Raw genomic sequence first — 57300 nt, forward strand, 5'->3', positions numbered from 1 at the left:
AGAATACGAACCACCCGTTTTTTGGGTTCCCCCCTCTGTGCGGCCCCCCCCCCCCCCACGGTCGGCGCAGCCGAATACGCTGCCCGGGTGGCGGCTCTCGCGTTGGACATCGGTGGCACCAAGTTCGCGGCGGCCCGCGTTCGGGCGGACGGCACGCTGGTCGCCGAGCAGCGCGTCGCGACGCCCGCCGTCGGCGTGTGGGAGGCGGCCGAGCGGCTGCTCGTTCAGGTCGCGGACGGCCGACGGGTGCGCCGGGTCGGGATCGGGGCTGCGGGGCCGGTGGACGTCGACGCCGGGGTGGTCGGGCCGCTGAACGTGCCGGAGTGGCGCACCGGATTCCCGCTCGTCGAGGCGGTCCGGTCGCTGTTCCCGGACGCCGAGATCACCCTCGCGATGGACGGCGCGTGTGCCGCGCTCGCCGAGTACCGGTTCGGTGCAGGCCGGGGGACACCGGACCAGATCGGGATGATCGTCTCGACCGGGGTCGGCGGCGGCGTCCTGCTCGGCGGGCGCATCGCGGGCGGGCGCACCGGCAACGCGGGCCACATCGGGCACGTGGTGGTGCCCGGCGCGGAGGACGTCGCGTGCGCGTGCGGCGGGGTCGGCTGCCTGGAGGCGGTCGCGTCTGGCCCGTCCGCGGTGCGGTGGGCGAACGCCCGCGGGTGGGCGGGGTCAACGGGGCTGGAGCTGTCGCGGGCCGCGGATGACCGCGAACCGACCGCCGTTGCGGCGCTGCACCGAGCCGGGACGGCGGTGGGGACCGCGATCGCGTCGTCGGCGGCGCTGCTGGATCTGGATCTGGCGGTGGTCGGCGGTGGTTTCGGGCAGGCCGGCCCGGCGCTGTGGGAGCCGATGCGGGCTGCGGCGGCGCGGCACGCGCGGTTGTCGTTCAGCCGCGGCCTGCGGATCGTGCCCGCGGCGCTCGGCGGTCGGGCGACGCTGATCGGTGCAGGCGCGTTGACGCTGGTCGACTAGCCCTTCCCAATTTCGTTACAGGTTCAACCGGAATGGGGGCTGATTTCGGCCCCGGAACTCTGTAACGTGTTCTAGTGTGCTGCTCACCACACTCTGCCTCGATGGCCGGGCGCCCCGCCTCGTCCGCGGGGACGACGGAACGAGGGCACCGTGAGCGCAGCAGAAACCCCGTTTGGCGACGGTGACGACTATTCGGAGGTCGCCCGCCCGCGGGACTCCCGACGCGACACCGACCACCTCCGCGCGGCCTTTCAGTCCTGGCTGACCGACAGGCTGCCCGACGACGCCGACGCCCTCGTGCGGGGAGTCCGTCTCCCCGACGCCAACGGGATGTCGAGCGAGACCGTCCTCGTCGACGCGGAGTGGACCGAGCACGGCAGCCGCGGCCGCCACCACCTGGTGGCCCGGATCGAGCCGGGCACCACGTCGATGCCGGTGTTCCCGAGCTACGACATGGACACCCAGTTCGCGGTGATGAAGGCCGTCGGCAACCTGTCCGCGGTCCCGGTGCCCGCCGTCTACTGGTCCGAACCGGACCCCAGCGCGCTGGGGGCGCCATTCTTCGTGATGGAGCGGGTCGACGGTGACGTCCCACCGGATGTCATGCCCTACAACTTCGGGCCCTCGTGGCTGTTCGACGCCAGCGCCGAACAGCGCCGCACGCTGCAGGACGCGTCCGTCGACATCCTCGCGCAGTTGCACGCGATCCCCGATCCCGCAACACACTTCGCGTTCCTCCGCCTGCACGACGCGGGCACCACCGCGGAGGAATCGTTTCGGGCGCACCTGGCCCGGCAACGCGGCTACTACCAGTGGGCGACCGCGCAGGGACCGCGGTCCCCCCTGATCGAGCGGGCCCTGGACTGGCTGGAGGCGAACGTGCCCGCCGACCCGTCCCCCGCGGTGCTGTGCTGGGGCGACTCGCGGATCGGCAACATCATGTACCGCGACTTCACCCCGGTTGCCGTCCTGGACTGGGAGATGGCCGCGCTCGGCCCGCGGGAGATGGACGTGGCGTGGATGGTGTTCCTGCACAGGTTCTTCGAGGACCTTGCCGGTGTCGCGGGGTTGCCGGGCCTGCCGGACTTCCTGCGCAGGGAGGACGTCGCGGCCCGGTACGCGGCAGCGACCGGGCACACCCCCGAGCACCTCGACTACTACAGCGTCTACGCGGCACTGCGGCACGCGACGATCATGTTCCGCGTGCAGTCCCGCGCGATCGCGTTCGGCCAGGCGGCGGCCCCCGGCGATCCGGACGACATGATCATGCACCGCAGGACCCTCGAGGACATGCTCGACGGCGCCTACTGGGAGCGGGTGCCGTGACCACCACCGACGCGGGGCACGCCCGCTCCGACAGCGCACCACCGACCACCGACCCGACACCAGCAAGGAAGTACTGATGACCGACTACGACAAGCTCTACATCGGCGGCCAGTGGGTGGCCCCTGCCACCTCCGAACGCCTCGATGTGTTCTCCCCCGCCACCGAGGAGCGGGTCGGCAGCGTGCCGGTCGCCGCCCCCGCCGACATCGACGCCGCGATCGGCGCCGCCCGCACCGCCCTCGAGTCGGGCCCGTGGCCGCAGACCTCGCCCGCGCAGCGCGCCGAGATCCTCACCAAGGTCGCCAAGCTGATCGAGGAGCGCACCGACGAACTGTGCACGGTGATCACCTCCGAGATGGGCGCCCCGCGCGCCGGTGTCGAGCTGATGCAGAAGACGCCGACCCTCGCCGCACTGAACGCCTATGCGGGACTGGTGGATTCGTTCCCCTGGGAGGAGGAGCGCACCGGCGTCTTCGGTACCACCAAGGTGTTCCGTGAGCCGGTCGGCGTCGTCGGTGCGGTCATCGCGTGGAATGTCCCGCTGTTCCTGATGATCAACAAGCTCGCGCCCGCGATCCTGGCCGGCTGCACGATGGTGCTCAAGCCCGCCCCCGAGACGCCGCTGAGCGCGAACGTCATCGCGGAGATCTTCACCGAGGCGGGTCTGCCCGAGGGCGTGCTGTCCATCGTGCCGGGCGGCGCCGCGACCGGTGAGTACCTGATCTCGCACCCGGACGTCGACAAGGTCACCTTCACCGGCAGCACCGCGGTCGGCCGCAAGATCGGTGCCATCGCCGCGCAGAACCTCAAGCGCTGCTCGCTCGAGCTCGGCGGCAAGTCGGCCGCGATCCTGCTCGAGGACATGGACGTCGCCGCGACCACCCCGATGCTGGTGCTGTCCGGCCTGATGAACTCCGGGCAGGCCTGCGTCGGCCAGACCCGGATCCTGGCGCCGCGCTCGCGCTACGACGAGATCGTCGAGGCGATGAAGAACTTCGTCGCGTTCCTGCCGATGGGCATGCCGGACGACCCGACCGCGCAGCTCGGCCCGATCATCACCGCCGCGCAGCGCGACAAGGTGCTCGGCTACATCGAGAAGGGCAAGGCGGAGGGCGCCCGCCTCGTCGTGGGCGGCGGCGTCCCGGCCGGGCTGGAGAAGGGCTACTTCGTCGAGCCGACCATCTTCGCCGACGTCGACAACTCGATGACCATCGCCCGCGAGGAGATCTTCGGGCCGGTCCTGTCGGTGATCGCGTACGACAGCCTCGACGAGGCCATCAAGATCGCCAACGACTCCGACTACGGCCTTGCCGGCTCGGTGTACACCACCGACATCGAGAAGGGCCTCGAGGTCGCCAAGCAGATCCGCACCGGAACCTTCGGAATCAACTGGTACGCCTTCGATCCCGGTTCCCCGTTCGGTGGCTACAAGAACTCCGGCATCGGCCGCGAGAACGGCCCCGAAGGTCTCGACGCGTACTGCGAGCTCAAGTCCGTGCTGATGCCCGCCGGCTACGGCGCCTGACGCACCCCTGACGCGAATGCGCGCCGCACCGCTCAGGTGCAGGCGCGCATTCGTCGTCTCGCCCGGCTCAGCTACCGAACGGGAGGGTCATCGCGGTGCTGCCGTCGCTGCTGCCGCCGGGCAGCAGCCCGACCTGCATCATCTGCGGCTCGCCGAGCACCGGATGAATCAGGTCGAATGCCCTTGCGCAGCCACCGATCACCCCGTAGACGCCGGGTTCGAGGTCGTTCACCGTGTTCGTCACGGTCGACTTCGGTGCGACGCCGAACATCGACAGCGGTGCGCTGAGCGCCGGGTAGACCAGCACACCCGGATCGAAGAGATGCGTCGGATCGTCCACGACCGCAGGCACCTCCGCGGCGTTCACGACAAACGCCTGGCACCACGGCACGTTGATGTCCCAGGCGTTGGTATTGGTGACCTTCATGGTGATGCTGGTGTCGCTCGAGGACGCGACGACGGTGGGCGGCTGCGTGGTCGGCGCGGCCGCGGCCGTCGCGGGCAGCGCGAACGCCAGCGCGGCTGCGGTCGCGGCGGCGACGGCTGCGCCGCCGACGATCCTGTTCGGGGTGGTACTGGGCATCGTGGCCCTTCCTGGGTGTAGGTACGGAGACGGCGCCGCACAGGGGGACGCGGCGCCGAGGGAACGGACAGAGGATAAGCGCCGGGGCACCGTCGAATCAGGCGGACCGCAGGATTGTCGCCGATCCCGTCCCGGCCCCCGCCGACCCGTGTCGGTCGGCCGAATGACCTCCCGCCGCCGTATCGTTCAACGATGACCGAACGCGACCCCGCGGTGGGCGGCGACCAGGAGAGCACGCTGACCGTGTTGCTGGCGTTCGGCGCGAACGCCGCGATCGCCGTCGCCAAGACGATCGCCGCCGTGGTGACCGGGTCGGCGTCGATGGTCGCCGAGGCCACCCACTCGTGGGCGGACACCGGCAACGAGGTGCTGCTGCTGATCGCGGGCAGGCGGTCGCGGCATCCCGCGGACCGGGCACACCCGCTCGGCTACGGACGGGAGGCGTACATCTGGTCGATGTTCGCCGCGCTCGGCCTGTTCGCGCTCGGTGCAGGCGTGTCAATCACGCACGGCATCCAGGAACTGATCACCCCGGAACCGGCGTCCGACTTCGGCGTCGCCTACGCGGTCCTGGGCATCGCGCTGGTGCTCGAGGGCATCTCGTTCGCCCAGGCATTCCGGCAGGTGCGGTCCGAGGCCGCGTCCGCCGACCGGGACGTCCTCGAGCACGCGCTGAAGACCTCGGATCCCACCGTCCGGGCGGTGTTCGCCGAGGACGCGGCCGCCCTGATCGGGCTGGTGATCGCCTTCGCGGGTGTGCTGCTGCACCAGCTGACCGGATCCCCCGTCCCGGACGCGATCGGCTCGATCCTGGTCGGCGTCCTGCTCGGGGTGATCGCGGTGATTCTCATTGACCGGAACCGGCGGTTCCTCGTCGGTGAGGAGGCCTCACCGCGGCTGCGTGCCGCCGGACTTGAGGCCCTGCTCGACCTGCCCGAGGTGGAGCGGGTGACGATGCTGCGGATGGAGTACCTCGGTCCGCGCCAGGTGTTCCTCGTCGGCGCGGTCGACCTGGTCGGAGACGTCGCCGAGCACACCGTCGCGGAGCTGCTCGACCACTGTGAGCGCAGCCTGGAGCGACACCCGAACATCCGCCGCGCCGTGCTGTCGCTGTCCACGCCCGGCGACCCGGCCCTCACCCCCGGCGACTGACCCTCCCGCCCGAGCGAACGGCACATTCATTCGATCTGATCGACTGAACGCTTCCGTTCACTCCGGAAGGCGGGTGGGGTTAACCGGTGAGCAGCGGCAGCAGGTCGGCGCTGCCGATGCCTGCGCCGAGGGCGGTGCCGCCGAAGTCAAGGACCGGGGCGATGCTGCCGATGCCGTCGGGGACGATAACCGGCAGGAACGAGACCCCGATGTTGTCGGGGTCGAGAACGGTATCGGTCCCGCCGCAGGTCCCGAGGTAGGCGTAAACGCCGTCGGCGACGTCGACGGTCCGCGATGCGCCGTTGGGTCCGGGTTCGAGCACCGAGTTGGTCGCGCTCGGGCCTGCCGTCAGACCCGGTTCGAGCATGATCCGGACCAGGCCTGCGTAGTCGCGGGTGTTGTACGCGATGAACGCCGCCAGCGCCTGCTGCCCGTTGAGCAACGCCGAGGTGCAGGTGCTGACGTCGAGGAGTCCGTTGACCCGGTTCGGGTTCGTCAGGTTCAGTTTCACGTTTTTGCCATCGATGTCGCCCTGGTCGACCGAGAGTTCGGGGCCGGAATAGCGGTCGGCCGCCGCGGCGGTGCCCGCACCGGCCAGCACCGCACCGGTCGCCATCACGGCCACCGCGGCACCCGCAACGGCCGTCTTCGTCGTCCTACCCACGTCCATGTCAACGCCTCCCGAAGTCACCGCCCGCGAGGCGCGGCCGGCCTCCGCGATCGTGACACCGCCGCGGCCGGACCGGCCCGCGCCACACCGGCGTCCGGCCCGGATCGTGATCGTTCGGAGACCGAACCGACTCAGATGTACATCGCCGGGTCGACATAGCTGTTCGGGTCGACGAGCTGCTCGTGCTGGCGTCCACTGCGGTGCCGCACGCTCGCCGGGATTCCGGTCGCGATCGAGTCGGCCGGAACATCGCGGGTGACAACGGCATTCGCCCCGACGGCGCTGTCGTCCCCGATCACGACCGGGCCGAGGACCTTCGCGCCAGCCCCGATCGTGACGCGGTTGCCGATCGTCGGGTGCCGCTTCGTCCGCGCCAGCGAGCGACCGCCGAGCGTGACGCCGTGATAGAGCATCACGTCGTCACCGATCTCGGTGGTCTCGCCGATCACCACACCCATGCCGTGATCGATGAAGAACCGCCGCCCGATCGTGGCACCGGGATGGATCTCGATGCCCGTCAGGAAGCGGGTGAACTGGGCCAGCACCCGCGCCGGACCGCGCAGCGCGGGCACCGCCCACATCCGGTGCGCGACCCGGTGCGACCAGATGGCGTGCAGCCCGGAGTAGACGAGCGCGTTCTCGGCGTTGCTGCGCGCGGCCGGATCCTGGCCGCGCGCGGCCTGCAGGTCCTCCCGAACCGTGCCCAGCACACCCATGCCCGTCAGTCCCGGATGTGCTCGAACAGCGGGGTGGAGATGTAGCGCTCGCCGAAGTCCGGCACGATCACGACGATCGTCTTGCCCGCATTCTCCGGGCGCTGCGCGAGCTGCAGGGCGGCCCACACGTTGGCGCCTGCGGAGATGCCGCCGAGGATGCCCTCGTCAGTGCCGAGGCTGCGCGCGGTGGCGACCGCATCGGGGAACTCGACGTCGATGATCTCGTTGTAGATCTCGCGGTCGAGGATGTCGGGCACGAAGTTGGCGCCGAGTCCCTGGATCTTGTGCGGGCCGGGCTGTCCCCCGGTGAGGATCGGCGAGTCGGCGGGCTCGACGCCGACGATGGTGACCTCGGGCTTGTACTTGCGCAGGGTGCGGCCCGCGCCGGTGAGGGTGCCGCCGGTGCCGATGCCCGCGACGAAGATGTCCACGGCGCCGTCGGTGTCGGCCCAGATCTCCTCGCCGGTGGTGCGCGAGTGGATCTCCGGGTTCGCGGGGTTGCCGAACTGGCGGGCGAGAACCGCGTTGTCGGTCTGCGCGACGATCTCCTCGGCCCTGCGCACGGCACCGGCCATGCCCTCGGCGCCGGGGGTGAGCACGATGTCCGCGCCGTACGCGCGCAGCATCACGCGGCGCTCGGTCGATGCCGTCTCCGGCATCGTGAAGATGGCCTTGTAGCCGCGGGCCGCCGCGACCATCGCGAGGGCGATGCCGGTGTTGCCGGAGGTGCCCTCCACGATGGTTCCGCCCGGCTTGAGCTCGCCGGACTTCTCGGCGGCGTCGATGATCGCGACACCGATCCGGTCCTTGACGCTGTTGGCCGGGTTGTAGAACTCCAGCTTGGCGACGACCTGCGCCTGCGCACCGTCGGTCAGGCGGTTCAGACGGACGAGCGGCGTGCGCCCGACCAGCTCGGTGACGTTGTTGTAGATCTGGCTCATAGCGGGTCCTCTCCCTTGCGTATACGCCGGGCGTCACTGTTCGTTAGGTGTATTCCACCACTGCCACTCCCGCCGCCCCACACCGCACCCCAGAAACGGGTGAAGGGCACCTGTGACCGGTCAGACCGATCACAGGTGCCCTTCACCCGAAACGGGGAGGTGGCTCAGCCGAGGCGCTGCTTGAGGGCCTCGAACTCGTCACGCACGCCGGACGGGACCTTCTCGCCGAGGAACTCGAACCACTCCTCGATCAGCGGCAGTTCCGCCTTCCACTCGTCGACGCTGACCGCGAGGGCCTCGTCGACGTCGGCGGCGACCACGTCGAGCCCGGTCAGCTCGAGATCCGCCGCGGTCGGCACGAAACCGATCGGGGTGCTCTGCGCGCCCGCCTTGTGCTCGATGCGGTCCACGATCCACTTGAGGACGCGGGAGTTCTCGCCGAACCCGGGCCACAGGAACCGGCCGTCCGCACCGCGACGGAACCAGTTCACGTAGAAGATCTTCGGCAGCTTCTCCGCGTCGGCGTTCTTGCCGAGGGTGATCCAGTGGTTGATGTAGTCGCCCGCGTTGTAGCCGATGAACGGGATCATCGCCATCGGGTCGCGGCGGACGGCGCCCACCTTGCCCTCGGCGGCGGCGGTCTGCTCGGACGACAGCGTCGCGCCGAGGAAGGTGCCGTGCTGCCAGTCGAACGACTCCGCAACCAGCGGGACCGTCGTCTTGCGGCGGCCGCCGAACAGGATCGCCGAGATCGGCACGCCCTGCGGGTCGTCCCACTCGGGGGCCAGGATCGGGCACTGCGACATCGGCGTGCAGTACCGCGAGTTCGGGTGGGCGGCCTTCTCGCCGGACTCGGGGGTCCAGTCGTTGCCCTTCCAGTCGATCAGGTGCTGCGGGTCGCCCTCAAGGCCCTCCCACCAGACGTCGCCGTCGTCGGTCAGCGCGACGTTGGTGTACAGCGTGTTGCCCGCCTCGACCGTCTTCATCGCGTTCGGGTTCGAGCCGTAGTTGGTTCCGGGCGCGACGCCGAAGAACCCGAACTCCGGGTTGACGGCGTACAGCCGGCCGTCCTCACCGAAACGCATCCAGGCGATGTCGTCGCCGAGGGTCTCGGCGCGCCAACCGGGGATGGTCGGCTGGATCATCGCGAGGTTCGTCTTGCCGCAGGCGGACGGGAACGCGGCCGCGATGTAGTAGTTCTTGTTCTCCGGCGAGATCAACTTGAGGATCAGCATGTGCTCGGCCAGCCAGCCCTCGTCGTGGGCCATCGCCGACGCGATGCGCAGCGAGTAGCACTTCTTGCCGAGGAGGGCGTTGCCGCCGTAGCCGGAACCGTAGGACCAGATCTCGCGGTCCTCCGGGAAGTGGGTGATGTACTTGGTGTCGTTGCACGGCCACGGCACGTCGGCCTGGCCCTCGGCGAGCGGCGCGCCGACGGAGTGCAGCGCCTTCACGAACGGCTTGTCCGTGCCGAGCTTGTCCAGGGCGGCCTGACCCATGCGGGTCATGATGCGCATCGACACGACAACGTACTCGGAGTCGGTGATCTCGACGCCCAGCTTCGGGTCGGCCGCACCGAGCGGGCCCATGCAGAACGGCACCACGTACATGGTGCGACCGCGCATGCTGCCGCGGTACAGGTCGGTCATGAGGCCGCGCATCTCGGCCGGGTCCATCCAGTTGTTGGTGGGGCCTGCGTCGATCTCGTTGCGCGAGCAGATGTAGGTGCGCGACTCGACGCGCGCCACGTCGGACGGGTCGGAGTTGCCGAGGAACGAGTTCGGCTTCTTCTCGTCGTTGAGACGGGTGAAGGTGCCGGCCTCGACCAGCTTGGTGGTCAGCCGGTCCCACTCCGCGTCCGAACCGTCGGCAAACACGACGCGGTCGGGCTGCGTCAGCTCGGCCACCTCGCGAACCCAGGCGAGAAGCTCGCCGTGCGAGGTGGGCGCGGGGTCGGTGCCATTCAGACCTGGAATGGTCGCTGAGGTCATCAAACTCTCCCTGGGGTGTTCCGGAATCGTGTCACCGCGCCCCGCCCTCCGACGGTGCTCGATGTCGCGCGATTGACCCCTCTCGGCGGGGCGCTACCCGCTGTTCCGTCTCCGTGTGCGAGTGGTTTCACACGGCCGACGACGACGCGGGCGCCGGGTGTCCTGCTATGAGGTTAGCGCTGTGTGTCCGTCTGATGGGAACCGGGTCGCGTCGGATCGCTCACAGGAACGATTCAGTGATCGGGCGAGGTCCCCGACACGACTGCGGCGGTGACGACAGGGTCGTCACCGCCGCAGTCGGGCGTCGTGCGCTCGAATCAGCTGAGGCTGCCCTCGATCACGTTCAGGATGGCGTCGCCGAGGACGTCACTGATCGAACCGGTGGAGCTGAGCTGGCCCTCCGCGGAGCCGAGCCCGGTCTCGTCCGCGACGGACAGCACCGACTCGCCCGCGTTGGGGATGCGCACCTTGAAGCAGGCGGTCAGGCCCGGCAGCTCGGTGCCGACGCCGACGGTGCCCGCGACGCCGACGCCGCCGGAGGTGACGGCCGAGCCGGGGACCGCGTTCTTCGGGACGAGGTAGGTGGTCTCGAGGGTGACCGGGTTACCGGAGTTCACGAACCAGCCGGTGCTGGTGAACTTCCAGCCGCCCGCGTTCGGCGTGGGGGTCACCGGCTCGGGCTGCTGGCCACCCACCGCGTTGTACGCGGTGATCGTCGACTCGATCGGGGCGTCGAAGCCCTCCGGCGCGAACTCGGTGATGGTGTTGACGTACGGGTTGCCGATGCCGGTGGTACCGATGACGGTCTTGTAGGTGACCTTGGTTCCGCCCGCGGCCTCGGACACGTTGACCGAGCGGTTGTAGGTGTGCGTGATGCCCCAGGTGCTGGCGTCGTTCTTGCTGGCACTGCTGGACTGGTTGCAATCGGCGGCGCTGGCGACGCCGGTTCCGAGGCCGAGGCCGACGACCGCGCCCGCGGCGACGAGGGCACCGGAGGCGGCGACTGCGGTGATGCGGCGCATCGAGGATCGGGACATGGAGATCTCCGTTTCGATCAGGTCAGGCCCCGCGCATCCCACCGCGGTCGGCCCGGTGAAGGTGTGACATGTGCGTGATCGGGGTCACGCACCCGACCTTTATACGGACATTCGTCCAGTTTGCTGTGCGTTTTCGGAAATTCGCTCAACAGCAGGTCCCGCGGTCACAACCGGCCCGCGTCGATCCGGCTCCAGTGCACGGTGCCGTCGGCCGCCCGCCGCGGCTCCCACGCCGCGTAGTCGCCGTCGCCCTCGACCCGGGTCAGGTGGTCGGCGCTGCCGTCACCGTCGAGGTCGGAGGCGACCGTCACCCCGCCCGAGTCGACGAACGTCGCGGTGTCGAGAACACCGTCGGAGTTCAGGTCGACGGTCGGGTCGGTGACCGCGAACTCGCCGAGCGGGCCCGCGTCCACGGTCACCGGAAGCGGGTCGCCAAATCCCATCGCCAGCATCTCGTCGTGCATCGTCGACCCCCTCGCTCCCGCCGGTCCGACCCGCAGACCGGTCACTGCCCGATTGGACGCGCCCGCGCCGCCTCCGGTTCCGCCAGCGCGCGGTCCAGGTCCGCGAGATCCCGCTCGATCGCCGACAGCCTGCCGGCCGCGCGGGTCGCGCTCTCCCGCAGCGCCCGGTCCACCGCGATCAGCACCGGTTCGGTCGCCGCCACCCGCGCGCGGTGCGCGGCGCCGATCGCCTCGATGAGCGTGGCCTCGGCCTCCACCAGCCGGGTCAGCGACCGCTGCTCGAGCCCGGACCGCACCTGCGCCATCGTCTCGGCCAGCCACTGCCGCAGATGCGCGCGATCCGCAGCGAGTCCGCGCAGCCGGGTCAGCCACCACGCAGCGACGCCGCCGATCAGCAGGCTCAGCGGGGCCACGATCAGGTCGAGGGCCGCGATCCCCGACAGCGGCGATGCCACCAACCGCCCCAACCCGACCCCGGCGGACGCCCCGACGACCACCACCATCCGGTCCTCGACACCCCGGTGCCGGGGTTCGGGATCCGCGACCGTCGGCGGCGGGCGATGCGGCCCCGGCGCCGGGTGCGCCGCGCCGAGCACCTGCGCCCCCAGCTCGGTCAGCACCGTGGTCGTTGCCGCGTCGAGTTCGACGGTCAGCGCCGCGACCTCCGCGCGCACCCGGTGCGCGAATCCGGCGAGACCGGGTCGATCCGCGCGATCGAGGGGCGACCGCAGCGCTGTCGCGGTCCCCCGGACCCGCTCCCCGACCTGATGCGCGAGATCCACCCTGGCCAGCGCCGTCAGCCGCCGCAGCGCCGCCGATGCCTGCGCCCGCGGCTCGTCGCGGCCCGCGATCAGCTCCGCCCGCCGGGCCCGCAGCCGCGGGGTGTCGTCGTCGCGGCGCAGGTCGTCCGCGGTCCCCCGCACCACCGACCGGGTGCGTTCCAGGGCGGCTCGTCTGCCACGACCGGGGTCGACCCGGGCCAGTGCCGCGACGACCGCGTCCCGCAGGCCCGGCAGACCGCGGCCCGTGCGCGCGGACACCGGCAGGATCGACGCGGGCACGACAACCGGCGCGTGGTCGGCGAGCAGGACGGTGTCGCGCTCGCGCACCACCGCCCAGTCCCGGTGCGCGTCGACCTTGGTCAGCGCGACCAGGACCGCACTCCCGCGCCCCGCAACGGCGCGGAGGAGGTCGAGGTCGTCCCGACCGATCGGGGCCGCGGCGGCGACGACGAACACGGTGACCGCCGCGACGCGGTCGTGGCCGTCCACGACGTCGACGTCCGGCAACACGGCCCGCAACCGGACCGCCAGGGCGCTGACCCCGCTGCCCGGTGGTCCGACGACGGCAACCACCGGGCCCGGCGGCTGCGGGTGCCAGCGGTCCAGCACGTGCGCGGCGTCCCGGTCAGGCACGGTGACCACCGTCCCGGACGGCCGCACGATGAAGGGCGAGGGCCGCGCGGGCGGACGCCGCGTCGGGCGCGGTGTTGCGCCGGACCCGCCACTGGCGGGCCCGATCCCGGTCGGACCCGGTCCCGACCGCATCGGGCCCGGCCGGATCGGGCACCGCCGCGGCGAGGGCAGCAAGCCGCACCCCGTCATCGGAGGCAAGGAAGCTCTCGACGTGGTCGCGGCGGCTCCCGTCCCGCGCCGACGCGCGCAGCAGGGCCAGCAGGGCGGCGGCCCGAGCGGTGCGGGCGGCGGCCATCCGCCGGACGAGCACCTCGCGGAGCGTCTCGACCCCGGCGATGTCGCCCACCGCGGTGACCGGCAGGCACTCGGTCCGGAACTCGGCGGACACCCGGGCCGCGGCCCCCGCCGCGTCGCCAACCGTGTCCGCCTTACCGAGCACCAGGACCGGGCGGGCGCCCGCCGCGGCCGCGCAGTCCCGGTCCGACCGGCGCGGTGGATCCAGCAGGACGAGGACAACGACGTCACCGGTGAGGACCGGGTCGGCGACGCCGGGTTTGTCCCACGCCGCGGTCGCACCGATGTCGGCGCCGGGAATCGTGCCGAGTGCGGCAACCAGCGCGGACCGGCCGACACCCGCCCGCCCGGTCACCTCGATCCGGATCGGGTCGGTGACCGCGGCCCAGCGGCGCGCCAGGTCGGCGGCGATCCCCGGATCGGGCGGGTCCATCCGCGCCCCGAAGCCGGCGATACCGGCACCTGTCGACGCCATCGCGTCACCCCCTGAACTGACACATCGCGCCCTCCCCCGGCGCGGGTCCATGATCGCAGCCCGACGCCGCACGCGGCGGCGATCGCTCGAATCGGCCGCCCGGTCAGGCCACCATCGCGCCGATCACGAGGAACCCGCAGATCAGGACCGCCAGGATCGCCAGCAGCGGCAGGATGAAACGGAGGTACCTGTTGTAGCCGACCTTCGCGAACGTCAAGCCGCCCATGATCACCGCGCTCGTCGGCACCCACAGGTTCATCCACCCATTCGACGCCGCCCACGCGGTCACGACCAGCGACCTCGGCACGTCCGCGAACGCCGCGAGCGGGGCCATGATGGGCATGACCAGGGTCGCGTGCCCGGACGTGCTGGGGATCAGGAAGGCCAGCGGCAGGTTGACGAGCCAGACCAGCACGACGAACACCCCGGACGTTGCGCCGCTGACCGCGCTCTCGAGCGAGTGCAGGACGGTGTCGGTGATCTTGGAGTTGTTCATGATGACGGTGATGCCGCGGGCGACGGCAACCACCAGGGCCGGGGCGATGAAGTCGCCCGCGCCCTGGATGAGCGTGGAGCTGACCTTCTGTTCCCCCATCCTGGCGACGCAGCCGACCACGATCGTCGCGACCAGGAACAGGGCCGCGAGCTGCGGGAACGACCACCCCAGCTCCCACCCGTACGGCTCCGCGTCGGGATTGCCGGTGAGCGCGCTCGACCACGGGATCACCGAGAAGATCATCAGCACGAACGTCGCGAGCAGCAGCCACAACACCACCTGCTGGGTCCGGGTCAGCGGCTCGACCTTCGCGGTCGCGGCCTGCTCGGCGATCTCCTTGTCCCCGGGAAGGAGCCCGACGAGGGAGCGCTCCGGGTCGCGGCGGACGCGGCGCGCGTACCGCATCACGTAGCCGATGGTGACGGTGGTGAGGACGATCAACATGACGACGCGGAGCACGATGCCGTCGCCGATCGAGACACCGGCGGCCGAGGAGGCGACGCCGATCGCGAACGGATTGACCGTCGAGCACAGCGTGCCGATCCCCGCACTGAGCAGGATCGCGGCGGCCGCGACCAGCCGATCGAAGCCGAGCGCCAGCATCAGCGGGACGATGAGCCCGAAGAAGCCGAGGGTTTCCTCCGCCCACCCCTCCACGGAGCCGAGCAGCGCGAACAGCGCCATGATCCCGACGACCATCAGCCCACCCCGGTCGCGCAGCCGGTGCGCGAGCCTGCCGATGCCGCGATCGAGGGCGCCGGTCGCGAACACCACCGTGATGAAGGCACCGATGGCGAGGACGAAGAAGAAGACCCCGACGCTGCCGTACAGGTCGCCGGTGTTGTCGGCCGCGACCTGCCCGGTCTCGGTGTCCTGGATGCCGTAGAGGCCGTTGACCGGCGACATCAGCAGGTCGCCGAGCCTGCCCCAGAAGTCGAGCGGCGGGTCGATCCGCTGATAGGACCCGGCGATCGGGTTCCCGTCCGGATCGCGCTGGTACTGCCCGCTCGGCACGACGAAGGCGATCAGCCACACCACGACCGCGACCAGCGCCAATACCGTCAGCGCGGAGGGGAAGGACCGCTGCCGCGCCTCGGTCCCGGTGTTCTCCTGGCCCGCCGCGTCTTCCGAATTCGACTGTGCCATCGCAGGACCCGTCCCTGTTGATGTGAGGTCGTCCCAGTAAAGCCGACGCCAGCGCCGCGCGCCCGCCGAGTGCGTCTCGGCGGGCGCGGACCTCCCCGCCGTGAGACGGTGGAGCCCGCAGAGTGTTCCCGTCGAGGAGGCGTGCCCATGTCGACCCCGATTCCGGCACCACGTCCGCACCATCCGGTCCGCGTCGAGCGCACTGCGTGGATCCCGATGCGGGACGGGGTGCGCCTGTCGGCACGCATCTGGTTTCCGGCGGACGTCACCGACCCGCAGCCCGCCGTGATGGAGTACATCCCCTACCGCAAGAACGACGGCACCGCCGCCCGCGACGTGAGCCTGCACGCCGCGTTCGCACAGGCAGGCTACGTCGCACTGCGGGTGGACAACCGGGGTAGCGGGGACTCGGAGGGCATCATGCTCGACGAGTACCACGCCACCGAACTCGACGACGCGGTGCAGATCCTGGAATGGCTTGCCGCGCAACCGTGGTGCGACGGGAACGTCGCGATGCTCGGCAAGTCGTGGGGCGGATTCAACGGACTGCAGGTCGCGGCGCTGGGCCCGCCGCAGCTCAAGGCCATCGTGACGGTGTGCTCCACCGACGACCGGTACGCCGACGACGTGCACTATCTGGGCGGGTCGCTGCTGGCGTCCGAGGCGCTGCCGTGGGCGTCGACCATGCTCTGCTACAACGCCCGCCCGCCGGACCCGGACGTGGTCGGGGACCGCTGGCGGGACGAGTGGTTCACCCGGATGGAGCAGACGCCGTCGTTCATCGGCACCTGGCTCACGCATCAGCGCAGGGACGCGTACTGGAAGCACGGCTCGGTGATCGAGAATCCGGGGGCGATCACCGCCGCCGTGCTGTCAATCAGCGGCTGGGCCGACCCCTACCGCGGCGCGGTGCTGCGCCTACTCGAGGAGCTCTCGTCACCGGTGAAGGGCCTGATCGGACCCTGGGCGCACACCTACCCGCATCAGGCGTCCCCCGGGCCGGCGATGGACTTCATCGGCGAATGCCTGCGCTGGTTCGACTGCCACCTGCGCGGCAGCGACGACGCGGCCACCCGGCTGCCCGCGCTGCGCGCCTGGATCCCGGACCCGGTCCCGCTCGGCAGCGACGAGGGCGAGCGGCCGGGGCGCTGGGTGACCGAGCCGGTCTGGCCGCCCGAGGGGCGGGCGCCGCACGAGTGCGCGCTCGCCGGCCGCGGCCTGCACCTGTCGGGCGTCGCGCCCGAACCCGGTGGCGCGGTCACCCGGCTGCGGTCCCCGCTGGCGATCGGCTCGGCGGCGGGCAACGTGCTGCAGTTCGGCGACCTCGCGGGCAGGCCCGGCGACCAGGCCGCCGACGACGGACGCTCGCACACCTTCGACTCGCCGCCGCTGACCGAGCGGCTCGAGATCCTCGGGCGGTCCGAGGTGGAGCTGTCGGTCTCGGCGGACCGACCGCAGGCGCAGCTGGCGGTGCGACTGTGCGAGGTGACCCCCGACGGCACGTCCCGGCTGGTGACGGCGGGCCTGCTCAATCTGACGCACCGGTCGGGTCACGAGCATCCCGAGCCCCTCGAGCCGGGGCGGGTGTACCGGGTGACGGTCCCGGTGTTCGCGACCGGTCACGCGTTCGGGGTCGGCAGCCGGGTCCGGGTCAGCGTCTCGGCCTCGTTCTGGCCGTGGGCGTGGCCGTCCCCGGAGCCGGTGACGGTGACCGTTGCCCCGGACCCGGGGGTGCTGCGGCTGCCGATCCGGCCGGTCGACGCGGCGCCGGACGGCGAACCGACCGCTCCGCCGCCACCGGACCCGCCCAGCTCGCTGGACGTCGTCGACGTGCCAGCAACCCGAACAATCAGCTGGGATCCGGTGACCCGCACACAGGTCGTCGAGATGACGTTCTCGGACGGCACCACCACCGACCGGGCCGACGGGCTGACCCGCACCGAAACCGAACTGAACCGCTTCCGCCTCCGGGAGGGCGATCCGACGGCAACCGTGGTCGAGTGCGAACGGTCGGACGCGATCGGCCGGGGCGACTGGAGCACGAAGGTGGCGACCTACAGCCGGATGACGTGCACGGCGACCGACTACTTCGTTGCCGACCGGCTGGTCGCGTACGAGAACGGTGTCGAAGTGTTCACAAAGAGTTGGTACACGACGGTGCCGAGGGACCAGTCGTAGCCGGGAACAAAGTCACAGGTCATGGCAATTTCTGTGGTCGAAGCGACGGTCGCGGCACCACCTCGGCGGTCCCGCGCCACGGTGCCGCCGACCCCGAAACCCTCAACCCATCCTTGAGGGCCTGCTGCAGGAAACGGCCTCCATGCGTGACAATGGTCCGGTGAATGACGCCGAACCCCGGGTGGAGGGTGCCGCCGACCGCGGCTCCCGCCTGTATCCCCGGGTGACCAGTTTCCGCTCCCGCCGCGGCTCCCTCACGGACCCCCAGCAACAGTGCTGGGACCGGACATGGCCGACGATCGGCGCCGATGTCTCGGACTCCCCCCTCGATCTCGACGGGTGGTTCGGCAGGCACGCGCCGACCGTCATCGAGATCGGCTGCGGAACCGGCACCGCCACCACCGCGATGGCGAAGGCCGAACCCGAGACCAACCTGCTGGCCGTTGAGGTGTACCGGCCGGGACTCGCCCAACTCCTGCAGTCGATCGAACGCGACGGCATCACCAACATCCGCGTCCTGCGCGGTGACGCGATGGACGTGCTGGAGAACATGCTGGCACCGCAGTCGCTGATCGGCGCCCGGGTCTTCTTCCCCGACCCGTGGCCGAAGGCCCGCCACCACAAGCGCAGGCTGCTGCAGCCGCCGACGTTCGCGCTGCTCGCGGACCGACTCGCGCCCGGCGGCCTGCTGCACGTGGCCACCGACCACGCCGACTATGCAGAATGGATAGCCGAGACAGGCGACGCCGAACCGCGGTTGACCCGACTCGACTGGGACGAGCTGGCCAGCGGCGTGATCGACTCCCCGATGACCCACGAACGTCCGGTCACGAAGTTCGAGGACAAGGCACACCGCGTCGGCCGTCCGATCACGGAGATGATCTGGGGAAAGGTCAACGGATGAGCGTCAGCGAACGATTACCTGAGTCGGTCGGGGCCCTCGACGAGACCGGTCGGGAACCCCGACCACCACGCCGGGTACTGCTGGTCTGGGACGCGCCGAACCTCGATATGGGGCTCGGCGCAATTCTGGGTGGCCGCCCCACCGCCGCGTACCGGCCCCGGTTCGACGCGCTCGGACGCTGGCTGCTCGGCCGGACCGCCGAACTGGCCGGAACGAGCCCGGTGCGGCTCGAGCCGGAGGCGACGGTGTTCACGAATATCGCGCCCGGCAGCGCCGACGTCGTGCGACCCTGGGTCGAGGCACTGCGGAACGTCGGTTTCGCGGTGTTCGCGAAACCGAAGATCGACGACGACAGCGACGTCGACGCCGACATGCTCGACCACATCGCGCTGCGCGCCCGCGATGGCGGGCTGGCCGGTGTCATGGTCGCGTCCGCCGACGGGCAGGCGTTCCGGGTTCCGCTCGAGGGCATCGCAGCAAGCGGTGTTCCCGTGCAGGTGCTCGGTTTCCGTGAGCATGCCAGCTGGGCGGTGTCCTCGGAGATCCTCGAGTTCGTCGATCTCGAGGACATACCCGGTGTGTTCCGCGAGCCGCTGCCCCGAGTCAGCCTGGACTCGCTGCCCGACGAGGGTGCCTGGCTGCAGCCGTTCCGTCCCCTGTCCGCCCTGCTCCTCGGACGTCAAGGAGTGCAATAGTGTTCGCTACCTGGGGTCGTCTCGTCTACCACCTCCGATTCTCGGTGATCGGGGTGATGGTCGCGCTGATGCTCGGCCTCGGCGCGTACGGCCTCGGCGTAGACAAGCACGTCAGTCAGAGCGGTCTCTTCGACCCCGACTCGGACTCCGTTGCTGCGGCCGAACTCGCCGACGGCACCTTCGGCCGCGACACCACCGCGGACGTGGTGCTCCTCTATACGGCGCCCGAGGGCAAGACCGTCGACGACCCGACGTTCGCGGCGAAGATCACCAAGAACCTCGAAGAGGTGGTCACGAACAATCCGGACCAGATCCTCAAGCTCAACGGCAGCTACTGGTCCACCAAGCTCGCGCAGCTGGCCGATGCCACCAAGGAGCACGCGGTCGCCAGCGTCGCGATCGCCGGTGCCAACGACACCGAGGTCGCGGCGAACTTCCGCGAGGTCCGGGACCAGTTCTATATCGACGGCATCGACGTGCAACTGGCCGGATTGCAGCCGGTCAGCGGCACGATCAACGACACGATGGCGAACGACCTCAAGCGGATGGAGATCCTCGCGATCCCCGCGGTCGGTGTGCTGCTGTTCTTCATCTTCGGCGGCATCGTCGCCGCCGCGCTGCCGCTGATCGTCGGCGGCCTGACGATCATCGCCGCGAACGGCGTGGTGAAGCTGTTCACCCAGTTCACCGAGGTGAACGCATTCGTCCTTTCCGTCGTCTCGCTGATCGGTCTCGGCCTGGCGATCGACTACGGCCTGTTCATGGTGAGCCGGTTCCGTGAGGAATTGGCCGAGGGCTACAACACCGGGGACGCGGTCCGCCGCACCGTGATGACCGCGGGCCGCACCGTCGTGTTCTCCGCGACGATGATCGTCGCGAGCCTCGGCGGCCTGATGCTGTTCCCACAGGGCTTCCTCAAGTCGATGGCATACGGTGCCATATCCGCAGTGCTGCTAGCCGCCCTGATCTCGGTGACGGTGCTGCCCGCGATCCTCGGCATTCTCGGTCGGCGGGTCGACGCGCTCGGCCTGAAATTCATGCGCAAGACCAAGACCGCCGAGGAGATTGAGAACAGCTACTGGGGCCGGACCACCCAGTGGGTGATGAAGAACCCGCTCAAGGTCGCGATCCCGATCGTGGTCGGCCTGCTGCTGCTGACCATCCCGATCTCCAACGTCAAACTCGGTGGCATCAACGAGACCTATCTACCGCCCGACAACCCGACCCGGGTCGCGCAGGAACAGTTCGACGAGCTGTTCCCGAACAACCGCACCGAGCCGATCAAGCTGGTGATCGAGGGCGCGCAGGGCGCGCAGCTGACCCAGATCGTCAAGGAGGCCAGCGAGGCGCCCGGCCTGGTCGAGAAGTTCACGATCAATAACCCGACCAAGGACGGCGTCACCGTCTTCAAGGCGGGCCTCGTCGACCGGAACGACGCGGAAGCGACCGTCGACCACCTGCGATCGATGGACGTTCCCGACGGGGTGACGGTGCTGGTCGGCGGCACCCCGGTGCTTGAGCACGACTCGATCGCCGCGCTGCTCGACAACCTGCCGCTGATGGTGATCACGGTCCTCCTGCTGACCACACTGCTGATGTTCCTGGCGTTCGGATCGCTGGTGCTGCCGATCAAGGCCGTGCTGATGACCGCGCTGGGTCTCGGCGCCACCCTCGGCATCCTGACCTGGATCTTCATCGACGGGCACGGCGCCGGGCTGATGAACTTCACTCCGGGCCCGATCATGGCGCCGGTACTGGTGCTGATCATGGCGATCATCTACGGCCTGTCCACCGACTACGAGGTGTTCCTACTGTCCCGGATGGTGGAGGCCCGCGCGCAGGGCGCCAGCACCACCGAGGCCGTCCGCGTCGGCACCGCGCACACCGGCCGCCTCATCACCGCCGCCGCACTGATCCTGATCGTCGTCACCGGCGCGTTCGCGTTCTCCGAACTGGTGATGATGAAGTACATCGCCTACGGCATGATCGCCGCGCTGATCATCGACGCCACCCTGATCCGGATGGGCCTGGTGCCCGCGGTGATGAAGCTGCTCGGCGACGACTGCTGGTGGGCGCCGGCCTGGATGAAGCGCATCCAGGAGCGCCTCGGCCTCGGCGAGCCGGTCCTCGACGACGAGCGGATGCCCGACGACGTCCCCGAGATCGAGGCGGTCGGCGTCCCAGCGCCGCAACCGGCGACCGGTGCCCGCCGACGGACCACGCCGCTGACCCGCGAGGCGGTCGAGCGGGTGCTGCCGCCGCGGACCGCCGCCGCGTCCCGGATCGCGGCGACCGCGGAGCCGCTGGTCGGCGAGCCGATGACCGAGCCGATTCCCCAGGTACGGCCGCAGCCCAAGCCGGGTCCCGGCCCGGCAGCGCCCGCTCCCGGCCCGGCAGCGCCCGGTCCGGCGCCGCAGGCCCGCGATGCCCGTCCGGCACCGCCGCAACCGGCACCGCGGCCTACCGCACCGGCGCCTCGGCCCACACCCACGCCGCCGCCCACCTCGACGGATCGACCGATCGAGAGTTGGCTGTCGAGCCTGCGGACGCCGACGGCCGCCCCCGCCGCGGGTGGGGCGCCCGGATCGGCGGCGGCGAACGGCGCGACGCCCGCCCCCCAGGCGCGCCCGACGCCGCCTGCTCCCGCGCCCACCCCGCCCCCGGCACCCGCGCCGCGGCCCGCCGCGGCACCACGACCCGTCGAGGCACCGCGCCCGCCTGCCCCGCGACCGGCCGAGGCACCGCGTCCCGCGCCAGCGGCTCCTGCCCCGGCGACGGCGCCGTGGCCTGCCCCCGCACCCGCGCCGACCCCGACCCCGCCGCCGAGCGCGACATCGGACCCGGCGCCGTCCGCGGCGGGTGACGACGCGAACGCGGGCAGGCATCGGCGCACCGACGGGACGCCGACCGTCAGCGTCCGGGAACTGCTCGCCAGGCAGCGTCGGGACTGACGGCGCCGCCAAACGCGCTCAGCCGAGCAGGCGCTTGAGGCCGGTGCCGAACGGGTTCTTCGCGGTGACCGACCCAAACCGGACCCGACCGCGGACAACGAGGTGCAGCGGCCCGAACTGCGGGCCGCTGCGCACCTTGTTGGTTGCGCTGCCGCCGACCGTGTCGACGCCGTTGAGGTCGACGGTCGCCTCGACCGGAACGATCAGGTTGATCGACCCGCAGAAGCCGTCGACGGTCACGTCCACCACCTGCGACTGCATCACCGCCGACGTGAAATCAAGGGTGACGTCGGACAGCCAGTTCTCGACCCTCAGCGTCGGGGGCACATGCCAGACGCCCTTCCTGGTGACGCTCGACATCTTCGCGCGGATCACGTTCTGCGGCGGGATGACCTGCGGCGCGGCGGCGGCGTAGGCGGGCGCGGCCGGGGCGGTGGGCGCGGCCGCGGGTTCCTCCCCCACCGCGCGGATGCCCGGCAGGTCGTAGAGCACCGCGTTCAGCTCCCCGCGGGTGCGGGCGGCGAGCGCGGTGTCCATCCGCTCGCTGAACTCGCCGAGGGACAGCATCCCCTGCCCCACCGCCCGCTGGAGCAGTTGCCCCACGTACTCGCGTTCCGCATCCGACACCCGCAGATCCCTGGCCTCCATACCGGACAGGATATGCACCGCCCCCGGTGCCCGTCAGGACCCGGGCCGAGGTCCGGTCGCGAACGCGCGTGCGTACCGGGCGCCCGCCGCCAACAGCAGCAGTCCGACACCGATGAACGCGAGCACCCGGAACACCCCGTCGAGGGTCGCGAGGTCGAAGAGGAACAGCTTGGTCAGCGCCGCACCGGCGAGGGCGAGCCCGGAACCGAGCGCCAGGTGGGCGCGATCCGGACGGGTCAGGCCCCAACGCAGCAGGGCCGACGCCAGCACCATCCAGGCCACCGTCGCGGCGCACTGGCCCGCAACGAAGCCCGGGTCGGTGCCGAGGATCGCGACCGCGCCGGTCGCCACGACGGCCGTGCCCGCGTACACGATCACCACACCGCACCCGATCCACGCGGCGTCCACCCGGTCACCGCCGAGCAGGCCGAGAGATCGGGCGGTGACCGTCAGCAGGACCGCGACCACCGACAGCAACACTCCCGCGACGAGCACCGGGAACGAGCTGGTCACGCCGTCCGCGCTCACCAGCGCGGTGAGCGGCAGCTCGGCGTGGAACTGCGCCGCGCCGAGGATCCCGAACCCCGCCGCCGCGGCGAACGCGATCCGGGATCCGGCACGACCGGCGATCGTGACCAGGCCGAGCGCCAACACCAACAGCGTCACCGGCAACGCATCGTCCGGCGTTGCACCGACACTCGCCTGCAGCGTCGCCGCCGCCGCCACCGCAGCAATGGCTGCGCGGGTGTGGCCGGGCAGTCGGGGCGCGGCAACGAGGAGGGCGAGCAGTGCGGCGGCGAGGGAGCACTGCACAGCCACCTCGGGCCAGCGTGCCAGCACCCCACCGGACAACAACAGCGGAACCGTCGACGTCGCCAGCATCGCGGTCGCGGTCCCGTCACCGGCGCGGCGGCGGACCATCGACAGTGCCGTGCCGACACCGACAACGGCGACCGCCACGGCAAGCGCAACGAGCGTCGACGCGGCAACCCCGCCGTGCTGGCCGATCGGATCGGAGCCGACGGCAGCGGCGGCGAACGCGGCGAGGAGGGCGAATACCACCGGAAGGGTGCGCGCCGCATGCAGATACGGCCAGTCCCTGCCGAGTTGCGGAACGAAACCGGCGATCTGCACCAGCAGCAGGAAGGCGAGCAGTGTCGGCGTCACACCGTCCGCGAGGACCGGCGCAAGGACCGCCACCGCCAGCACGACGAGCGCCGCCATCGGCTGCGAATCCCACCGCGTCGCAATGACCATGCCGCCGCAGGCGATCACCGCCGCCACCGCGAGGCCCATCGCGGGCGGCAGCCACCCGTAGTACGACGTCGCGGCGACGACGTCCAGGAATCCGCCCGCGATGCCGGTGCCGACCGCCGCGACCGCGCCGACCCGGCCGCCGCGGCGACCGGACATCCGCAGACCCGCCGCGATCAACGCCGCGGAGAACACCCCACCCGCCACCACCCGCGCGGCCGGCCCGAAATACCCGGCATGCGCGGCGAGCACCAGCAGCATCACGACACCGATCACGGTGACCGCGCCGCCCGCGACCGCCAGCACCCGACTCACCAGTCCGTCACGCTGCCACCAGGGTTCCCGCGCGGGCGCGGGTTGCGCTGCCGGCACTGCTGGCAGTGGCGGCGCCGAGTGCCACGCATGCGGGTACCCCGGCGGATGCGGGTACACCGGTTGCGCTGGTGCGGCCGGAGGCACCTGCCCCGCCGCGCCCCACGCATCCACCTGCGCCCTGAACCGGGCCAGGTCCGCTGCGACCTCGTGCATCCGCTGCCCGAGCGTGGCAAGCTCGCCGGGCAACCGACCCATCAACTGCGGATCGATCTGGGAACCACCGTCATTGACCATGATCCGAGCATCGTCGCGTCGGCACGCCATGCGCATGAGTAGTTCCCCCCGGCCCGGCCGGGGGTTTTCCTGATGCACCCGGCGGTGCGCTCAGTCCAGTCCCCGCTCGATGGCATACCTGGTCAATTCGACCCGGTTCGCCAGCTGCAGTTTCCGGAGGGTGGCCTGAACGTGGTTCTCCACCGTCCGGTGACTCAACGAGAGCCGGGTGGCGATCTGCTTGGCGCTCAACCCCTTCGCCACCAGCCGCAGGACCTCGGTCTCCCGGTCGGTCAGCCGGGGGACGCCGGAATCGGGTCCGGCGGCGTGCGCGCTCGCCATGCGTCGATACTCCCCCAACACCAGGCCAGCCAGCCCCGGCGTGAACACGGCCTGCCCGGCCGCGGTTGCCTCGACGGCCGCGACCAATTCGGCAACGGACGCGCTCTTGACCAGGTAGCCGACGGCACCGGCCTTGACCGCATCGAGCACGTCCGCCCGCTCCGCCGACGCGGAGAGCACCAGCACCCGCGACGCGGGCGAGACCGTCAGCACCGCCGCCGTCGCCTCGGCCCCGTTGCCGTCAGGCAACTGCATGTCCATCAGCACAACCGCGGGCCGGACCGCCCCGGCGCGGGTGCGCGCGGCGTCCACCCCGTCCGCGGTGGCGACCACCTCGAACCCATGCTCGGCCAGGTCCCGCGCGACCCCGTCCCGCCAGATCGGGTGATCGTCGACCACCATCACCGTCACCGACTCCGTCACGCCAGCCCCTCCTTGCTCACCCGGATCTCCCATTCGACGCCCTCCCCCTCCGCGGTGTCCAGCGTGGCGGTCCCGCCAAGCGCAGCCACCCGGCCCCGGATCGACCGGGACACCCCCATCCGGCCCTCCGACGCCGCCACCTCGAGTCTCCCCGGCGCGATCCCGACACCGTCGTCCCGCACCGACACGATCACCTCGACACCCAGATCTTCCAGCAGGACATACGCTTTCGCGCTCGCGCCGGCGTGCAGCTCCACATTCGACAGTGCGGTCCGCACCACCGCCGCCACCTCCTCCGCCCGCCGACGCGGCATCACCACCGGCTCGGCGGGCGCCGACACCGACACGGCGGTGCTGGATTCGACGCGCAGCAGCGCGCGCAGGTCCACCTCTGCGGTATCGCCCGCGAGGGACGGTGCCGCCTGCTCCGAGATCAGCTCCCGCAACGCCACCTCCTGCTCACCGGCCAGGGTCGCTAATTCCGCTGCCGGACCACCGATTTCACTTCCCCGGCGGCGCACATACGCGAGCACCTGCAGCACCCCGTCGTGCACCTCCCGACCGAGCCGCTCCCGTTCCTCGGTCGCCGCGGCAAGATGGGCGGCCCGCTCCAGTTGCGCCTGCGCCCGCCGCGCCGTGTTCGCCGCCATCCCGACCGCCAGCCCCACCGACACCAGCACCGGGGCCGTCGCGTCCCGCGCCAGATCCAGGTCGAATCGTCCGCTGACCACCGCATCCGTCACCGCAACGAGCAACCCCGCGACCACCCCGACCACCGGGCCACGCAGGATCGCCGCCGAGATCACCGCATTCGTCGCCCACAGCGTCGTCGGAAGGGTCTGATGGGTGGAGTACCAGCCCGGGTCCGCCACCAGCCGCGTCGCCCCCATCACCGCGAGCACCACCACGAGATCCGCGATCACCCAGCCGCGCCGCGCGCCCGTGTCCCGCGACAGCGCGACCGCCGCCACCCCCGACCAGACAGCCATCGACGCGACCAGCACCCAGCTGAGGGTCGGGCGGGTGTACTCGGCGACCGCGGTCAGCTGATAGCCGACCGCGTATGCCAGCGTCGCCAGCCGGAACACCTGCGCCGCCCGCCACAGTGGAGCCGTCGGTCGGCTCCGCTCCGCTGCGCGCCCGGGTGGAGCCGTCGGTCGGCTCCGCTCCGCTGCGCGCCCGGGTGGAGCCGTCGGTCGGCTCTGCCCCGTCGGTCGGCTCACGGCTGCGGGTCCGGGCTGGCCGGGAACAGCGGCAGCGCCGGATCGTCGACATCCACCTCACCGGGAACCTCGATCGGGTCCCGCGCCAGCAGGGACCGGATCGCGGTGTTGAGAACGGCAACGATCGGGACGGCGAGCAGGCCCCCGACAATGCCCGCCAGCACGATGCCGGTGGTGATGGCCAGCACCACCGCCACCGGATGCAGCCGCACCGCCCGACCGAGCAGCAGCGGCTGCAGCACGTGGCCCTCAAGCTGCATGATGCCGATGATGATGCCGAGCGTGATCAGGGCCGTCACCAGCCCCTTGGTGACGAGGGCGACGAGCACCGCGACGAAGCCGGTGACGAAGGCACCGACGATCGGGATGAACGCGCCGATGAACACCAGTGACGCGAGCGGCAGCGCCAGCGGGACACCGAGGATCGCGAGTCCGGCGCCGATCCCGATGGCGTCGGCCGCCGCAACGACAACGGTCGCGCGAACGTACCCGACGAGCGAACCGAATCCCTGGCTCCCGGCGAGCCGGACCCGCGCCCGTGACCCCGTCGGCACGAGCCGGGTGACGAACTCCCAGATCTGGGCGCCGCCGTAGAGGAAGAAGACGAGCGTAAACAGCGTCAGCGCGGCACCGGTAAACAGTTCGCCGATCACCCGGCCGGTCGCGACGGCGCCGCTGGTGACGGCCTCCCGGTTGTCCTGGATCGTCTCGACGATCGAGTCGCCTGCGCGGCGGATCTGGTCCTCGGAGAAGTGGAAGGGGCCGACGGTGAGCCAGTCCTGAATCTGATGAACGGACGCGGTGAACTGGTCGGTCAGCTCGGGTAGCCCGACCACGAACTGCTCGACGACGAAGGTCATGATGCCCGCGACGATGCCGATCGCGGCGACCAGCACCACAACGACCGCCGCCCCGCGCGGCACTCCCTTGCCGTGCATCCAGTCGACCACGGGATGCAGTAGCGCGGCCGCGAGCAGCGCCAACGCGACCGGGATGACGACGGTGTCGAGTTTCGCGACGATCCAGGCGAGCGCGAGGACCCCGGCGAACAGCACCAGCAGCCGCCACGTCCACTCGGTGGCGGCGCGCAGCAGCGGGGGCACCGGGACGGCCCGCTCCGGGTCGTTCGAGGTCACCTCGGCGAGCCTACGGCGCACCGCCCCGATTCGCGGGACGAGCCGCGCGACGCGACGCGGTGGGCCCTCCGACTCTGCTGCGGTGCGGGCATCACCGCTAAATTGGTCGCTGTGCTGGCATCTTCCTATCGAGCGGTCGCGCTGACCATGCGCAGTCGTTGGCCGCTCTACATGGGGTCAATGATTCTGGCCAACTTCATCGGCGCGGTTCTGGTGCTGGCCTTCATCCGGTACGGGCTGCCGATCAGCGAATCGCAGGAGATTCTCGACGACCGGGTCCGCAATGTCGTCATTTTCGGGATCTACCTGGCGCTGGCCGGCGTGGTCAGCCTCGGCGCCGCGGCAATGATGCTGCGATCGGTGATCCGCTGGCAACTGCGCGGCGGGCCACCGACCCGCACCGAGCAGATGGCTGCGCTGCACGCTCCGCTGCGCCAGGCGATCGTGCACCTGATCCTGTGGATCATCGGCGGCGTCCTGTTCGTGATCCTCACCGTCGCGGAGATGCCGGAGCTCGCGGTCGCGGTGATCGTCACCGTGTGCATGGCCGCGACCACCACGTTCGGGTTCACCTACATGCTCGGCGAACGGATCCTGCGACCGGTCGCGGCGCGCGCGCTGTCCGAGGGCCGCTTCGACCGCACCCTCGCGCCCGGTGTCGGCACCCGGATGGCGATGACCTGGGGACTGGGCACGCTGATGCCGGTCATCGGGATCATCCTGCTGTGCGCGACACAGCTGAGCACCAATCTGCAGTTCTCGACGAACTCGCTGGCGATCGCGGTGCTGCTGCTGTCGGGCATGACGATTACGACGGCGTTCGTCCTGTCGATGCTGACCGCGAGCCAGGTGTCCGATCCGATCCGGCAGCTGCGGCGCGCGATCGAACGGGTGCAGCGCGGCGCGACCGGCGTGCAGGTCGAGGTGTTCGACGGCTCGGAAATCGGCAGGCTGCAGGTCGGGTTCAACCGGATGATGCAGGAATCGGCGGAACGCCGGGTGCTGCGGGAGCTGTTCGGTCAGCATGTCGGCGAGGACGTGGCCCGGCGGGCCCTGCAATTCGGCACCGAACTCGGCGGCGAGACCCGGTTCGTCGCGGTGCTGTTCGTGGACATGGTCGGCTCCACCGGGGCCGCGGCGGAACGCCCACCTGGCGAGGTCGTCAGCCTGCTCAACGAGTTCTTCCGCGTCGTCGTCGACGTCGTCGACCAGCACAACGGCTTCGTCAACAAGTTCATGGGCGACGCGGCGCTGGCGATCTTCGGGGCTCCGCTGGACCGGCCCGACGCGCCGACCGCTGCCCTCGCCGCCGCGCGGGAGCTCCGGTTCGCCCTGTCCGGCATCACCGGACTCGACATCGGCATCGGGGTGTCCGCCGGACTGGCGGTCGCTGGCAACATCGGCGCGTCGGAGCGGTTCGAGTACACGGTGATCGGCGATCCGGTCAACGAGGCGTCGCGGCTGACCGAGCTGGCGAAGATCCATCCCAGCCGGGTACTGGCGTCGACGAGTGCCCTGTACTTCGCCGACGAGGAGGAACAGTCCGAGTGGGAGCTCGGCGATCAGGTGCAGTTACGGGGCCGCAATCGCGTCACCCACCTCGCGTCGCCGGTGCAGTACCCATAACCGCAGGTTCGGCGATCCGCGGCGATCCGGCACCGATTGGCTACCCTGACTGGGTGGTAACGCCGCAGCCCGACCCGAGTGGGGGTGTCCCCCGCATCAGGGAGGCGCCTCCAACCGCGCGTGCCCGCGGACGCTTCTGGTGGGTGAAGTGGGTGGCGGGAGTCGCGGTCGTGGCCCTCCTCGTCGGTGAGGGCGTCTACCTGTGGCCCCGGCTGCACGACTCCTGGCTTGCGCTGACGGAGATCCACTGGGGTTGGCTCGCGGCGTGCGTCGTCGCGCAGGCCATCTCGCTCAGCGGCTACGGCCGGGTGCAGAAACAGCTGCTGCACGCGGGCGGGGTCGACGTCGACCAACGCACGTCGGTCTCGGTCGTGTACGCGGCGACGGCGATGGCGGTCACGCTGCCCGCCGGGCAGGTGTTCTCCACCGCCTTCACCTACCGCGAGACCCGCCGCTGGGGCGCGAACCCCGTCGTCGCGTCGTGGCAGCTGGCGATTTCCGGGGTGATCGCCGGCATCGGCCTCGCGCTGATCGGGCTCGGCGGTGCGCTGCTCGTCGGCGGCTCCGTCAGCCCGGTGACGCTGGTGCTGTCCGTTGTCGGCCTGGTCGCGCTGGTCGTCGCGATCCGCTACGCGTCCGCGCATCCCGGCGCGATCGAGAAGGCGGCGACCTGGGTGCTGGTGCGGGTCAACCGGCTGCGATCGAAGCCGGCGAGCACCGGTCTGCGCACCGTCCGGGAGACCCTTACCCAGCTCGAGTCGGTGCGGCTCGGCAAGCGGGACGGGGCGATCACCGCTGGCTGGTCGGCGGTGCACCGGGTCGCCGACGTCGCCTGCCTCGGTCTCGCCTGCCTGGCGATCGGGGCGGACCCGACACTGTCCGGGGTGCTGATCGCGTTCGCGGCGGGCAAGGCGGTGGCGACGATCCCGCTGGCGCCGGGCGGCCTGGTGTTCGTGGACGCCACCCTGATCGCGACCCTGACGACCGCGGCGCGGATCAGCGCATCGGAGGCGGTCGCGGCGGCCTTCGTCTACCGCGGCGTTAGCTTCATCCTGGTCGCGATCGTCGGCTGGATCGTGTTCGCGTTCCTGTTCCGCGGCCACCAGCACGAGGACCTGGAGTTCGACGTCGAACTCGAACGCCGCGAACAGCGCGAGCGCCGACGCTCCTCCCCCGACGACGGCCCGCCAGCCCAACCCGGGTGAAGGGCACATGCACCTGGTCTGACGGGGCAAAAGGTGCCCTTCACCCTGGGTTGTGGACGGCGGTAAGCATGGCGTCGAGGTGTGCGCGGGCGGACGCGACCGCGGCCTCGGGGTCGCCGGCCACGATGGCGTCGACGATCGCGCGGTGATCGTCCGCGTCCGGTCCGGGGTCGTTGGCGCGGGTCCCGAGCAGTGTGACCATGTCGACCATCGCCTCGGTCAGTCGGGGAACGAAGGTCTCGAACAGTTCGGTCAGCACCGTGTTGTGGGCGGCGGTGACGACGGCACGATGGACCTCGATGTCGGCCTCAACGAAGGCGCGGTCGCCGAGCGGGAATGCCTCGGCACGGCGGGCGAGCGTCCCGCGCAGCGCGGCCACGTCGTCGGGGGTGGCGCGGGTCGCCGCGAGGCGGGCGGCCTCGACCTCGAGCGCATTGCGGACCTCGACCACCTCGGCGATGGCCCGGCCCCGCAGCACCGCCTCCCAGGTGACCAGGGGTGTGGTGCGTTCGACGTACACGCCCGCGCCCTGCCTGGCCCGGAGCAACCCCTGCCCGGAGAGCATCCGGAGGGCCTCGCGGATGGTGGAGCGCCCGACTCCGAGTTCGGCGGCGAGCGTGGTTTCCCCTGGCAGTTTCGCGCCGACCTCCCATTCCTGGTCGGAGATCCGGCGCAATAGTTGGGCGGCGGCCTGGTCGGCGAGCAGGTTACGGCGCAGCGGCGCGGTCACGAACGACTCCTCGGGTTGTCAGACAAGCTCTGTGCGTCTAGCGTACCGCCCGTGGCCGTTCGTGGACTGCTCCTCGTCCGCCGCGGCGGGGTCTGACCGGACCGGCTCCCCGCCGCGGGGTTCGATCGTGCCGGTCGCCCGATCCGACCCCGGAGCACCGCCATGAACTGGAATCGCCAGACCCTCTCCGCGATGCCGTCGCATCGCTACCGTCCGCACACCGACCGCGTGACCGTCACCCTCCCCGAACGGAACTGGCCCGCAGGGCAACTCACCGCAGCGCCGCTGTGGGTTCCGGTCGACCTGCGGGACGGCAACCAGGCACTCGCCGAGCAGGATCTCGTTCCCGACGACGTCACGATCGTGGTGTTCACCGCCGCCCGTACCGACCTCATCGCCCGCACCTACGAATCGGTGCGCGGACTACCGAACATGGTGCTGCACATGTACACCGCAACGGCACCGACCTGGCGCGAGGTCGTCCTCGGCCACGACCGAGGATCACTGCACCGGCTGATCGTCGCCGCGGCCAGCGAGGTTGCCCGCGGCGCCGACGCGCGACCCGGCGTGCGGTTCGAGTTCTCTCCGGAGGTGTTCAACCTGACCGAGCCGGACTTTGTGCTGCAGGTCTGCGACAGCCTGACCGAGCTGTGGGACGCCTGCCCGGATCGGCCGGTGATCCACAACCTCCCTGCGACCGTGGAGATCTCGACACCGAATGTATTCGCCGACCAGATCGAGTACATGCATCGCCATCTCGCCCGTCGGGAGTCGGTGATCCTGTCGGTGCACCCCCACAACGACCGCGGCACCGGCGTCGCCTGCGCCGAACTCGCGGTGCTCGCGGGAGCGCAACGGGTGGAGGGCTGCCTGTTCGGGAACGGTGAGCGCACCGGGAACGTCGATCTGGTCACGCTCGCCCTGAACCTGCACGCGCAGGGCGTCAACCCGATGATCGACCTCTCCGACATCGACGCGGTCCGACGAACAGTGGAGTACTGCACTGGAATCGGCGTTCATCCTCGACACCCCTACGGCGGCGACCTGGTGTACACCGCCTTCTCCGGGACGCACCAGGACGCGATCCGAAAGGGGGTCGCACACCACCGCGCGGCGGCGGCGACTGCCGGCGTCGACCCGGACGCGGCCCCGTGGGATGTGCCGTACCTGCCGATCGACCCACACGACGTGGGTCGCGACTACCAGGCGGTGATCCGGGTCAACAGCCAGTCCGGCAAGGGTGGTGTCGCGCACCTGCTGCAGGAACACTACGGCGTCGACCTGCCTCGCGGACTGCAGATTGACTTCGCGCGGCGGGTGCAGCACGCCACCGACGGCAGCGGTACCGAGATGACCGCCGCGCAACTCTGGCAACTGTTGCGGGACAACTACTCCCGGAGCGGGGATCTGCACTGGTGGGCGGTGGAGCATATCGAGGGCGGCGACGCGCTGCGCATCCGCGCGACGATCGACGGCCGGGACGTCGTCGGCGACGCCACCGCGTCCGGCCCGGTCGACGCGATGACCCGAATCCTCGCCGAGCACGGCACCGAGGTCGAGATCCTGACACTGACGCAGCAGTCGGTGGGCTCCGGACGCGACGCGGAGGCGGTGACGTTCGCCCACTGCCGGGTCGGCGACCGGGCCACGTGGGGCGTCGGCCTGGCCCACTCGGTGACGGCGTCGAGCCTGCGCGCCGTCCTGGCCGCGGTCGCCCGCGCCTGAGCCAACCCACCCCAGGGTGAAGGGCACCTCCGACCGGTCAGACCGGGCGAGGGTGCCCTTCACCCGGCACCTCACGACACCGAGTGTGACGGACCTCACATCAGGTTGCGGGAAGCATTCGCCCGATGGCACCGTTGACCCTGCCAGTGCTTGAACATTCAACTACTCGCCTAGGAGCTCCCATGACCACCGCCATCGCCCTGCCGACCCTCACCGCAGGCACCTGGGCCATCGACCCGGCCCACTCGACCGTCGGATTCAGCGTCCGGCACCTGATGGTCAGCAAGGTCCGCGGCACGTTCAACGACTTCACCGGCGCGATCACCGTCGCCGAGGACGGCACCCCCGCCGTCACGGCCGAGATCCAGGTCGCCTCGATCGACACCAAGAACGACCAGCGCGACGGCCACATCAAGTCCGCCGACTTCTTCGACGCCGAGCAGTTCCCGACCGCGACCTTCACCTCCACCGCGGTCCGCGCGGACGGCGACGACTACGTCCTGGTCGGCGACTTCACCCTGCGCGGCGTCACCAACCAGGTGGAACTGAAGCTGGAGTTCGGTGGCGTGAACCCGGGCATGGGCAACGGCCCGGTCGCCGGCTTCGAGGCCAGCACCGTACTCAACCGCAAGGACTTCGGCATCACCATCGACATGCCGCTCGAGGGCGGCGGCGCCGTCGTCGGCGACAAGATCACCATCACCCTGGAGATCGAGGCGGGCCTTCAGGCCTGATCGCCCCACGCACTCGCGCCCGGCGCTGCTCGTATCCCCCCTCCGAGCTGCGCCGGGCGCGTCCACGTCTCAGTCGCGCCCGATCATGTCCCGCACGGCCAGATGACTGAACACCATGCTCGCGCCGATCGGGTTGCCGCCGCCCGGGTAGACGGTGCCGCTCGCCGGGGCCATCGTGTTGCCCGCCGCATACAGGCCTGCGATGACCGTGCCCGACGCGTCGAGCACCCGCGCGGCGGTGTCGGTGACCAGCCCGCCCTTCGTGCCGAGGTCCGAGATCCCGAACGCGGCGGCGTGGAAGGGCCCCTTCTCGATCGGCACCAACGGTGACTGCCCGCCGGAGAACGATCGGTCGTACGGTTCGTCGCCGCGGCCGAAGTCCGCGTCCACACCGGTCGCGGCGAACTCGTTGAACCGCCGCACCGTCCCGGTCAGGGCGTCGGCGGGAACACCGATCAGGTCGGCGAGGTCCTCGAGGGTGTCCGCGGTCTTCCACAGGCCCGCGGCGACGTAGTCCTCGGTCGCGGAGACCGGGACGTTCGCGGCCTTCACCGGCGGCACGGCGCCCTCGCGGTCGTCGTAGATCATCCAGAACGGCAGCGGCACAGCGCTGTCGATGATGTCCCTGCCGAGCCGGTCGTACGGCGCGGACTCGTTGACGAAGCGCCTGCCGGACGCGTCGACGAAGATGCCGCCGGTGAACCAGAGCGCGAACGCGGACCGGCCGTTGGGGTGGGTCAGGCCCGGTGACCACCACGCCTGGTCCATCAGTCGGGTGTCGGCGCCCGCGGCGATGCCTGCCCGGTGCGCCTTGCCGAGATTGCCCCACGGGCCCATCGTGTCGCGGGCCTCGCCGGGGACGCCGTACCTGTCGCGCAGTTCCTGGTTCTGCTCGAAGCCGCCCGCCGCGAGCAGGACACCGCGGCGGGCCCGGATCGCGCGCCGTTCCCCGTCGTGGGCGACGATCGCGCCGACCACCGCGCCGTCCTCGACGACGAGGTCCTCGAGCGCGGTGCCGCGGTGCAGGCGGGCGTTCGGCATGTCCTGCATCGCCCAGAGGAAGCGACCGACGAGCGCCCGCCCGCCGACGAGGTAGTCCCCGGCCGGCTCGTCGGCCCAGTCCCGACCGAGCGGGCCGCGGACCGCGTCGGCAAGGTCGCCGAGCTTCACCGCCCGCACCGGCTTGGGGACGATGTGCCGCCCACCCGCGCGGGCCTTCGGGGCCTTGCCGAAGTAGTCGGGCCACGGCAGCACCTGAAAGACGAGATGCTCGTCGGTCTCGAGGTAGTCGATCAGCGGGGCACCGGATCGGACGTACGTCTCCTGCAGGTCGGTGGGGCTGGTGTCGCCGACGACGGCGTGGAAGTAGGTGAGGGCGTCGTCGATCGTGTCGTCGTCGCCGGCCCGCCGCAGGACGGCGTTGCACGGGAACCACATTCCGCCGCCACCCGAGTACGCGGTGGTACCGCCGAAGTACTCGGTTGCCTCGATCAGGAGGGTGTCGAGGCCCTCCCGCGCGGCGGTGTAGGCGCCGGTCACGCCGCCGGCACCGGATCCGACCACCAGCACGTCACACTCGTCGTTCCACTGCGTCATCGCCCGTTGCCTCCCCATGATCGTGTTGTCGTCGAAGTATCGGCCGTCGCGACGCCCCGCGTCGGCCAAATCGGTTAACGGATTGCGCGGGCTCGGGCCCGCCTACCCTGGATGCCGTGAAGAAGGTGCTGCCGGTCCTGCTCGTCGACATCGTCCTGGTGATCGTGTTCTGCGCGATCGGCAGGCGCAGCCACGACGAGGCGAACGCGCTGGCCGGGTTGCTGACGACGGCGTGGCCGTTCCTCGGCGGCCTCGCGCTCGGTTGGATCGCGAACGAGGCGCTGTACCGGACCAAGTCGGTCCCGGTCTCCGTAGTTCCCGCCGGAATCGTGATCTGGGTGTGCACCCTCGTCGGCGGCATGCTGCTGCGGGTGGTGTCCGGGCAGGGCACCGCGTTCTCCTTCATCCTGGTCGCGGCGACCTCGCTGGCGATCTTCCTGCTCGGCTGGCGCGCACTGTACGCACTGGTCGCGCCGCGAATCGCGCGCCGCTAACAAGTTGGCGTCGTCGGCGCGCGGACCACCGACCCACGTGCCAGAGTTTCTCTCATGAGCGAACTCGTGTCGCCGCCCCGCGACCCGCGGTCCGACCGCGGGTTCTTCGGCCAGCCGTTCGCGCTGGCCAACCTGTTCTCGGTGGAACTGTGGGAACGGTTCTCCTTCTACGGGATGCAGGGCATCCTGCTCTACTACCTGTACTACTCCACCGCCGACGGGGGACTCGGCATCTCGGAGGCATCGGCGGTCTCGATCGTCGGTGCGTACGGCGGAACCGTCTACCTGTCGACGATCCTCGGCGCCTGGATCGCGGACCGGGTGCTCGGCGCGGAGCGGACGCTGTTCTATAGCGCGGTGCTGGTGATGCTCGGGCACATCGCGCTGGCGCTCATCCCCGGGCTGGCGGGGGTCGGCGTCGGCCTGGTGCTGATCGCGGTCGGCAGCGGCGGGCTCAAGGCGAACGCCACCTCCCTCGTCGGGGATCTGTACGAGGAGGGCGACGAGCGCCGCGACGCCGGGTTCTCGCTGTATTACATGGGCATCAACATCGGCGGGTTCCTCGGCCCCCTCCTCACCGGGTGGGCGGAGGACAACTGGGGATTCCACGTCGGATTCGGGCTGGCCGCGGTCGGCATGGCCCTCGGGCTCATCCAGTACACGCTGGGACGCAAGCGGCTCGGGACCATCGGTGCGGCCCCGACGAATCCGCTGCCCGGATCGGTGCTGTGGAAGTACGCCGTCGGTGCCGGCGCCGCGGTCGTCGTGGTGATCGCCCTCGCGCTGGCCGGGGTGATCACGGCGGGCAACCTGTCCGACATGGTGGTTGCGCTGACCGTCGTCGCGGCGATCGGCTACTTCGCGGTGATCCTCTCCAGCCGCGCCATCACCAGCACCGAACGCAGCCGGGTCGTTGCGTTCATCCCGATGTTTCTCGCCAGCGCCGCGTTCTGGTCGCTGTTTCAGCAGCAGTTCACCGTCGTCCCGATTTACGCCGAGAAGTTCCTCGACCGCAACCTGTTCGGCTGGGACTTCCCGCCGTCGTGGGTGCAGTCGATCAACCCGGTGTTCATCATCGTCTTTTCCGGTGTGTTCGCCGCGATGTGGACGAAACTCGGTCCGCGGCAACCCTCGTCGCCGTTGAAGTTCGCGGCGGGCACCGCGATCATGGGGCTGGCGTTCCTGGCGTTCCTGCCGTTCTCCGGGGGCGCCGCAAACAGCACGCCTCTGCTGGGCTTGGTGTTCATCCTGCTGCTGTTCACGTTCGCGGAACTGTTCCTGTCCCCGGTCGGGCTGTCCCTGTCCACGAAGTTGGCGCCACGGGCGTTCCACACCCAGATGGTGGCCCTGTTCTTCCTGTCGTTGGCGCTCGGCTCGTCGATGGCGGGCACTCTGGCCAAGCACTACGACACGACGAATCAGGCGCCGTACTTCCTGTGGATCGGGCTCGGGTCGATCGCGGTCGGGGTGCTCATGGTCGTGCTGTCACCGTGGATCAGCCGAATGATGCGCGGCGTCCACTGACACCGCGGGTGCGCCTCACCGCGGCAGCTGGCCCTGGATGGGTCGCAGGAACCGACCGGCCGCGTCGACCGCCGGCCCGGAACTGTCCGCCCCGGCGATGAACACCGCGAACGCCACATCCTGGTCAATGCCGACGAACCAGCCGTGCGACGGCTGGCCCGCGACCTCGGCGGTGCCGGTCTTGCCCCGCACGTCCGCGATGTCGCCGAGTTGGGTGGCGGTGCCCGCGGTGACGGTTTCCCGCATCATGGCCTTCAGCGCGTCGGTGACCGCCGTCGGCGCGGGGGCGGGGGTCGCGTCCGCGATCCCGGGCTGCCCCTGGACGAGCATCGGCGCCGGGGTGGTCCCCCGCGCGATGGAGGCCGCCACCAGCGCCATCCCGAACGGCGACGCGGTCACCCGGCCCTGCCCGATCGCGGACTCCACCCGCTCGGCCGGGGTGTCGGCGGGCGGCACGCTGCCGGTGACCGTCGTCAGGGCCGGGGTGACGTAGTCGACGCCGAGCCCGAACTGCTGCGCGGCGTCGTGCAAGGCCATCGGGGTCATCGCCACAGCCAGCTGCCCCATCGTGGTGTTGCAGGAACGGGCGAACGCGGTGTGCAGCGGCACCGACCCGAGGTCGAAGTTGTCGTCGTTCGGGATGGTGCGACCCTCGATGTTCGCGCTGCCGGGGCAGGGCAACACGGTGTCCGCGGTCACCGAGCCCTGTTGCAGCGCAGCCGATGTCGTGACGGTCTTGAAGGTTGAGCCCGGCGGGTACAGCCCGGTGAGCGCGATCGGTCCCTGCGCGCTGGCCTCCGCGTTCTGCGCGACCGCGAGGATCCCGCCGGTGGACGGCCGGATCGCAACAATGGCCGCCTGCTGCGGTAGGTCCGCGATCGCCGCCTGCGCGGCCGTCTGCACGGCCTGGTCGAGGGTGGTGGCGATGTCGGGGGCTGCGGTGCCGTCGCGTCCGGCCAGCCGTTCCGCCGTCCCGTCGGACCGCACGAGCTGCACCGCCCAGCCCGCGGTGTCCGCCTGGCCCTGCTCCCACATCGTTCGCAGCCCCTCCAGGGCCGGGGATTGCACCGCCTTGTCGACGGTCAACAGCCGGGTCTGCTTGACCAGCCGGACTCCGGGGATCGCGGTAAGCCCCGCCTCGATGGGCGCGAGGTCGGCATCGCGGAGCGTGATGACGGTGAGCGGGCGGCCTTGCGCCGCAGCAAGGTCCGCGCTCAGGGAGGCCTCGGTGATCGTCGGGGCGAGGGGAGCGAGGAGCGGCGCAAGTGCGGCCGTTGCTGCCGCGGGATCGCCGACGGTGGCCGGGTCCAGCGTGACGAGGGTGACGGTCTGCTCGGTCATCCGCGGAGTTCCGTTGGCGGCGAGCACTGTTGGCGATCCACCCGCGAGGGTGGTGTAGCGGAGGGTGGTGTCCGCGGTGAGATCCGGCGCGAGCAGGGCAGGTTCCCACGGGATGGCGCCGCCGTCGGCAACGGCCTGCCCGCCTCCGGTGGTGGTGTAGTCCCAGGTGTTCGACGCTGCCGTTGCTGCCGCGGTGGGGGTCGCGGTCGCCGTCCCGGTCGGGTCCGTGGTCGCGTCGTCACCGAAGGTCCAGTCCGCCTCGAGCGTGAAGGTTCCCGCGTCGCTGTCGGTGCCCGCGACGGTGAACTGCGCGTCCGTCGGATCGAGTCCGCCGAACATCTGCTCGATCGCGGCGGCCGCCGCCACGGGGTCGGAGGTCAGCGCTGCCGCCGCCTGCACGTCCCGGCGGGTGAGGGCGTCGGCGAACTCCTGCGCCGCCGTCTCGGTCGCGGTCGGCCCGCTGCTGCATGCCACCGCCCCGAGCGTGAGTGCCGACACCGAGATCACCGCGACCATCGCTCTCATCCGCATCACCCGACCCTATGCGGCTTCGTCGACGTGGCGCGCAGCGAACCGCGAGCGTAGCGTTGTAATCAAGTAATCCCAGCAAACTGCGAGGTGAGAGCAATGGGATACTCGTCGAATCGCCGATTCGGTCGCAGCGGCGGCTGGCAACAGGCCCAGGTCCCCGACACCAGCGACGTGGCCGACTGGTTCGCAGGACGACTCCCCGACGACTGGTTCACCGAACCGCCGACCCTCGAGGTCGATCGCGAGGAGATCGTGGTCACCGGCGAACTCCCGCCACCCGACGAGGCCACCGCGGCGGCCGTCGCGGGGCGGGTCTCCCGGTTCCGTGAGAGCACCCGTGGTGACCGGATGCGGATCGCCGACGAGGCGGAGGCCCGCTACGGACGCAAGGTGGCGTGGGGGGTGCGCATTGGCGACCACCGCGAACTGTTCACTCATCTGGCGGTGCCGGTGATGACCCGCCTTCGCCAGCCCGAACGCCGGGTTCTCGACACCCTCGTCGACGCGGGCGTCGCCCGCTCCCGTGCCGATGCACTCGCCTGGACGGTGCGGCTGGCCGGGCAGCATGCCGACGAGTGGCTGGCGGAGCTGCGGGAGGCGATGCGCAAGGTGGACGGCCTGCGCAGCGAGGGTCCGCAACTGTGAGGTGACGGGGTACGGGCGAAATTCCGTTGCCGGGCGTCCGTCCCGCACGTAGCCTGGTCGTGAACCTGTTGTCGACGATCGGAAGTTCATTGCTCATTCGGAGGTAGTGACCGCGCGCCGCGTTTTTCGCGTGCGCACCGCACCCACCCTTCGAAGGAGAATCATGTCTTCCGTTGTCCTGTCCGACCTCACCTTTGCCTGGCCCGACGGCGACACCGTGTTCGACGGTGTGAATGCCGCGTTCGGGGCGGGGCGCACCGGGCTCGTCGGCCTCAACGGCTCCGGAAAGTCCACGCTGCTCCGTCTCATCGCGGGTCTGTTGACGCCGGAACGCGGTTCGATCACGATGTCGGGCGAGTTGGCCTACCTCGCGCAGGACCTCACGCTGGACCCGACGCGGCCGGTCGACGCACTGCTCGGCATCGATGCGCAGCGACGGGCGTTGCACCGCATCGAATCCGGTGACGGCACCGACGCCGACTTCGCGATCGTCGGTGTGCACTGGGATGTTGAGGAACGCGCGCTCGCGACCCTGAATCGACTCGGACTCGCGCACATCGCCGCTGCCGCAGAGGATCTCGATCGCACCGTCCGAACCCTCTCGGGTGGTGAGACGATGCTGCTCGGGCTCGCCGCTGCCCTGCTCGGCGAACCGGACGTGCTGCTGCTCGACGAGCCGACCAACAACCTCGACCGGGATGCGAAGGGACGCCTGTACACCGCCGTCGAACAGTTCCCCGGCGTCGCGATCGTGGTCAGCCACGACCGCGAACTGCTGGATCGGGTGGAGAACATCGCCGAGGTACGTCACGGCGAGCTGCGCATGTTCGGCGGCAATTTCGGCAGCTACCTGGCGACCATCGACGCCGAACAGCAGGCGGCCCGCGCCGCAGTGCGGGACGCGAAGGCCGATGTGCGTAGGCAGGCACGGGAACTCGTGGAGGCGCAGACGAAGCTGGACCGGCGGCTGCGGTTCGGGAAGAAAATGGAGGCGAACAAGCGGGTCCCGCGGATCATCTCGCACGAACGGAAGCGGCAGGCGCAGGTGTCGGCGGGCAAGTTGCGCGGCAACCACCTCGACCGGCTCGACGACGCGAAGCGCGACCTCAGCGATGCGGAGGAGTTGATCCGCGGCGACCGGGAGATCCGGGTCGACCTCCCGGAGACGGTGGTGCACCCCGGGCAACGGGTGGTGGAACTGTCCGACGTCGCCCTCGCGTGCGGCCCGACCGTGTCGCTGACGGTGTCCGGGCCCGAGCGGATCGCGCTGGTGGGTCGCAACGGGATCGGGAAGACCACCCTGCTGCGGGCCATCGTCGACGCGGCGCCCGTGGTGCCGTGGCGACTACTCCCGCAGCGGCTGAACGTGTTCGACGAGGCACGCACGCTCGCACAGAATGTGGCCACCGCGGCACCGCACGCCACCGACGAACGGATCCGCGGTCAGCTGGCCCGGTTCCTGTTCCGGGGTGGTGACGCCGATGTCCCGGTCGCGGCGCTGTCCGGCGGCGAACGGCTGCGGGCCGCGCTGGCGACGCTGCTGCTCGCCGAGCCCGCGCCGCGACTGCTGCTGCTCGACGAGCCGACCAACAACCTCGACCTGCCGAGCCTCGCGCACCTCACCGAGGCCCTCGGCCAGTTCCGGGGGGCGATGGTTGTCGTCAGCCACGACGTCCCGTTCCTGCGGGACATCGGGATCACGCGGTGGCTGGAGTTGACGGAGTCGGGTGTCGCCGAGGTCGATCCGCTCTAGGGTCGAGGCATGACGGTGAGCACCGGCGCAGTTCACGCCTTCCGCGACGACGCCCTCGGCGACCTCGACGCCACCGGGGTCGCGGCCCGGATCGCGGCGGGCGAGATCAGCTCGCGGGAGGCGGTGGACGCCGCGATCGCCAGGGCCGAGGCGGTGACCGCGCTGGCCGCCGTCGAGACCCCCGACTTCGACCGCGCTCGGCACCGGTCGGATAGTCCGGGTACCGGACCGTTCGCCGGGGTGCCGACGTTCGTGAAGGACAACGTCGACGTCGCGGGCCTGCCGACCGGCGAGGGCAGCGCCGCGTACACCGCGCGGCCCGCTGCCGCGGACGGCCCGTCGGTGACACAGTTGCTGTCCACCGGTCTGGTTGCGCTCGGCAAGTCGCGGTTGCCGGAGTTCGGGTTCAGCCCGACCACCGAGTTCGCTGGCGCGGAACCGACGCACAATCCGTGGAACCCGGCCTACTCGTCGGGCGCGTCCTCGGGTGGCGCGGCCGCGCTGGTGGCGTCCGGGGTGGTGCCGATCGCGCACGGGAACGACGGCGGCGGCTCGATCCGGATCCCGGCAGCGGCCTGCGGCCTGGTGGGACTCAAACCGTCACGGGGCCGAATGTGCGCGGACCCGCAGGACCGGTCGATGCCGATCCGGATCGTCACGCAGGGAGTGGTGACCCGCACGGTGCGGGACACCGCCCGCTACTACGCCGCGGCCGAATCCCATTACCGGAACCCGAAACTGCCGCCGATCCGGTTGGTGGAGGGTCCGAGCAGCACGCGGCTCCGGGTTGGCGTCGTCACCGACTCCGTCAACGGCACCCCCACCGACGACGAGACCAGGGCTGCGGTGACCGCGACGGCCGACCTGCTCGCCGAACTCGGGCACCACGTCACGCAGGCCCCGCTGCCGGTGGGGCCGGAGTTCGTCGAGGACTTCAGCATCTACTGGGGTTTCCTATCGTTCGCGCTGTGCGCGGGCGGGAAGCGAATGCTCGGACCGGACTTCGACCGATCCCGCACCGACAACCTGACCCGCGGACTGGATGCGCTGTACCGGCGCAGCATCGCGAAGACACCCCGGGTCCTCTACCGGTTGCAGCGCACCGCGCAGCGTGCCGAGCACCTGTTCTCAACCTACGACGTGGTCCTGTCGCCGGTCCTCGGCCACACCACACCCGAACTCGGGTACCTGTCCCCCACACAACCATTCGACGAACTGTTCGAGAAGATCATCCGCTACACGGCGTTCACCCCACTGAACAACGCGGCCGGAACCCCGGCGATCTCGCTGCCGCTGCACACCACCTCGACCGGACTTCCCCTCGGCGTGCACCTCTCCGCCGCGCACGGCGACGAACGGACCCTGCTCGAGCTCGCATTCGAACTCGAGCAGGCGCGGCCGTGGCGGCGCATCCAGGACTGATCCTTCGGTGGACTCGTACTGGGCCGACTGGTCGGCGTACCTTCCCGTCGCGGTCGCCGCCGTCCTGGTGCTGTGGCGTCCGCTGTGGACCCTGACCCGGCATGCCGTGACCCTGGCGCACGAGGCGGGGCATGCGCTCGCCGCGGTGGCGACGGGCCGACGCTTGACGGGCATCCGGTTGCATTCGGACACCTCGGGCCTGACGTTGTCGCGGGGGAAGCCTCGCGGGCCGGGGATGATCCTCACCGCCGCGGCCGGCTATCTGGCGCCGTCCTTGCTCGGTCTCGGCGGGGCCGCGCTGATCGCGGCTGGCCGGCTGCCGGTCCTGCTGTGGGCCGCGGTGGCGCTGATCGTCGCGATGGTCCCGTTCATCCGCAACGTGTTCGGGTTCCTCGTCCTGGCGGCGGCGGGCGTGGGGGTCGGCGCGGTCGCCTGGTACGGATCGCCAGCCATGCAGCTGCATTTCGGCTACACGGCAATCTGGCTGCTGCTGCTCGGCAATCTCCGAACCCTCTACGAGGCCGCGCGATCCCGGTCGGGTCGTTCCGACCTGGACCAGCTGCGTACCCTCACCCACCTGCCCCGGGTCGTGTGGACGGTGCTGCTGGTCGCGGTCGCGGTCGGGACCGGCGTGCTTGCCTGGCGGGCGCAGTACGCCGGCTAGGCCGTCGCACAGGGTCATTTGTCGGTGGCATCTGTCATTCTGTGCGGCTCTCGTGAATACGAGGTGCGCCGTGCCCGTCACGGCCCAGTCACTTCCTCAGGAGCACGTCATGACCGAGTATCCGAACCCGGCCTTCCAGCCCGCCGTTCCGCCGCAGGCCGGGAAGAAGCGGCGTTGGCCGTGGGTGGTGGGCGCCGTCATCCTCGTCTTCGGTCTCGCAGGCGCCCTCGGCGACGCCGACAAGGAGAAGGAGGGCACCGCGACCGCGGCAGCGGTCAGCAGCGAGTCGGCTGTCCCGAGCACAACCCGGCCCGCGCCGCCCGCCGTGCCCGCCGCAGCTGCCGCCCCCGCTGCGGCCACCCCGGCCGCGGCCGCCGTATCGGCTGCGCCGGTCGCGCCAGCACCCGCACCTGCGCCTGCACCCGCGGCAAAGCCGCAGGTCAGTTCCAGCCAGCGGAACGCAGTCCGGTCCGCCGAGCAGTACCTCGACTACTCCGCCTTCTCCCACAGAGGTTTGATCGAGCAGCTCGAGTACGAGGGCTTCTCGACCGAGGACGCGACGTTTGCCGCGGATAGCGTGGACGCGGACTGGAACGAGCAGGCCGCACGGTCCGCGAAGCAGTACCTCGAGTACACGTCGTTCTCGAGGTCGGGTCTGATCGACCAGCTGGTGTACGAGGGGTACACCTATGCGCAGGCCGAGTACGGAGCCGACTCCGCGTACTGACCCGGCCCGATCCGGTCAGGGAACGTCCTCGCCGCTGTCGGTCCCGCCGCGCTGCTCACGCCAGCGATGCAGCTCGGCGGCCCGCCGCGCCCGATAGCGGGCGAGCGTTCCCGCAACGAGTTCCCCCAGATGATGCCGATGATTGACCCGAGGCCGCCGCTCCGGATCGATATGCGGCGGCGCAATCCACACCGTCCGACCCGGATGCGCCGACCCCACACCAGCGACCTCGGTCCCCCACCCACCCGGACCGTCATGCACCAACGCATGACAGGCATCGCAGGCCAGGTCCTCGTTGGTGATATCGGTGCCGCCGTCGTCCTTCCACTCCGTGATGTGATGCACGGCAGTCAACGTCGCAGGCGCATCACACCCCGGCCGGGTACACCCACGCGACGCCGCAATCAACGCGAGCCGCTGATCCGCCGACGCCAACCGCCGACTGCGACCGAGATGCAGGGGCCGACCACGATGATCGAACACCACAAGAACGGGATGCGCCCGCTCGGCCATCCGGAGCGCATCCCCGATCGGGACGATCCCCCCGGACGCCGTCGTCGCGACACCGGACGCCCCCTCCAACTGTGTCAGCGTCATCGTGACGATCGCGGTGACCGGCAACCCACGATGGCTGCCAAGCGCACCCGACGACAGCAGACTCCGCAGGGCCACCTTCAACCCGTCATGATTCCGCTGCGCCGCGGTCCGGGCGTCGCGGGCCGCGGCCCGCGCGAGCGCCGTCCGGTCCAGAGTCGCGGAGTCGACGTCGCCGGACGGCGATTCGGGATCGCCGGGATTGTTCATTCCCGGCCGGGCCAGCTTCGCCAGCACCGGGTCGAGCAGGGCACGCAGTTCCGGGTCGAGCATCCCGGAGATCGGGCTCAGCAAGTCCGTCCCCTGCCTCCCGATCCGGATGCCGCGGCGGCGCCTGCGTTCCCTCTCGTCCGGCGCGCTGCCGTCGGGGTTGAGATGCGCGAGCAGGTGGATGCCGATCTTGGTGACGTCCTCCGGCGTGGTGGACCGGGCGGCGTCCGCGAGGATCGTCTCCGCGACGGCGATCTCGTCGGCGCCGGTGCCTGCCGGGATCCGGCGGATGGTCCTGGCGATCGCGGCGACGTGATCCGGCCCCACCGCGCCGGCGCGCACCGCGGCCGCGGTCGCAGGCAGCACCGGTTCCATCCCGTCACCGCTGATGGTGTTCCAGGTGCCGACCTTGGTTGCACCCTTGACTCGCCGCGCCGCGTCCACACCGGAGATCCGCAGCGTGGAGGTGAGGAAGTCGCCAACGGACCGGCAGGCGAGGTTCCCCGGAATGGATCGTTCGACGGATTCCACGATCAACCGGTGTCCGACCGCGGACGCCTTCCGCAGCGACGCTTCCATCCGCTGCAGCGCCTCGACCACCTCGGCCTCGGCCAGCCCCGTCAGCGAGTCGGTGAGCAGACCCTCGACGGCGGCGTCGAGGGCGGCCAGGTGGCATGCCACCCGGTCCCCATCCCCCACACCGACTGTCGAAGGCATGTTCGAATTTTAGCGAGACCCACCGACACGAATGTGGGTTCACTCAACGAGCCTCTCGAGTGCCGCGGGCCTCGGCGCCCGGCTCACTACGCTGGCGATCAGCGACACGGTGGCGGGGCCAGCGTCACACCGCTGAGCATCCGAGACCCACCACCCAGGAGAACCGTGATCGACGACCCCAGCGAGGTCACCCTCGCCCGCGATGTCACTGCCAGGCACACACGATTCTGGTTTGGCGTCGCCAGGCAGATTGCCGTCACGACCGTCATCTACGCGCTGCTCGTCGCGATCCTGTCGATCAGCGGCTGGCTGTCCTCGACCGACGATCCGCAACCCGGTCCCACCTTCCCCGTGACCATCGATCCGGGCGCCGGTGCCGACCTGCTCGCGGTCCTGGCGTCAATCGTGATCGCGCTCAACGTGCTGGTGTGGGCGACCCGCTCCGCCGAGATCAGCGAGGCGCTCGCGCATACTCGGCGCCGGTATCTCGCGCTCTGCGGTTCGTTAACGGGAGCCCTGGCGCTGCTCACCGGGCTGGCCAGTACGTTCCACGACGTCCCCAACCGTGGCGTCATCGACGCGCTCATCCTGCTCGGCTGCGCCGTGTTCATCGCGGTCCTCGGCAACGACACCGCGCTGCTCATCGGGAACGACATGCCGGTGCAGCGCCAGATCCCCCGCATTGCACGGAACAGGAGGATCCGTGCCCTCGAGCGCGTCGCCGCCCGGTGGCGCTGCCCCCGACCCGACGCCACGTCGCACCTCCGCGCCCGGGTGACGGCCGATCTCCTCTCGGCGGCGGTCGTCACCGCACTGCCGCTTTTCGCGTGCCTGGCCGTCCTCGACAGCGCGGGTCGGTCGGTCGACTGGTGGCCCACCCTCATCGCGGTACCCGGACTCGGACTGTTCTCCGTGGTGCTCGCCGCCTTCACCTTCGTGTCGACGGCCCGATCGTTCGTGGCCCGACGCTTCGACGACGCCGCCGCGTCAGCGATCGTGGGAGCGCTCACCTACGTGTTCATCGTCCTCGGCGTGATAGCCGTGTCGTTCCAGAGGGGCGGGGTCAGCATGATCGCGGTCGCCCTCTGCGTCGCGCTCGTGGCGCCGCCCGTGCTGATCGTCGCCCAACTGCGTGCCGATACCCCTCTGCGCATGCCGGGATGGACGATCCGCGAGGTCATGTACCGCAGCATCCTTCGTGAACTCTTCGCTGCGCATGCCCACCAGGGCGGCGCGCGGGCCAGATCCGCGCGTCGGCGATTCGCCCGCATTCGGGACTGGTCCGACCGGGTCACCGGAATGGCGGCAGAAGGCAGACCGGCCTCGTGACCGGGGTGGCCCGGCCAGCATCGACGCCGAACGGGCGGTTACCGTCAGCGCCTCTCGACCGATGCCCCGACAACCGCCCGGTCGGTCAGCGGGGCGTCCACACCGCGACGGCGGTGCGGTCGTCGGCGGACGATTCGAACGCGATCCGGTCGGCGAGGTCGGTCAGCCGGGGCGGGTTGGTCCAGCCGGTGGCGAAGGCGGCGGCGACGGCGCTGCCGCCGTCCTCGAAGGCGTCGGCGACCCCGTCGCTGCACACCATCAGCAGCTCCTCGCGACCGATCTCATAGCTGGTTCCGGTGACGACGGCGTCATCGGGCAGCGGCAACGCCAACGTCCGGGAGGTGGCGATCTCGCGGCGCGTCAGGCGCCCACCCGACATCAACAGCCACGGCTCGAACCCGAGCGCACCGGAGCGGGTGCGCCGCCACCACGCGCTGCTGTCCCCGACGGTGGCGGTGTGCGCGAGCCACCGGCCCGGCGCCTCGACATCCTCGACGACGAGCGCGGTGACGGTGGTCGCCATCAGGTCGGCGACGTCGTCGAAGCGGGGCGCCCGGTTGCCGAGCAGCGCACCGGCGGCCCGCGTCACCGCAAGCGACGCGACCCGCAGGTGCGCCGTCCAGTCCCCCGACACCTCCAGATCCGCGGTCAGCAGGTGGTCGGCGAGCGTCGCGCTCGCCACCTCGGCCGCCCGGTGCGAGAACTCCATCGCCCCGAGCCCGTCGCACACGACCGCCACGATCCTGCCGTTCCCGTGCCGCACCGCGTAGGCGTCCTGCCGCGGCGTCCGGTCGGACCGGTGCCCGGTGCCGCGGATCGACGCCGCACGAACCGTCCATCCCCGCACGTCGAGGGCGTCGTGGACGGCGTCGGGCACGACGCCTGCGGGTGTCGGGTGACCTGTCGTCGACATGTACCCATCCAACACCCGCCGGGGCCCGCGACCCGGGCACGACGCGCTGCCGGATGCCGGTCGATCTCACCCGGTAAGGGGAACGTACTTCTTGCCCTGCATCCAGGCCAGCACCTCGAGGATCCGGAGCGCCGACACCGCGTCGTCGAGTCCCGCGGCCACCCGCAGGCCGACCAGCCGACGGTGCAGTGCGCCGTCGTCCGCCCGCAACGCCGACCGCACCGTTTCCAGGTGTTCGGTGCGGGTGCCGAGTTCCCGGCCGACGACGTCGTCGTAGATCGGGTGCAGGCGGGGTCGCTTCCTGGCGATCAGCTTCGACGCGATGGTGCGGCCGATGCCGTGGATCCCGGTCAACGCGGTCTCAAGCCGCCACTGCGCCGAGTCCGGGGTGAGCACCTCGGACTCGGCTACGAGGTCCCGGTCCGGCCCGATCACCGAAAGCAGGTCGGCGAACTCGGACCGCCTGTCCCCCAACAGTTCCAGTGCACCCTGCGCCGGCACCTGCACCGACAGCAGGGTGGCGGCGACCAGATCGTCGGCGGTGAACACGTCGCGGTCGGCGGCACGGCGTCCACTCGGGTCCCAGCCGTCCCACAGCGCACCGGGCCGCAGGTAACCGGTCTTGACGACGGCGCGGGTGAAGTACTCGCGCAGCACGTCGACGGCGGCGGCGTCCCCCTCGTCCCGCAGGACGCGCGGCAGCCGCAGCGGTCGCGGGCCACTCAGGAGCGGGTCGTCCGACAGCGGATCAGGCATCGGTGCCCACCCGGCCGAGCACGTGCGACGCGAACGCGCGGTTGTGGAACTGCGCGTACGGGCCGCGACCCTGGGCCGCGAGGTGCTGCGCGAGCGGGCGGATCGACTCGGCAAGCGGAAGGGCGAAGAACTGGTCGTCGGCACCCTCGTCGGAGACGAACCAGTCGATCACCAGGCCGTCCCCGCCCGCGGACGCCAGGCCGGTCCCCGCAAACCGCAGCAGCGGATAGCGGAGCACGAGATCCTCTGCCGCACAACCGATTGTCGCAATCAGCGCGGACCGGGACACGTACAGCGCGACCCGGTAGTCGACGATGTCGTCACCCTCAAGGAACCGCTCCACGTACAGCACCTGCATCGGCCCGACATTGAGGGTGAACAGCCGTTCCCGCTCCGGGGTCCGGTTGGTCGCGGGCAGGGCACTGAGCGTCCACCGGTCCACCTCCCCACCCGCGGGATCATCGAACGCGTCGGCGAGGTAGTCGGCGATCAGGTCGACGACCACCTCGAAGAACGGATCCCGCCCCAGTTCGGCGAAGCTCTCGTCGCTCGCGGACGGGTGGATGGTGGTCATGGCGGTCCTTCGGGCGGTCGACGGCGGCGCCGTCAACGGTACGCAGGCCCAGCCTCCATCCGGTAGTCGCCCAGCGGGAACCGCTCCGCTTCCCGGAACGCGTTCGCGGTCGATGTCGGCCGCAGCAACGCCGCCTCGCCGTGCTGGTTGAAGTAGTAGCTCCGCGAGGTGGCGCAGCTGCCCGCATAGAAGACGGACCCGTCGAGGTTCTCCGTCATCCGGTCCAGGAAGCGGGTGTTGGCGTCTTCGGTCACCTCAAACACGTCGGCGCCGCGCCGCTGCATCTCGGTGAACAGCCGCGTCATGTGCGCCATCTGCGACTCGATGGTGGTGAAGTAGGACAGGCCGCTGTACGAGTACGGGCTGGCGAGGGTGAGGAAGTTCGGGAACTTCGGCACCGAAACTCCCTCGTAGGCCTGGAAGCGGTTGTCCCGCCACCACTTTCCAAGGTTCCGCTCGCCCCGTCCGATCACCTCAATGGCCGGGAAGTTCACATCCCACAGGTTGAAGCCGGTCGCCAGGATCAGGGTATCGATCGGGGTTGTTCGGCCATCGGCGGTGACGATGCCGTCCGCCTCGATCCGGTCGATGGTTGCGGTCTCGAGCCGCACGTTCCCCTTGGTGAAGGTGCGGAAGTAGCTGTTGGAGAACGTCGGCCGCTTGCAGCCGAAGTCGTAGTCGGGGGTCAACTCGGCCCGCAGCCGCGGGTCCGGCACCTGGGTGCGCAGGAACAGCCGCGACGCCGCCGCCGCGATCTTGTTCAGCACCTTCGCCTGCCGGTAGTGCAGGACCGCGGTGACCATCAGCCCCTCGAGCAGCCCGTCACTCACCGTGCGGGCGGCCCGCTGGGTGAGCGGGACCTTCGCAAACAGGCGTTGCACCGGACCGGGAATGGGCAGGTCCAGCTTCGGCACCACCCAGATCGGGGTGCGCTGATACACGGTCAGCTCGGCGGCCGTGCGCGCCACCTCCGGGATCAGTTGGACCGCGGTCGCGCCGGTGCCGATGATCGCCGCCCGCGCGCCCGCGAGGTCGACGGAATCGTCCCAGGCGGTGGTGTGCAGGATCGTGCCAGCGAAGGAGTCGATGCCGTCGATGTCCGGCAGGTGCGGCTGGGACAGAAAGCCGGTCGCGGTCAGCAGGTAGCGGCCCGTGACCGGTTCCTGCCCGTCGATCGAGACCACCCAGTGCCGCGCATCGTCGTCCCAGCGGGCACCGGAGACCACCGCACCGAACCGCATGTAGCGACGCAGGTCGTACTTGTCGGCGACGTGGTCGGCGTACTTCTTCAGTTCGGCGCCCGGCGCGAACAGCCGCGACCAGTGCGGGTTGGGTTCGAACGAGTACGAGTAGGTGACGGACGCGATGTCGACGGCCAACCCGGGGTAGCGGTTGACATGCCAGGTGCCGCCGAGGTCGTCCTCCCTGTCGAGGATGGCGAGGTTGGTCATGCCGAGTCGGTTCAGCGCGATCGCCGCGCCCATGCCCCCGAATCCCGCCCCCACGATCACCGCGTCGTACTGCGTCTGCTGGTCCACCGGGCCGCCCTCCTCAAGTGTGTGTCACTGTCAGTATCACTCACTTGAGGAGGGAAGGGAAGAACACTCTCCCGGCCGGACTCAGTCCCGCGGCAGGCCGAGCATCCGCTCCCCGATCACGTTCAGCTGCACCTCGGTGGTGCCGCCGTAGATCGTGGTCGCGCGACCGGCAAGCAACTGTTCCATCGCCTTGTCGCTGGGCTGCCCGGACACCGCGACGGCACCGGCCGCCCCCAGTTCGGCGACCACGAACTCCGAGATCGACTGCCCCAGCCCCATCGCGAGCAGCTTGCCGACCGACGAGGTGGTGCTCACGTCCGACCCGGACAGCTGGCCGAGCACCACCCGGGAACCGATCAGGTCGATCGCCTGACTCTCGGCGATCAGCTCCCCGAACCGGTATCGACCGACCGGGCCGAGATCGCGACCCCGCACGAAGGCCGTCAGGTCGGCATCGCTGGCGTACGCCTCCATCTTCTGGCTGAGGGCAACCCGCTCCCCGGCGAGGGTGGTCCTTGCGACGTGCCAGCCGTCGTTCACCTCCCCGACGACGTTCTCGTCCGGAACGAACACGTCATCGAGGAACACCTGGTTAAACAGGGCGGACCCGGTCATCTCCCGCAGCGGCCGAACCGTCACCCCCGGGGTGGACATGTCCAGCACGAAGTAGGTGATGCCCTCGTGCTTCGGCCGGTCCGGGTCGGTGCGGGCGATGAGCATCGCCCAGTCCGCGAACTGCGCGACCGTCGTCCAGATCTTCTGCCCAGTGACCTTCCAGCCGCCGTCCACCCGGACGGCCTTGGTGGTCAGCGACGCCAGGTCGGAGCCTGCGCCGGGCTCGGAGAACAGCTGGCACCACACCAGGTCGCCGCGCAGCGTCGGCACCACCAGGTCCCGCTTCTGCCGCTCATCACCATGCCCGACGAGCGCGGACACCGCCCAGCCGCCCATCAGCAGCTGCGGCATCGCGATGCCCGACGACTTGATCTCCTGTGCGATGACGATCTGCTCGAGCGGTCCGGCCCCGCGGCCGTACGGCCTCGGCAGGTGCGGCTGCACCCAGCCCCCGTCGCCGAGCGCGATCAGCTGGTCGTCCTCGTCGTCGATCGCGGCGATCGGGGCGAGGTCGGCGCGGACCGTCGCGCGGATCCGCTCCGCCTCCTCCGGCAACTCCAGTTCGGACACCCGGGTGGTCCCGGCGAGCGCCTGGACGGCGAGCCGCTCCACCCGATCCTCGCGGGTGCCAAGGACGGCGCGGATGGACAGGGCCCGCCGGTAGTACAGGTGGGCGTCGTGTTCCCAGGTGAATCCGATGCCGCCGTGCACCTGGATGCAGTCCTGGGCGACCTGCACGGCAGCGTCGGGCACGATCACCGCAGCGACGTCGGCCGCGAAATCGGCGGTGTCGTCGCCCTTGTCAAGTGCGGATGCGGCGTCCCACAGTGCCGCGCGGGCCTTCTCCAGCGCGACACCCATGTACGCGCAGCGGTGCTTGACGCCCTGGAACTGCCCGATCGGGCGCCCGAACTGGACCCGGGTCTGCGCGTACTCGGCGGCGGTGGACACGCACCAGGAGATCACCCCGACCGCCTCGGCGGCCAGCACCACCGACGCGATGGACCGGACGCGGCGGTCCTCGAGTCCGATGGCCCGGTCCGCCGCAACAACCCGTCCGAGCGCCTCGATCCGGGCCGACCCGCGCAGCACATCGAGTCCGTCCTGCGCGGTCGCGGTGACCGCATCGGAATCGACGGCAAGCCATCGGGATTCACCGTCCACGTCGACGGGGAGCAACAGCACGTCGGCGTGCTCGGCGCCGGGTACCGCGTCAGCGGACCCGGTGAGTCGGCGGTCTCCGTCGAGCCGGAAGTCGCCGCCCAGTGCCAGCGCCGCGGTCCCGGTCCCGTCGAGCAGGCCGGGGAGGAGATGCCGGGCCGCCGCTCCGCCGTCCGCGGCGAGCACCGCCGCAGCGAGCGCGGTCGGCACGAACGGTCCGGGAGAAACGGTGCGCCCCAATGCCTCCAGCGCCACAGCCAGACCGAGCAAACCCGCGCCCTGTCCGCCCTCCGCCTCCGGAACCGCGAGCCCGAGTAGGTCCTGCGCCACCAGGGCCGCCCAGAATTCCGGGAACTTGCTCTCCGTCTTGGCTTCCACGGCGGCGCGGACCTGCTCGGCGGTGATCGTCCGCTCCGCGAACGCCCGCACCGATTCGGCGAGGGCGGCGTGTTCCTCGCTCAGCCCGACACCGAGCTCGTAGCTGTTGTGCGCCATCGCGATCAACCGAGCCGGTCCGCGAGATCGTCGATGCCCCACGGCCCCTCGGATTCGATGGTCTCGCCGCCGGACCAGTTGACGAGTTCGGTGATCGCCCCGCCCTGCACCGCGAACACCTTGCCGGTCAGCTTGCAGTCGGCCGCCGCAAGGCGGGCAACCAGCGGGGAGATGTTCGATGGCGCGAAGGCGTCGAATTCGCCCTCCGGGACCTCGGCGGCGAACAGCGCCCCCATGCCGGGGGTGGCGAGGGTGAGCCGGGTCCGGGCGATCGGCGCGATCGCGTTGACACGCACCCCGTACCGCTCGAGTTCGTCGGCGGCGACCAGGGTCATCGCGGCGATCCCGGCCTTCGCGGCGCCGTAGTTGGCCTGCCCGGCGTTCGGCATGAAGGTGCCGGACGCGGACGCGGTGTTGACGACCGCCGCCTGCACCGGATCGCCCGCCTTGGCCCGGTCCTTCCAGTACGCGGCGGCATGATGCAGGGTCGCGGCGTGTCCCTTGAGGTGGACGGCGATGACGGCGTCCCACTGGGACTCCTCCATGCCGGCGATGAACGCGTCGCGCAGGATTCCCGCGTTGTTGACCAGGATGTCGAGCCCGCCGAACTCGGCGACCGCCTGGTCGACGAGGGCCTTGGCGCCCGCCCAGTCGGCGATGTTGTCGGTGTTGGCGACGGCCCGCCCGCCCGCGGCGACGATCTCGTCGACAACCTGCTGCGCCGGTCCGGTGTCGGCGCCGGTGCCGTCGTTGGCGCCGCCCAGGTCGTTGACGACGACCGCGGCACCCTCCCTCGCGAAGAGCAGGGCGTGCTCGCGGCCGATGCCGCGGCCCGCGCCGGTGATGATCGCGACGCGTCCGTCCAGGGTTCCCATCAGTACCGTTCTCCTCGAAAGTCGTGTGTGTGATGCGGATGCGTCAGCCGTCAGGCGTCGGCAATGACGGCGAGCCCGTCCTTGAGGACGAGATCGTCCCCGACCGTCGTCTCGTAGGCATACGCCTGTGAGTCCTTTTGGCCCGCCATGGGGCCAGAAGGACTCACAGCCCAGAATCGGGTGGTGATGTCCTGTTCCGGCAGAACCGGTTTCGCGAACCGCACCGCGAGCCGCCTCAGCCGTTCGGTGCGTCCGTCCGCGAACTCGGTGACCGCCGCCCAGGACGTGAATGCCATCGTGCACAGGCCGTGGTTGATGATGCCGGGAAGCCCGGACATCTTGGCGATCTCGTCATCGAGGTGGATCGGCATCGGGTCACCGGACGCTGGCGAGTACCGGAAGGTCTGGTCCTTGTCGATGTGCTGCGCGATCTCCGCGATTGGGTCGGTCGCGCGCAGCGCCTCGTCGAACCGGTGGCCGGGTGCCTGTTCCCCGAGACCGGGTCCGGCGTCGACCTTCCGGAAGAACGCCGTCATCCACTGTTCGTTGACGAGTTCACCTCCGTCGGTGCGGGTTTCGACGTACACGACGACGGTGGAGCCGTTGTCGCGCCCGGTGAACCCGACCGGCTTGGCTCGGGTGACGAGTCTGTCCCCCGGCAGGATCGGTCGATGGAAGTGGAAGTCCTGCTCCCCGTGCACGAGCTTCATCAGCAGTTCCACCGGGGCCACCGCGAGCGCGGCCGGTGCCATCGACGTGAACGCCGGGACCACCGCGAACACCGGCGGCGCGATCTCGCCGCGCAGGTGCCGCTCGATCGGGTCGTTGGTTGCCGCGGCGTACTCGGCGATCCGCTGCGCGGTGACGTCGAACGTCTGCGCCTCGGTCCACTCCCCGAGGCTCGACGAGTCGAACTCGACTGTGGGCGCGCTCATCAGCCGACCATTTCGGCAAACTTCGCCAGCGACGTCTCGAGGTCCGCGGCGGCGTTCTTGGCGACGGCCTTGCCGATCGGCCCGACGATCATGGTGCCCTTGAAGCTCGCATCCACGCTGGCCTTCGATCCGGAGCCCTCCGGCTCCACGCGAAGCGTGAACTCGACGGTGACCCCGGCCATGCCGGTGCCTGCGATGCGGACCAGGTTGGGCGCGTCGACTTCGGTGACGGTCCACTCAATCTTGTTGGCCATGCCCATCACCGAGACGACCTCGGTGAAGCGGACCCCGAGCGCGACCTCGGTCGGCAGGTCACTCTTCCAGCCCTGGTGGATGGTCAGCCACTCCTCCCAGCGGGACAGATCGGAGAGGGCGTCCCAGGTCTTGTCGGGGGCGGCGGGCAGGGAGGCGGAGACGGAGACGGAAGCCATGACGAACTCCTTGCTGTAGTGGTGGAAGAGGATTCAGCGGTTGGCGGGGCGGTAGGCGGAGACGACGACGGCGCCGCCGAGTCCGATGTTGTGCTGCAACGCGACCCGGGCGCCGTCGACCTGCCGGGCATCGGCGTCGCCGCGCAGCTGCCAGGTCAGCTCGCTGCACTGGGCGAGTCCGGTGGCGCCGAGCGGGTGTCCCTTGGAGATGAGGCCGCCGGACGGGTTGACCACCCATCGGCCGCCGTAGGTGGTGTCGCCTGCGTCGACGAGCTTGCCGCCCTCCCCCTCGGCGCACAGTCCGAGCGCCTCGTAGGTGAGCAACTCGTTGGTGGAGAAGCAGTCGTGCAGCTCGATGACGTCGATGTCGTCTGGCCCGATCCCGGCCTGCTCGTACACTTTTCGGGCGGCGGTGCGGGTCATGTCGGCGCCGACGAGGCTGATGGCACTCTTGTCGGCGAACGTGGATTCGAGGTCGGTGACCATCGCCTGCCCGACGATCTCGACCGCCCGGTCGGCGAGGCCGTGCTGATCGACGAACCGCTCGCTGGCGAGAATCACCGCGCCGGACCCGTCGGACGTCGGGGAGCATTGCAGCTTGGTCAGCGGCCCGTAGATCGGCTTCGACGCGAGGATCTCGTCGAGCGTGTATTCCTGCTGGAACTGGGCGTACGGGTTGTTGGTCGAGTGCTTGTGGTTCTTGACACCGATCTTGGCGAACTGCTCGGCTGTGGTGCCGTAGCGCTCCATGTGTTCCTTGCCCGCCGCACCGAACATGTACGGGGCGGGCGGCATCGCGAACTCCTGGAGTTCGGCGAGGGCGAGCAGGTGCCGCATCATCGGCTGCTCGCGGTCGTCGTAGGTGGTGCCCAGCGAACCCGACTGCATCTTCTCGAAGCCGAGCGCCAGTGTCGCGTCGGCGAGCCCGCCGCGGATCGCCTGAGCGGCGAGGAACAGGGCCGCCGAGCCGGTGGAGCAGTTGTTGTTGACGTTGACGATCGGGAGACCGGTCAGGCCCAGCTCGTAGATCGCGCGCTGACCGGAGGTGGACTCGCCGTACACGTAGCCGGCGTACGCCTGCTCGATCAGGCGGTAGTCGATGCCCGCATCCTCGAGCGCCTTGGTTCCGGCCTCGCGGGCCATGTCCGGGTAGTCCCACTCGCGGGCCCCCGGCTTCTCGAACTTCGTCATCCCGACCCCGACGACGAACACCCGGTTACTCATCTGCACTCCTGGAGGCGGAAGTTGTGTGTGACACGCTGTCCAGCACAAGGTAGGTGAGACACGGTGTCCAGTCAATCGTTTCCGTGGGTATGGTTGCGGCGATGCCGACGACCACCGACGCCACCGCCCCCGGAGACGGCCGGTCCACCCGCTGGGACGGACACAAGGCCGAGCGACGCGACCTCATCCTCGAGGCCGCGATCGAGGCGATCGCCGAGGACGGGCCGGACATCGGGGTCGCGCAGATCGCCGCGCGGGCCAACCTGCCCAGGTCGGTGGTGTACCGAATCTTCAAGGACCGCGGCGACCTCGACGAACAGCTGCGGGCCCGGATCCTGGACCGGCTGATGACGCACGTCACGCCGACCTTCGCCCCCGAGGGCACCATCGAGGAGGCCATCGCCGGCGCGGTGGACAACTATCTGCGCTGGATCGTCGGATCGCCGCGGCTGCACCAGTTCCTCGGCACCGGCTCACCGAGCAGGCGCACCACCGGCTCGCGCGCGGTCACCGGCACCAAGACGGCGATCGCGCTGCAACTATCCCGGCTCCTCGAGTCGATGCTCCGGTCCGCGGACGCCGACACCGCCCTGTCCGAGACCCTCGCGTTCGGCCTGACCGGGCTGGTCGACGTCAGCGTCAACCGCTGGCTGTCCAACCCCGACCCC

At 70.5% G+C, this 57300-nt stretch carries 49 protein-coding genes (1 of these 49 cut by a window edge); 21 read left to right on the plus strand and 28 right to left on the minus strand.

All coding sequences use genetic code 11. The features are described 5' to 3' along the window. The first annotated feature begins 87 nt into the window (after window positions 1-87). The 3 genes from ACFWQG_RS18680 (at window position 88) to ACFWQG_RS18690 (ending at window position 3826) form a co-directional block, all read left to right on the plus strand. A complete protein-coding gene (locus ACFWQG_RS18680; protein WP_378509133.1) occupies window positions 88-975 on the plus strand; it encodes an ROK family protein in 888 nt (295 codons plus the stop codon). Window positions 976-1125: 150 nt separating this feature from the next. After that, window positions 1126-2301, plus strand: a complete 1176-nt coding sequence (locus tag ACFWQG_RS18685; protein WP_378509134.1) for a phosphotransferase family protein — start codon at window positions 1126-1128, stop codon at window positions 2299-2301. Window positions 2302-2377: 76 nt separating this feature from the next. Continuing rightward, complete coding sequence (locus tag ACFWQG_RS18690; protein ID WP_378509135.1) at window positions 2378-3826, plus strand: aldehyde dehydrogenase; 1449 nt, start codon at window positions 2378-2380, stop codon at window positions 3824-3826. Window positions 3827-3893: 67 nt separating this feature from the next. Here ACFWQG_RS18690 and ACFWQG_RS18695 read toward each other — a convergent pair whose 3' ends face one another. Further along, window positions 3894-4409, minus strand: coding sequence for a hypothetical protein (locus ACFWQG_RS18695; protein ID WP_378509136.1), 516 nt, complete (start codon window positions 4407-4409; stop codon window positions 3894-3896). Window positions 4410-4601: 192 nt separating this feature from the next. Between ACFWQG_RS18695 and ACFWQG_RS18700 the strand changes: the two genes are divergently transcribed. Beyond that, window positions 4602-5561: a cation diffusion facilitator family transporter gene (locus ACFWQG_RS18700; RefSeq protein WP_378509137.1), complete on the plus strand. Its 960-nt coding sequence runs from the start codon at window positions 4602-4604 to the stop codon at window positions 5559-5561. Window positions 5562-5640: 79 nt separating this feature from the next. Here ACFWQG_RS18700 and ACFWQG_RS18705 read toward each other — a convergent pair whose 3' ends face one another. The 9 genes from ACFWQG_RS18705 to ACFWQG_RS18745 all read right to left on the minus strand — a co-directional run bounded on the left by ACFWQG_RS18705 (window position 5641) and on the right by ACFWQG_RS18745 (window position 15206). Continuing rightward, entirely contained in the window at window positions 5641-6231 is a 591-nt protein-coding gene (locus tag ACFWQG_RS18705) for a hypothetical protein (RefSeq protein WP_378509138.1), read from the minus strand. A gap of 131 nt (window positions 6232-6362) precedes the next feature. Further along, window positions 6363-6947 (minus strand): serine O-acetyltransferase EpsC, encoded by a 585-nt coding sequence (gene epsC, locus ACFWQG_RS18710; protein WP_378509139.1) that lies wholly within the window; start codon window positions 6945-6947, stop codon window positions 6363-6365. A gap of 5 nt (window positions 6948-6952) precedes the next feature. After that, a complete protein-coding gene (cysK, locus tag ACFWQG_RS18715; RefSeq protein ID WP_378509140.1) occupies window positions 6953-7888 on the minus strand; it encodes a cysteine synthase A in 936 nt (311 codons plus the stop codon). Window positions 7889-8052: 164 nt separating this feature from the next. Next, entirely contained in the window at window positions 8053-9879 is a 1827-nt protein-coding gene (locus tag ACFWQG_RS18720; RefSeq protein ID WP_378509141.1) for a phosphoenolpyruvate carboxykinase (GTP), read from the minus strand. Between the two features lie 317 nt (window positions 9880-10196). Further along, window positions 10197-10916 (minus strand): hypothetical protein, encoded by a 720-nt coding sequence (locus ACFWQG_RS18725; RefSeq protein WP_378509142.1) that lies wholly within the window; start codon window positions 10914-10916, stop codon window positions 10197-10199. Between the two features lie 164 nt (window positions 10917-11080). Continuing rightward, window positions 11081-11425, minus strand: coding sequence for a DUF6802 family protein (locus tag ACFWQG_RS18730; RefSeq protein ID WP_378509143.1), 345 nt, complete (start codon window positions 11423-11425; stop codon window positions 11081-11083). Then, window positions 11422-12795, minus strand: coding sequence for a hypothetical protein (locus ACFWQG_RS18735; RefSeq protein ID WP_378509144.1), 1374 nt, complete (start codon window positions 12793-12795; stop codon window positions 11422-11424). The genes ACFWQG_RS18730 and ACFWQG_RS18735 overlap by 4 nt, the downstream gene beginning before the upstream one ends. Beyond that, window positions 12788-13564, minus strand: a complete 777-nt coding sequence (locus tag ACFWQG_RS18740) for a hypothetical protein (RefSeq protein ID WP_378509145.1) — start codon at window positions 13562-13564, stop codon at window positions 12788-12790. Before ACFWQG_RS18740 ends, ACFWQG_RS18735 begins: the two co-directional genes overlap by 8 nt. A gap of 103 nt (window positions 13565-13667) precedes the next feature. Further along, the gene (locus ACFWQG_RS18745; RefSeq protein WP_378509146.1) at window positions 13668-15206 is read right to left on the minus strand and encodes a YfcC family protein; all 1539 of its coding nucleotides are present in this window, start codon (window positions 15204-15206) and stop codon (window positions 13668-13670) included. A gap of 147 nt (window positions 15207-15353) precedes the next feature. On the opposite strand from ACFWQG_RS18745, the gene ACFWQG_RS18750 reads away from it, so the two are divergent. The 4 genes from ACFWQG_RS18750 (at window position 15354) to ACFWQG_RS18765 (ending at window position 21934) form a co-directional block, all read left to right on the plus strand. Then, a complete protein-coding gene (locus ACFWQG_RS18750; protein WP_378509147.1) occupies window positions 15354-17384 on the plus strand; it encodes a CocE/NonD family hydrolase in 2031 nt (676 codons plus the stop codon). A gap of 124 nt (window positions 17385-17508) precedes the next feature. Beyond that, window positions 17509-18288 (plus strand): tRNA (guanosine(46)-N7)-methyltransferase TrmB, encoded by a 780-nt coding sequence (gene trmB / locus ACFWQG_RS18755; RefSeq protein WP_378509184.1) that lies wholly within the window; start codon window positions 17509-17511, stop codon window positions 18286-18288. Beyond that, complete coding sequence (locus ACFWQG_RS18760) at window positions 18285-18983, plus strand: NYN domain-containing protein (RefSeq protein WP_378509148.1); 699 nt, start codon at window positions 18285-18287, stop codon at window positions 18981-18983. Before trmB ends, ACFWQG_RS18760 begins: the two co-directional genes overlap by 4 nt. Continuing rightward, entirely contained in the window at window positions 18983-21934 is a 2952-nt protein-coding gene (locus tag ACFWQG_RS18765) for an MMPL family transporter (RefSeq protein WP_378509149.1), read from the plus strand. The genes ACFWQG_RS18760 and ACFWQG_RS18765 overlap by 1 nt, the downstream gene beginning before the upstream one ends. 18 nt (window positions 21935-21952) lie before the next feature. On the opposite strand, the gene ACFWQG_RS18770 is transcribed toward ACFWQG_RS18765, so the two are convergent. The 5 genes from ACFWQG_RS18770 to ACFWQG_RS18790 all read right to left on the minus strand — a co-directional run bounded on the left by ACFWQG_RS18770 (window position 21953) and on the right by ACFWQG_RS18790 (window position 27548). Continuing rightward, the gene (locus tag ACFWQG_RS18770; RefSeq protein WP_378509150.1) at window positions 21953-22582 is read right to left on the minus strand and encodes a DUF1707 domain-containing protein; all 630 of its coding nucleotides are present in this window, start codon (window positions 22580-22582) and stop codon (window positions 21953-21955) included. A gap of 33 nt (window positions 22583-22615) precedes the next feature. Further along, a complete protein-coding gene (locus ACFWQG_RS18775) occupies window positions 22616-24445 on the minus strand; it encodes a DUF2339 domain-containing protein (protein WP_378509151.1) in 1830 nt (609 codons plus the stop codon). Window positions 24446-24535: 90 nt separating this feature from the next. After that, a complete protein-coding gene (locus ACFWQG_RS18780; RefSeq protein WP_378509152.1) occupies window positions 24536-25222 on the minus strand; it encodes a response regulator in 687 nt (228 codons plus the stop codon). Further along, a complete protein-coding gene (gene macS, locus ACFWQG_RS18785; RefSeq protein ID WP_378509153.1) occupies window positions 25186-26412 on the minus strand; it encodes a MacS family sensor histidine kinase in 1227 nt (408 codons plus the stop codon). The genes ACFWQG_RS18780 and macS overlap by 37 nt, the downstream gene beginning before the upstream one ends. Next, window positions 26409-27548, minus strand: coding sequence for an AI-2E family transporter (locus tag ACFWQG_RS18790; protein WP_378509154.1), 1140 nt, complete (start codon window positions 27546-27548; stop codon window positions 26409-26411). The genes macS and ACFWQG_RS18790 overlap by 4 nt, the downstream gene beginning before the upstream one ends. 171 nt (window positions 27549-27719) lie before the next feature. Between ACFWQG_RS18790 and ACFWQG_RS18795 the strand changes: the two genes are divergently transcribed. Together ACFWQG_RS18795 and ACFWQG_RS18800 are read left to right on the plus strand one after the other, a co-directional pair. Next, window positions 27720-29174 carry an adenylate/guanylate cyclase domain-containing protein gene (locus tag ACFWQG_RS18795; protein WP_378509185.1) on the plus strand — a complete coding sequence of 485 codons (1455 nt, stop codon included), beginning with the start codon at window positions 27720-27722 and terminating at the stop codon, window positions 29172-29174. A 53-nt stretch (window positions 29175-29227) separates the two neighbouring features. After that, window positions 29228-30379 carry a YbhN family protein gene (locus tag ACFWQG_RS18800; RefSeq protein WP_378509155.1) on the plus strand — a complete coding sequence of 384 codons (1152 nt, stop codon included), beginning with the start codon at window positions 29228-29230 and terminating at the stop codon, window positions 30377-30379. Window positions 30380-30419: 40 nt separating this feature from the next. On the opposite strand, the gene ACFWQG_RS18805 is transcribed toward ACFWQG_RS18800, so the two are convergent. After that, on the minus strand, window positions 30420-31109 hold the full coding sequence (locus tag ACFWQG_RS18805; protein WP_378509156.1) for a FadR/GntR family transcriptional regulator: 690 nt from the start codon (window positions 31107-31109) through the stop codon (window positions 30420-30422). 162 nt (window positions 31110-31271) lie between these two features. On the opposite strand from ACFWQG_RS18805, the gene ACFWQG_RS18810 reads away from it, so the two are divergent. Both ACFWQG_RS18810 and ACFWQG_RS18815 read left to right on the plus strand, forming a co-directional pair. Then, window positions 31272-32834 (plus strand): 2-isopropylmalate synthase, encoded by a 1563-nt coding sequence (locus ACFWQG_RS18810; protein WP_378509157.1) that lies wholly within the window; start codon window positions 31272-31274, stop codon window positions 32832-32834. A 182-nt stretch (window positions 32835-33016) separates the two neighbouring features. Beyond that, a complete protein-coding gene (locus ACFWQG_RS18815; protein WP_378509158.1) occupies window positions 33017-33568 on the plus strand; it encodes a YceI family protein in 552 nt (183 codons plus the stop codon). A 69-nt stretch (window positions 33569-33637) separates the two neighbouring features. On the opposite strand, the gene ACFWQG_RS18820 is transcribed toward ACFWQG_RS18815, so the two are convergent. Next, complete coding sequence (locus tag ACFWQG_RS18820; RefSeq protein ID WP_378509159.1) at window positions 33638-35164, minus strand: FAD-binding protein; 1527 nt, start codon at window positions 35162-35164, stop codon at window positions 33638-33640. 116 nt (window positions 35165-35280) lie between these two features. On the opposite strand from ACFWQG_RS18820, the gene ACFWQG_RS18825 reads away from it, so the two are divergent. Next, window positions 35281-35658: a DUF3054 domain-containing protein gene (locus ACFWQG_RS18825; protein WP_378509160.1), complete on the plus strand. Its 378-nt coding sequence runs from the start codon at window positions 35281-35283 to the stop codon at window positions 35656-35658. 54 nt (window positions 35659-35712) lie between these two features. Beyond that, window positions 35713-37182 (plus strand): peptide MFS transporter, encoded by a 1470-nt coding sequence (locus ACFWQG_RS18830; RefSeq protein ID WP_378509161.1) that lies wholly within the window; start codon window positions 35713-35715, stop codon window positions 37180-37182. A 15-nt stretch (window positions 37183-37197) separates the two neighbouring features. Here ACFWQG_RS18830 and ACFWQG_RS18835 read toward each other — a convergent pair whose 3' ends face one another. Then, a complete protein-coding gene (locus ACFWQG_RS18835) occupies window positions 37198-39048 on the minus strand; it encodes a penicillin-binding transpeptidase domain-containing protein (RefSeq protein WP_378509186.1) in 1851 nt (616 codons plus the stop codon). 102 nt (window positions 39049-39150) lie between these two features. Here ACFWQG_RS18835 and ACFWQG_RS18840 point away from each other — a divergent pair, with 102 nt between their 5' ends. The 5 genes from ACFWQG_RS18840 (at window position 39151) to ACFWQG_RS18860 (ending at window position 44265) form a co-directional block, all read left to right on the plus strand. Next, window positions 39151-39699 (plus strand): hypothetical protein, encoded by a 549-nt coding sequence (locus ACFWQG_RS18840; RefSeq protein WP_378509162.1) that lies wholly within the window; start codon window positions 39151-39153, stop codon window positions 39697-39699. Window positions 39700-39862: 163 nt separating this feature from the next. Then, window positions 39863-41452, plus strand: a complete 1590-nt coding sequence (locus tag ACFWQG_RS18845) for an ABC-F family ATP-binding cassette domain-containing protein (RefSeq protein ID WP_378509163.1) — start codon at window positions 39863-39865, stop codon at window positions 41450-41452. A 9-nt stretch (window positions 41453-41461) separates the two neighbouring features. After that, window positions 41462-42874 (plus strand): amidase, encoded by a 1413-nt coding sequence (locus ACFWQG_RS18850; RefSeq protein ID WP_378509164.1) that lies wholly within the window; start codon window positions 41462-41464, stop codon window positions 42872-42874. 7 nt (window positions 42875-42881) lie between these two features. Next, the gene (locus ACFWQG_RS18855; protein WP_378509165.1) at window positions 42882-43538 is read left to right on the plus strand and encodes a M50 family metallopeptidase; all 657 of its coding nucleotides are present in this window, start codon (window positions 42882-42884) and stop codon (window positions 43536-43538) included. A 109-nt stretch (window positions 43539-43647) separates the two neighbouring features. After that, a complete protein-coding gene (locus tag ACFWQG_RS18860; RefSeq protein WP_378509166.1) occupies window positions 43648-44265 on the plus strand; it encodes an Ltp family lipoprotein in 618 nt (205 codons plus the stop codon). 15 nt (window positions 44266-44280) lie between these two features. Here ACFWQG_RS18860 and ACFWQG_RS18865 read toward each other — a convergent pair whose 3' ends face one another. After that, window positions 44281-45786, minus strand: coding sequence for a DUF222 domain-containing protein (locus ACFWQG_RS18865; RefSeq protein ID WP_378509167.1), 1506 nt, complete (start codon window positions 45784-45786; stop codon window positions 44281-44283). A 165-nt stretch (window positions 45787-45951) separates the two neighbouring features. On the opposite strand from ACFWQG_RS18865, the gene ACFWQG_RS18870 reads away from it, so the two are divergent. Next, entirely contained in the window at window positions 45952-47115 is a 1164-nt protein-coding gene (locus ACFWQG_RS18870; protein ID WP_378509168.1) for a hypothetical protein, read from the plus strand. Between the two features lie 85 nt (window positions 47116-47200). Here ACFWQG_RS18870 and ACFWQG_RS18875 read toward each other — a convergent pair whose 3' ends face one another. The 9 genes from ACFWQG_RS18875 to ACFWQG_RS18915 form a co-directional block, all read right to left on the minus strand. Next, window positions 47201-48028 carry a PP2C family protein-serine/threonine phosphatase gene (locus ACFWQG_RS18875; RefSeq protein WP_378509169.1) on the minus strand — a complete coding sequence of 276 codons (828 nt, stop codon included), beginning with the start codon at window positions 48026-48028 and terminating at the stop codon, window positions 47201-47203. 66 nt (window positions 48029-48094) lie between these two features. Beyond that, window positions 48095-48784 carry a DUF6308 family protein gene (locus tag ACFWQG_RS18880; RefSeq protein WP_378509170.1) on the minus strand — a complete coding sequence of 230 codons (690 nt, stop codon included), beginning with the start codon at window positions 48782-48784 and terminating at the stop codon, window positions 48095-48097. After that, window positions 48777-49358 carry a hypothetical protein gene (locus tag ACFWQG_RS18885; protein ID WP_378509171.1) on the minus strand — a complete coding sequence of 194 codons (582 nt, stop codon included), beginning with the start codon at window positions 49356-49358 and terminating at the stop codon, window positions 48777-48779. Before ACFWQG_RS18885 ends, ACFWQG_RS18880 begins: the two co-directional genes overlap by 8 nt. Before the next feature lie 32 nt (window positions 49359-49390). After that, window positions 49391-50842 (minus strand): flavin-containing monooxygenase, encoded by a 1452-nt coding sequence (locus ACFWQG_RS18890; RefSeq protein WP_378509187.1) that lies wholly within the window; start codon window positions 50840-50842, stop codon window positions 49391-49393. A 135-nt stretch (window positions 50843-50977) separates the two neighbouring features. Further along, a complete protein-coding gene (locus tag ACFWQG_RS18895) occupies window positions 50978-53167 on the minus strand; it encodes an acyl-CoA dehydrogenase (protein WP_378509172.1) in 2190 nt (729 codons plus the stop codon). Window positions 53168-53172: 5 nt separating this feature from the next. Then, window positions 53173-54042: an SDR family oxidoreductase gene (locus tag ACFWQG_RS18900; protein ID WP_378509173.1), complete on the minus strand. Its 870-nt coding sequence runs from the start codon at window positions 54040-54042 to the stop codon at window positions 53173-53175. Window positions 54043-54092: 50 nt separating this feature from the next. Further along, window positions 54093-54977: a MaoC/PaaZ C-terminal domain-containing protein gene (locus ACFWQG_RS18905; protein WP_378509174.1), complete on the minus strand. Its 885-nt coding sequence runs from the start codon at window positions 54975-54977 to the stop codon at window positions 54093-54095. After that, window positions 54977-55408 (minus strand): SRPBCC family protein, encoded by a 432-nt coding sequence (locus tag ACFWQG_RS18910; protein WP_378509175.1) that lies wholly within the window; start codon window positions 55406-55408, stop codon window positions 54977-54979. The genes ACFWQG_RS18905 and ACFWQG_RS18910 overlap by 1 nt, the downstream gene beginning before the upstream one ends. 33 nt (window positions 55409-55441) lie before the next feature. Beyond that, window positions 55442-56632: a lipid-transfer protein gene (locus ACFWQG_RS18915; RefSeq protein WP_378509176.1), complete on the minus strand. Its 1191-nt coding sequence runs from the start codon at window positions 56630-56632 to the stop codon at window positions 55442-55444. A gap of 101 nt (window positions 56633-56733) precedes the next feature. Between ACFWQG_RS18915 and ACFWQG_RS18920 the strand changes: the two genes are divergently transcribed. Then, a protein-coding gene (locus tag ACFWQG_RS18920) for a TetR/AcrR family transcriptional regulator (protein WP_378509177.1) crosses the window boundary here: on the plus strand, window positions 56734-57300 show its 5' portion. It continues 123 nt past the right edge of the window; 567 of the gene's 690 nt are visible here — the first part of the coding sequence; the start codon lies at window positions 56734-56736; its stop codon lies off the right edge, out of view.

Source organism: Rhodococcus sp. NPDC058532 (assembly GCF_042719255.1).
Lineage (GTDB): Bacteria > Actinomycetota > Actinomycetes > Mycobacteriales > Mycobacteriaceae > Rhodococcus_G.

What these genes read in the sequence shown, in the direction of transcription:
- ACFWQG_RS18690 (WP_378509135.1), top strand. Translation starts at nt 2,378, where the DNA reads ATGACCGACTACGACAAGCTCTACATCGGCGGCCAGTGGGTGGCCCCT.
- ACFWQG_RS18695 (WP_378509136.1), bottom strand. Translation starts at nt 4,409, where the DNA reads ATGCCCAGTACCACCCCGAACAGGATCGTCGGCGGCGCAGCCGTCGCC.
- ACFWQG_RS18700 (WP_378509137.1), top strand. Translation starts at nt 4,602, where the DNA reads ATGACCGAACGCGACCCCGCGGTGGGCGGCGACCAGGAGAGCACGCTG.
- ACFWQG_RS18705 (WP_378509138.1), bottom strand. Translation starts at nt 6,231, where the DNA reads ATGGACGTGGGTAGGACGACGAAGACGGCCGTTGCGGGTGCCGCGGTG.
- epsC (WP_378509139.1), bottom strand. Translation starts at nt 6,947, where the DNA reads ATGGGTGTGCTGGGCACGGTTCGGGAGGACCTGCAGGCCGCGCGCGGC.
- cysK (WP_378509140.1), bottom strand. Translation starts at nt 7,888, where the DNA reads ATGAGCCAGATCTACAACAACGTCACCGAGCTGGTCGGGCGCACGCCG.
- ACFWQG_RS18720 (WP_378509141.1), bottom strand. Translation starts at nt 9,879, where the DNA reads ATGACCTCAGCGACCATTCCAGGTCTGAATGGCACCGACCCCGCGCCC.
- ACFWQG_RS18725 (WP_378509142.1), bottom strand. Translation starts at nt 10,916, where the DNA reads ATGTCCCGATCCTCGATGCGCCGCATCACCGCAGTCGCCGCCTCCGGT.
- ACFWQG_RS18740 (WP_378509145.1), bottom strand. Translation starts at nt 13,564, where the DNA reads ATGGCGTCGACAGGTGCCGGTATCGCCGGCTTCGGGGCGCGGATGGAC.
- ACFWQG_RS18745 (WP_378509146.1), bottom strand. Translation starts at nt 15,206, where the DNA reads ATGGCACAGTCGAATTCGGAAGACGCGGCGGGCCAGGAGAACACCGGG.
- ACFWQG_RS18750 (WP_378509147.1), top strand. Translation starts at nt 15,354, where the DNA reads ATGTCGACCCCGATTCCGGCACCACGTCCGCACCATCCGGTCCGCGTC.
- ACFWQG_RS18760 (WP_378509148.1), top strand. Translation starts at nt 18,285, where the DNA reads ATGAGCGTCAGCGAACGATTACCTGAGTCGGTCGGGGCCCTCGACGAG.
- ACFWQG_RS18770 (WP_378509150.1), bottom strand. Translation starts at nt 22,582, where the DNA reads ATGGAGGCCAGGGATCTGCGGGTGTCGGATGCGGAACGCGAGTACGTG.
- ACFWQG_RS18775 (WP_378509151.1), bottom strand. Translation starts at nt 24,445, where the DNA reads ATGGTCAATGACGGTGGTTCCCAGATCGATCCGCAGTTGATGGGTCGG.
- ACFWQG_RS18780 (WP_378509152.1), bottom strand. Translation starts at nt 25,222, where the DNA reads ATGGGAGATCCGGGTGAGCAAGGAGGGGCTGGCGTGACGGAGTCGGTG.
- ACFWQG_RS18795 (WP_378509185.1), top strand. Translation starts at nt 27,720, where the DNA reads ATGGGGTCAATGATTCTGGCCAACTTCATCGGCGCGGTTCTGGTGCTG.
- ACFWQG_RS18810 (WP_378509157.1), top strand. Translation starts at nt 31,272, where the DNA reads ATGAACTGGAATCGCCAGACCCTCTCCGCGATGCCGTCGCATCGCTAC.
- ACFWQG_RS18815 (WP_378509158.1), top strand. Translation starts at nt 33,017, where the DNA reads ATGACCACCGCCATCGCCCTGCCGACCCTCACCGCAGGCACCTGGGCC.
- ACFWQG_RS18820 (WP_378509159.1), bottom strand. Translation starts at nt 35,164, where the DNA reads ATGACGCAGTGGAACGACGAGTGTGACGTGCTGGTGGTCGGATCCGGT.
- ACFWQG_RS18830 (WP_378509161.1), top strand. Translation starts at nt 35,713, where the DNA reads ATGAGCGAACTCGTGTCGCCGCCCCGCGACCCGCGGTCCGACCGCGGG.
- ACFWQG_RS18835 (WP_378509186.1), bottom strand. Translation starts at nt 39,048, where the DNA reads ATGAGAGCGATGGTCGCGGTGATCTCGGTGTCGGCACTCACGCTCGGG.
- ACFWQG_RS18840 (WP_378509162.1), top strand. Translation starts at nt 39,151, where the DNA reads ATGGGATACTCGTCGAATCGCCGATTCGGTCGCAGCGGCGGCTGGCAA.
- ACFWQG_RS18845 (WP_378509163.1), top strand. Translation starts at nt 39,863, where the DNA reads ATGTCTTCCGTTGTCCTGTCCGACCTCACCTTTGCCTGGCCCGACGGC.
- ACFWQG_RS18850 (WP_378509164.1), top strand. Translation starts at nt 41,462, where the DNA reads ATGACGGTGAGCACCGGCGCAGTTCACGCCTTCCGCGACGACGCCCTC.
- ACFWQG_RS18860 (WP_378509166.1), top strand. Translation starts at nt 43,648, where the DNA reads ATGACCGAGTATCCGAACCCGGCCTTCCAGCCCGCCGTTCCGCCGCAG.
- ACFWQG_RS18865 (WP_378509167.1), bottom strand. Translation starts at nt 45,786, where the DNA reads ATGCCTTCGACAGTCGGTGTGGGGGATGGGGACCGGGTGGCATGCCAC.
- ACFWQG_RS18875 (WP_378509169.1), bottom strand. Translation starts at nt 48,028, where the DNA reads ATGTCGACGACAGGTCACCCGACACCCGCAGGCGTCGTGCCCGACGCC.
- ACFWQG_RS18880 (WP_378509170.1), bottom strand. Translation starts at nt 48,784, where the DNA reads ATGCCTGATCCGCTGTCGGACGACCCGCTCCTGAGTGGCCCGCGACCG.
- ACFWQG_RS18885 (WP_378509171.1), bottom strand. Translation starts at nt 49,358, where the DNA reads ATGACCACCATCCACCCGTCCGCGAGCGACGAGAGCTTCGCCGAACTG.
- ACFWQG_RS18890 (WP_378509187.1), bottom strand. Translation starts at nt 50,842, where the DNA reads ATGGGCGCGGCGATCGCGCTGAACCGACTCGGCATGACCAACCTCGCC.
- ACFWQG_RS18895 (WP_378509172.1), bottom strand. Translation starts at nt 53,167, where the DNA reads ATGGCGCACAACAGCTACGAGCTCGGTGTCGGGCTGAGCGAGGAACAC.
- ACFWQG_RS18900 (WP_378509173.1), bottom strand. Translation starts at nt 54,042, where the DNA reads ATGGGAACCCTGGACGGACGCGTCGCGATCATCACCGGCGCGGGCCGC.
- ACFWQG_RS18905 (WP_378509174.1), bottom strand. Translation starts at nt 54,977, where the DNA reads ATGAGCGCGCCCACAGTCGAGTTCGACTCGTCGAGCCTCGGGGAGTGG.
- ACFWQG_RS18910 (WP_378509175.1), bottom strand. Translation starts at nt 55,408, where the DNA reads ATGGCTTCCGTCTCCGTCTCCGCCTCCCTGCCCGCCGCCCCCGACAAG.
- ACFWQG_RS18915 (WP_378509176.1), bottom strand. Translation starts at nt 56,632, where the DNA reads ATGAGTAACCGGGTGTTCGTCGTCGGGGTCGGGATGACGAAGTTCGAG.